Below are 56,964 nucleotides of genomic sequence, written 5' to 3' on the forward strand. Positions count from 1 at the left end.
CGCCCAGCGCGGGCATGTTGGCCGTGGTGTCCAGCCCGGCGCCCAGCAGCACGAAGCCGATGTCGACCAGTTCCTCGTCGCTGAGATCGCCCGCGGTCAGGCCACTGAGCAGGTCGTCGGTTGGCTCGGCGCGCTTGGCCGCGACCAGCTCGGCGATGAACTCGCGCACCGCCGCGTAGGCCGGACCGTTCCCGATTCCGGACTGGCTCATCATCCACAACGGACACCGCGGCCGGTGCGGACTCGTGGTGATCGTGCGGCCTGGGTCTGTTGCCACGTCGACGTGTTGCCTGCCGTGAGCCGGACCTGGAACACGTCCTGTGCCATGAGCTGCGACATGCCGCGGGCGCCCTGTCGCGCGTAGTGGACCAGCAGCACGTTCCGCGGCACGGCGTCGACGAACGCGAAACCCGGTGGCGCCTCGACGTCCGGGACCGGCCTGCTCGCCAACGACACCCCGAGGAACAGCAGCGCGAGCAGGCCGCGGCGCGGACGGTCCTGGTACATGCCGACCAGAGTCGGAGCACCCGCCGCCTACCGGTCCCAGGAACGGCGATGGCGAGACGCTCGCCATCGCCGCTCGTCGTCATTCCGTCCAGGTGACCGGGAGCTCGTGGACGCCGTAGATGCGCATGTTCGTCCGGAGCTTCACCTCGTCCGCCGGGATGGTGAGCCGCAGGGCCGGGAAGCGGCGCAGCAGGCCCTCGAAGCCCGCGCGCATCTCGATGCGGGCCAGCTGCTGGCCGAGGCACTGGTGGACGCCGTGGCCGAAGGACAGGTGGCCGCGGGCCGAGCGGTGGACGTCCAGCACGTCGGGGTTGTCGAAGCGGTCCGGGTCGCGGTTGGCGGTCAGGGTCGACACGATGACGGTCGAGCCCTCGCGGATCGTTTCGCCGCCGAGCTCGATGTCTTCCGTGGCGTAGCGGTAGAGGGCGCCGACGTCGACGACGGACAGGTAGCGCAGCAGTTCCTCCACGGCGCCGGGCAGCAAGGCCGGGTCGGCGCGCAGCCGCGCCAGCTGGTCGGGGTGTTCGAGCAGTGCGAACGTGCCCAGTGCCAGCATGTTGGCGGTGGTCTCGTGGCCCGCGAGCAGCAGCAGGAAGGCGATGCCGGTCAGTTCCTCGACGCTGAGGTCGTCGTCGCGGGCCAGGTCGGACAGGATGTCCTCGCCGGGGGTGGCGCGCTTGGTCATGACCAGCTCGGCCAGGTACCCGGTCAGCGCGCCGTAGGCGGCCAGCTTCTCCTCCAGCGGCAGGTTCGTGTCGAGGAACTTCGAGGAGTTGTCCTGGAAGTTCTCCCGGTCCGCGTACGGGACGCCGAGCAGCTCGCAGATCACCAGCGACGGCACCGGCAGCGCGAACTCCCTGACCAGGTCGACCGGTGGGGTGAGGCGCGCCAGCTCGTCCAGCTGCCGCTCGGCGATCTCCGTGATGCGCTCCTCGAGCTGCTTCATCCGCCGGACGGTGAAGGCGCCGGTGAGCTTGCGGCGCAACCGGGTGTGGTCGGGCGGGTCCATGGCGATGAACACGCCGGGCACCTGCGGGGACGGCTCGGTCACGGCGGGCATGCCGGGGATCGGGAACGGCTCGTGCAGCTCGCCGATGTCCTGGCGGGAGCTGAATCGGGTGTCGGCCAGCAGCTGCCGGACCGCGTCGTAGCCGGTGACCAGCCAGCCCTCGTGCCCGTCGGGGAAGACCAGGGGGCTGACCGGGCGCGTCGAGCGCAACCGGGTGAGGTGGCCGGGCGGGTCGAAGGGGCCCGCGTCGCGCTCCCTCGAGAGGCCGTTCGGATCCGTGTGCGTCGTCATGGGCCCACCCTCGCGGGCGCGCCTGACACCCGTCTGTCACGGCCCTGACACCACCGCCACGGGGTCCGGAGGCGTGGCGGAGCCGTGGCGGAGTGGTGACAGCGGCGCCGTCGATGGTTTGTCCCATGACAACCACGGCGATCGCGGTCTCGGGACTGCGCAAGGCATACGGGGACAGGACAGTCCTCGACGGCATCGACCTCGAAGTCCAGGCGGGCACCGTGTTCGCCCTGCTCGGACCCAACGGGGCGGGCAAGACGACGACGGTCAACGTGCTGACCACCCTGATGAAGGCGGACGGCGGGACCGTCCTGGTCGCCGGGCACGACATCGCGACCGAGGCCAAGGCGGTCCGCGCGGCCATCGGGGTCACCGGTCAGTTCGCGGCGGTGGACGACCTGCTGACCGGGCGGGAGAACCTGCGGCTGATGGTGGACCTGCAGGGCGGCGGCAAGCAGGTCGTCGACGACCTGCTCGAACGGTTCGACCTGGTGGAGTCGGCGGACAAGCCCGCGTCGACCTACTCCGGGGGCATGCGCCGGAAGCTGGACCTGGCGATGACGCTCGTCGGCGACCCGCGGATCATCTTCCTCGACGAGCCGACGACGGGCCTCGACCCGCGCAGCCGCCGCACCATGTGGGCGATCGTCCGCGAGCTGGTGGCCGACGGCGTGACGATCTTCCTCACCACCCAGTACCTCGAGGAAGCCGACCAGCTCGCCGACCGGATCGCGGTGCTCGACCAGGGCCGCCTGGTCGCCCAGGGCACCGCGGACGACCTCAAGCGCCAGATCCCCGGCACGCACGTCCGGCTCCGGTTCACCACCGTCGCCGAGCTCGACGCCGCCGCGCGGGTCCTCACCGACGCCACCCGCGACGACGAGGCGCTGGCCCTGCGGGTGCCCAGCGACGGCGGCACGACATCACTGCGGGCCGTGCTGGACCGGCTCGACGAGTACGCCCTGTCCGCCGACGAGTTCTCCGTCCACACCCCGGACCTCGACGACGTCTTCCTCGCCCTGACGGGCCACCACACGGAGGTTGCCGCGAAATGAGCACCACGTCCCACTCCACGGTCATGTTGCGCCGCAACGTCAAGCACATCGCGAGGAACCCGACCTCGGTGTTCAACGCGGTCCTGATGCCCATCGTGATCATGCTGATGTTCGTGTACATGATGGGCGACGCGTTCGACGTCGGCGTCGACTACATCGACTACGCCACACCGGGCCTGATGCTGCTGGCCGTCTGCTACGGGCTCGGGGCCGCCGCCACGTCGGTGAACTCCGACATGACCAAGGGCATCATCAACCGCTTCAAGGTCATGGACGTCTCCCGCGGCGCCGTGCTGACCGGGCACGTCGTCGCCAGCGTCCTGACCAACCTGATCGCCATCGCGGCCCTGGTCGGGGTGGCCTTCGCACTGGGGTTCAGCCCGGCGGCGAGCTTCCTCGACTGGCTCGGTGTGCTCGGCATCCTCCTGCTGCTCGCGTTCGCCGCCGGCTGGCTCACGGTCGCGCTCGGCCTGGCGGCGAAGTCCCCGGAGACCGCGGGCATGGCGTCGGTGCCGCTGGTCATGCTGCCGTTCTTCAGCAGCGCGATCGTGCCTGCCGACAAGATGGGCCCCGGTCTGCGGGAGTTCGCGGAGTACCAGCCGTTCACGCCGATCATCGAGACCGTGCGCGGGCTGCTCGACGGGACACCGGACGGGACCGACGCGATCGTCGCCATCGCCTGGTGCGCCGGGATCGCGCTCGTCGGTTACCTGTGGGCGCGGTCCACGTTCACGAAGCGAGCGTGACCGCGACCAGCTCGGTCCAGCTCGTCCCCGCACCCTCCCGAGCCGCCTCGGCGAACCCCGTGTCGCCGAGGCGGCTCCGTGCTGTCCGCTCGATGCGCGCCAGGTCCGGGTGGGAACGGTCCCGCAGCCCGCGCACGGCCGCGCTCGCCGCGAGCAGCCGCGCGGCCTGCTCGTACTGGTCGCGGCGCAGCGCCAGGTCCGCGACCCCGACGAGCACCTGCGCGGTCACGTGCGAGTGCCCCGCCTCGGCCGCCGCCGCGCACGCCGCGGCGCGGTGCGCACGTGCCTCGTCGAGGTCGTCGGCGAGGTAGCCGAGCAGGTCGTGCGTCCCCGCGCGGAGGTACGCCTGGTCCGCTTCGGCGCCCAGCATGCTCCGCGCGACGGCGAGCTGCCGGTGGACTCCGTCGGCGTCACCACCGCGGCGGGCGAGCTCCGCCTTCGACAGGGCCAGGATGGCGAGGGTGCCCGGCCACGCGACCTGTGCCGCGTACCGGTCCGCCTCGGCCATGGCCGAGGTGGTGCGGTCCTTGTCGCCCAGGAGCCAGCACAGCAGCGCCTGCCGTGCCCGCATCCGGATGACGTCGTCGAGGGCGCCGATCTCGGTGACGGCCGCGATCGCCTGGTCGTAGTGCTCGCACGCACCGGCGAAGTCGCCGCGCGACGCGATCCGTTCCGCCAGCTCGGTCTGGGCGAAGGAGATCCCGAACCGTTCGCCGAGCGCCCGGAACTCGGCGAGTGCCGTCTCGAGGTCCGCGTCCGCGGCCGGCCCGCCGTCGCCGAGCATGATCCGCATCTTGCCGAGCTGCATCCGCGCCAGCGCGGCCACCCAGGGGTCGTCGTCGGTCAGCAACGACTCCCACGCGGGCAGGAACGCGTCCGGCGCCTCGATCATGCGTTCCAGCGGGACGACGAGCCTCAGCGCCGGGTGGTGGTGCCGTGCGCCATCGCCGAGCCGGTAGGCCTCGTGGATCCACGTCGCCGACGCGTGTTCGTCCGTGGGCCCGGTGCTCACGAACATCGAGATGAGACCGCACACCGTGGCCCGGACCTCGTCGGCGACCTCGCCGGGTGTCGCGGTGGCCGCGGTGAGCAGCTCCATGCCCTCGGCCTTGTGACCGGACAGCCACCAGTACCAGCCGGCGCTTTCCGCGAGCCGCATCGCCGCCCGCGCGTCGCCGGTCTCGAGCGCGCCGCGCATCGCGGAACCGAGGTTGTCGTGGTCGGCCGCGAGCGTGGCCAGCCACGTCACCTGCTCGGCGCGGCGCAGGTGCGGCTCCGCGGTGGCGGCGAGATCGGTGAAGTACTCGAGGTGCGCCCGGCGTGCCAGGTCCGTTTCGCCCGCCTCCGCGAGGCGCTGCGCGGCGTACTCCTTGATCGTGCCGAGCATCCGGTAGCGCGGTGCGCTGTCACCCTCGGCGACCAGCAGCGACTTCTCGGTCAGCGCGGTGAGCAGGTCGAGCACCTCGTACTGCTCGACGTGCTGCCCGACATCACCACCGCCCGCGCAGACCTGCTCGGCCGCGTCCAGGCCCGCCCCGCCCGCGAACACCGACAGCCTCCGCAGGACCACCCGTTCGGCCTCGGTCAGCAGCTCCCAGCTCCAGTCGACCACCGCGCGCAGCGTCCGGTGCCGCGGCAACGCGGTGCGGCTGCCGCCGGTCAGCAGCCGGAACCGGTCGTCGAGCCGGTTGGCGAGCTGGTCGATGGACATGGTGCGCAACCTGGCCGCGGCCAGCTCGATCGCCAGCGGCATCCCGTCCAGCGCCCGGCAGACACGCAGCATCGTCGCCAGCGTGGGGGCATCGAGCAGTACGGAGTCCGCGAGGTCCTTGCGCACGGCGCCCGCCCGGTCCCGCAGCAACCGCACGGCGGGCGCGGCCTCGATCTCGGCGGGGCTCGCGCCGCTCTCCGGCACGGCCAGCGGCGCGACCGGCCACAGGACCTCACCGGTGATGCCGAGCGGTTCCCTGCTCGTCGCCAGGATCCGCAGCCGCACGCACTCCCCGAGCAGCCGGTGGGCGAGGGCCGCCGCCGACTCGATCACGTGCTCGCAGTTGTCCAGCACCAGCAGCGCGTCCCGCTCGCGGATCGCGGCGACGAGCCGGTCCACCGGCTCCGCGTTCTGGGCCTCGCCGAGCAGGGCGTCCCGCAGGCCGAGCCCGGTGAGCGTCGCCTGCGCCACGTCACCGTCCGCGCCGATCGCCGCGAGCTCCACCAGCCAGACGTCACCGGGCAGGTCACCGAGCAGCGTGCGCGCGGTCTCCGTGGCCAGCCTGGTCTTCCCGGACCCGCCCGGCCCGACCAGCGTGGTGAGCCGGTTCCCCGCGACGAGGTCGCGGACCGCGGCGATGTCGGCGTCCTTGCCGACGAAGCTGGTCAGCTCAGCACGCAGGTTGGTCTTCCTCGTTTCGTCGCGCCTGCCGAGCTCGCCCCGCAGCAGCGCGACGTGCAGCCCGGACAGCTCCGGCGACGGGTCCACGCCCAGCGTGTCGGCCAGGGTTTCCCGCGTGCGCTGGTAGACCAGCAGCGCGTCGGTGTCGCGGCCGGTCGCGGCCAGCGCCCGCATCAGCGCGGCGACGAGCCGTTCCCGCAGCGGGTGCGCGGTCACCAGGTCGGTCAGCTCCGTGACCAGCTCCGCGCTGTGGCCGAGCCCGACCTCCGCGTCGTACCGGTCCTCCAGCACGGTCAGGCGGAGTCCGTCGAGCCTGGTGACCGCCGCGTCGAACGCCTCGCTGTCCCGCAGGCCGACGTCCTGCATGGCCGATCCGCGCCACAACGCGAGTGCCTCGCGCAGCCGCCCTGGGTCGGCACCGTCGCGGACCTGCCGTTCGAACCGCACCGCGTCGACCGCGTCGGGTTCGACCCGCAGCCGGTAGCCGTTGGCGTGGCCGTCGACCGCGCCTTCCGGCAGCAGCTTCCGCAGCCGGGAAACCAGGCGCTGCAAGGCGTTCGCCGCGTCGGCGGGCGGGTGCTCACCCCAGATCCAGTCGACCAGCGCGGCCTTCGGGACGACGTGACCCGGTTCGAGCGCGAGTGCGATCAGCAGCCCACGCAACCGGGCGCCCGGCACGTCGACGACGGTGCCGTCGTCCGCGCGAACCTCGAACGGTCCCAGCATCCCGATCTGCACCCGGCCGATCCTGCCACGGCGTCAGCCGAGCACGGCCGCCCCGGGCGGGTGGCGGTCGGGTGGGCCTGCGTGGTGCCCGGTCAGTCGCGGCGGCGGTGGATCGACGGGGTGGTGCTCGTCAGCGGGCTGTTCTCGGTCAGCGGCGGTGCATGCCCGCACATGGCCGTCAGGTGTGCGAGTGGCAGGCAGTGGACCGGGTCCGGATCGGTCGCCGCCCAGAGCTCCAGGACCGCCACCGGGAGTTCGCGGGTCGACGCCGCCACCACCAGGTTGCCGGGGCGTTGTCGTGTCAGGACATCGGTTTCGGCCAGTACCAGGGTGTGCGGGAAGACCTCGCTGATCGCGGCCACGGCACGCAGCGCGAAGTCGAGGTCGCCGCCGTCCCACAGGTTCGTCGTGTACAGGCCGCCGGGGCGCAGTGTGCGGGCGATCCTGCCGACGAACTCGACGGTGGCCAGTTCGGTGGCGATCTCGCCCGCGCGGAACACGTCCTGGACGACCAGGTCGACGGTGGCGTCCGGGGTCTCGTCGATGCCCGCGCGGGCGTCCTGCACGTGGATCCGCATGCCGGGCGTGGTGGTGAGGCCGAGCTGTTCCCGGATCAGGTCGACCAGTTGCCCGTCGAGCTCGTACACGGTCTGGTCCGAGCCGGGCCGCATCGCGGTGATGTACCTCGGGATCGAGTAGCCGCCACCGCCGAGATGTACCGCTCTGATCGGTTCGCCCGTGTCCCAGTGCCGGTCCACGACCTGCCCGATCCAGTCCGTGTACGGCATCGCGAGGTTCGCTGGTTCCGTGAGATCCACATAGGACTGCAGGATGCCGTTGACGGTGATCGTCCACGCCTGCCGGTGCTCCTGGTCACGCACCAGCTCCGCGGTACCGAACAAGACGGGTCTCGCCACCCCTCCAGGTTACGGGACGGCCCGTCGTGTTCGGTGTGGACGCTCAGCAGCCGTGGGCGGTGGCCAGTGCCTCCCGCGCCGCGGCGCGGCTCAGGTTCCACCCCTGCCACCCGTCGTCGCCGGGGCCGGCCGCGACCTCCCGCAGCACGCACGACCGCTGCGGCTCCGGCAGACGTTCGACGGCGGGCACGACGTCGGCGGAGAAGCCGCTCAGGTACTCGGTGTCGACCGGCATGCCCTGTTCCGCGCGGTCGATGTTGCGGTCCGCGATGAGCCGTTCGGGATCCAGCGCCACCAGTGCCAGCAGGGCAACGGCCGCGGCGCCCACCGCCGCGCGCGGCAGCCACGCCGTGCGCAGCCGCACCAGCGCGACCAGCACCAGTACGAACACCGCGCCCAGCCACAGTTCGCACACCTCGACCAGCAGCCGCAGCACCGTGAACCCGTACGCCTGCTGGTAGGTCCACATGCGACTCAACGCCGACGCGACCAGCACCAGGCTGAGCGCGCTCAGCGCACCGAGCAGCGCGCGCTGCCACACCCGGTCCGCCGTGGTGCTGTTCGGCGCCCACCGCAGCGCAGCCCCGACCAGTGCGAGCGTCAGCACCGTCGCCACGCACAGCTGCCAGAACCCGCCACGGGCGTAGTCGGCGGCCGTGAGGCCGGTGGTCCTGCGCATGTAGTCGTCGCCGCCGAACAGGACCACCAGCCGCACCGCGACGAACACCACGAACAGCGCCACCAGCACACCCAGCGGCAGCGCCCACTCCACGCGGTGCGCCAGCCGCCTGCGCGCCACCTCCTCGTCCGCGGGCAGCGGCGGCGACGCGAGCAGGTAACACGCGCCGACCACACCGAAACCGGCCACGCAGAACGCGACGAGCCACCCGGCGAACGTACCCGGGTCCAGGTCCGGCACCGCCGAGGACACCAGGTGCGCGAATGTCGCGTCCGCGCCGCTCAGCAACGGGACGAACACGGCGAGCAGCACCACCGACGCCAGCACGGACACCCCGATCCGCCGCCGCGCCCCGCTGTCACCCGCCTCGGCCCGCAGCTGGACGGCGCGCAGGAGCCACGGCGGGGAACGCAACGCCTCGATCGGCACCGCGAACACCTCGTACAGCACGGACCTGGCCCTGCGCCTGCCGACCACCGCCAGCGAACCCGTCACGCACGCGGCGAGCACGCACAACAGGAACAGCCACTCCGACGCGCGGATGAACCCGGCGGCCAGCAACGCGAGCGTCGCGGCCGCCCACACCGGGCTCATGCGCGTGAAGTGCGGCACCGCGTCGGCGGGCCGGGACCGGCGGTCGGACCAGACGACCGCCGCCACGGCGGCGATCCCGGCCAGGACCCAGCCGAGGCCCGGCCGGTCCAGCGGCAGCAGCACGACCGCGGCGAGTCCGGCGGCGATCCCGGCGGGCAGCACCGACGGCGGTACCGCGATCACGGCCGACTTCGGTGTCGGCCTCGGTCGCAGCAGCATCGGCGTGTCGGTGGGAGATTCCGTCTGTGCACCGGTTTCAGGCATGGGTGTCTCCAGGAGGTGTCGGCGTGCGGGGTTCCGGGCAGGGCTGAGCCACCCGTGATGTGTGGAGCAGTGCTCAGTGCGCGGGCAGGACCACCCGGATGCGGCAGCCTTCCGGCTCGCCGGGCGGCAGCTGGCCTGGCACGACGACGCCGATGGTGCCGCCGTGCAGGTCGACCACCCACCGCGCGATCGCGAGACCGAGCCCGGTGCCGCCGCCCCCGGCCCGCTCACCGCGGGTGAAGCGTTCGAAGACCCGGTCGCGTTCCTCCGGCGGGATGCCGGGGCCCTCGTCGCGGACCTCGATCACGACGTCGTCCGCGCGGGCCTGCGCGAACACGTGCACGTTGCCGCCCGCCGGGCCGTGGCGGGCCGCGTTGTCGAGCAGGTTGAGCACCACCTGGTACAGCCGCCCCCGGTCGGCGACCACGCTCGCGCCCGGCGACTGGACGTCCACCGTGAACCGGACGCCCCTGCCGACCGCCGCGGTCATCACCTCGGCCTCGGTGGCGACCTCGTCGAGCAGCAGCTCCAGGTCGAACTCCTCCAGGTCGAGCGGGATAGCGCCCGCGTCGATCCGGGAGAGGTCGAGCAGCTCGGTGACCAGCAGGCCGAGCCGTTCGGTCTGGGCGAGTGCGGTCCGCAACGTCGCCGGGTCCGGCTTCGCGACCCCGTCGACGAGGTTCTCCAGCACCCCGTTCAACGCGGTGATCGGGGTGCGCAGCTCGTGCGACACGTTCGCGATCAGCTCGCGCCGCTGCTGGTCGGCGGTGTCGAGGTCGGCGGCCATCTGGTTGAACGCGTGCGCCAGCTCGCCGACCTCGTCGCGGGTGGTGGCGCGGATGCGGCGCGTGTAGTCGCCCCTGGCCATCGCGCGGGCGGCGGCCGTCATCTCGCGCAGCGGCCGGGTCATGCCGTGCGCCAGGATCTGCGAGGTGATCAGCGCCAGCGCGATCGCGGTGAACGTGGTGCGCGGCGGCAGCCAGCCGATCTGCCACTTGAAGAACGCGAACGCGACCCCGCCCGAGCTGACCAGCAGGATGGCGAGCTTCAGCTTGATCGACCGGATCGGGTCCAGCGGCCGGGGCAGCAGGTCGACCACCTTGCTCCAGAAGGTGTTCACGGGCCGACCTCCAGTGCGTAGCCGACGCCGTGCACGGTGCGGATGAGATCCGCGCCGAGCTTGCGCCGCAACGCCTTGATGTGGCTGTCCACCGCGCGGGTGCCCGAGGCGAGCTCGCGCACGTCCCAGTCCCAGATCTCGCTCAGCAGGCGTTCCCTCGGCTGCACCGCCCTCGGCCGCCGCGCGAAGTGCACGAGCAGGTCGAACTCGATGGGCGTGAGCTGGGCGGGGATCCCGCCGCGCGCCACCCGGCGCCGGTCGATGTCGATCTCCAGGTCACCGAGCACGATCCGCGCCTCCTCGGGGTCCTGGCGCGCTCGCTCCACCCGGCGCAGCAGCGCGTGCACCCGCGCGGTCAGCACCCGCATCGAGAACGGCTTGGTCAGGTAGTCGTCCGCGCCGACGCCGAGGCCGACCAGCAGGTCCGTCTCGTCGGCACGCGCGGTGAGCATGAGCACCGGGACCGGGCGGCGTGCCTGGATCCGGCGGCACACCTCGAGCCCGTCGAACCCGGGGAGCATCACGTCGAGCACCACCAGGTCCGGCTCGTGTTCGGCGTCGGCGGCCACCGCGGCGGGCCCGTCGTGCGCGACCTCCACGGCGAACCCCTCGGCACGCAGCCGCGCGGTGATCGACTCGGCGATGGTGGCGTCGTCCTCCACCACGAGCACGCGCCGCTCTCCTGTTGCCATGTGCCGACCTTATGCACGGGGCCGTGGAGACCGTCGGGGCGAGATGTGAAGATCCTGTGGAGACATCCGCGCGGAGTCGGGCCGCACCGGGACACCTCCTTGGGGGAAATCGTGCGCAGGTACCTGTCGGCCGTCGTCGCCATGGTGGCGTTACTGGGCTCGGCCCCGGCCGCCGGAGCCGAGGCTCCTTCCGCCGCCGCCGCCGCCGCCACCGCCGCGCTCGCCGACGGATCGGTGTTCACGCCGGTCGCGCCGGTGCGCGTGCTCGACACCAGGCAGGGCGCGGGCCCGGTCGGCGCGGGCCGGGCGGTCACGGTGGACCTGTCCGCGCGGGTGCCCGCCACCGCGACCGCCGTCGTGCTCACCGTCACCGGGACCGCCGCCACCACCGGCACCTACGTCACCGCCTATGCGCACGGCACCCCCCGGCCGGTGACGTCGAACCTGAACCTGGTCGCCGGGGACACCCGGCCGAACCTGGTGACCGTCGCCGTGGGCGCGGACCGGCGGGTCGACCTGTACAACAACGCCGGGACCGTGCACCTGCTCGCCGACCTGGCCGGCTACTACGCGCCCGGCAGCGGCGCGCGGTACACGCCGTTCACGCCGAAGGTCGTGCTGGACACGCGCCTGGCGGGGTACGGCGACATCCTCGGCCCAGGAGAGACCCGGGTGCTGGACCTGTCGCGCCACGTGCCCGCGTCGGCGACGGCGGTGACGCTCAACCTCACCGGGATCACGCCCAGCAGCGCGACCTACGTGACCGCCTGGCCGTCGGGCACCGCACGGCCCGGGGTGTCGAACCTGAACCTGCCCCCGGGCAGCGTCCGCGCCAACCTGGTCACCGTCCGGCTCGGCGCCGACCGGAAGCTCAACCTGTTCAACTTCGCGGGTCAGACGGACCTGATGGCTCAGCTGAGCGGTTTCTACACCGCGGGCTACGGCGCCACGTTCACCCCGGTCCCGCCGCGGCGCGTCCTGGACACCCGCGCAGGCACGGACGGCCCGCTCGTGGCCGGGCAGACCCGCCCGCTGCCCCGCCCGTCCGAGCTGCCCGCGAACCCGACGGCGCTGCTGCTGAACCTGACCGGGATCGCCCCGACCGAGTCGACCTATATGGGCGTGTGGACCCGGGACGACCGGGTGCCCGGTGTGCCGTCCGCGCTGAACCTCGCCGCCGGGGAGACCGCCGCCAACCTCGCCGCCGTCTCCCTCGGCCCGGTCCCGGACCTCTCCCTGTACAGCCATCGCGGCCGGACCCACCTCGTGGCCGACCTCGCCGGGGTGTTCAGCGTGCCCGCGTCGGCGTGCACGCAGGACTGCGCGTACGGCTGGGGCCCCAACGACCGGTGGCAGCTGGGCACCGCAGCCCCGAACGACCGGGGCACGCCTGCGCGGGTGCTCGAGCTGTCCGGGGTGACCGCGCTCGCGAACGACCTCCTCGGCGACACCCGGTACGCGCTGCGCGCCGACGGCACCGTGTGGGCCTGGGGTGACAACCACACCGGCGAGCTGGGCAACGGCTGGACCGGCGGCTACTCGGCGGTCCCGGTGCCGGTGACGGGGCTGACCGGCGTCACGGCGATCGCCACTGCCCTCGACACGGCGTACGCGTTGCGCTCGGACGGGACGGTCTGGGCGTGGGGCTCCGGCGACTCCGGACAGCTCGGCACCGGCTCCGGGCAGGCCTCGAACGTGCCGGTGCGGGTGACCGGGCTGACGGGGGTGACCGCGATCGCCGCCGGACCGGGCATCGCCCTCGCGCTGACGCCGGACGGCGCGGTCCGGGCGTGGGGCTACGACTCGCCAGAGCGGTCGTGGGTCCCGGTGCGGGTGGTCGGGCTGCCTGCCATGACCACCATCGCGGGCGGCTACGTCGGTGGCTACGGCGTGGACTCCGAGGGCACCACGTGGGAATGGCACGGAGACGCCGCGCCGAGCCAGGTGCCGGGCCTGACCGAGGTCACCGCGGTGGCGACCACCTGGTACAGCTTCTACGCCGTGCGGGCCGACGGCACGGTGTGGGCCTGGGGTGACAAGCGCAACGGACTGCTTGGCGACGGGAAGCTGTGCGCCGACGCCGTCGAGGACTGCTACCAGGAGGTCCCGGCGCCGGTGCCCGGTCTGTCCGGAGTGGACGCGATCGCCGCGAGCGACGGCAGCGTCTTCGTGTTGCGTGCGGACGGCACGGTGTGGGGCTGGGGTGCGAACCGCGGCCACGTCGTCGCCGACACGAACGACGACGTGCTCTCCCCGAGGCGGGTCTACAACGTGAGCGGGGCGACCGCCATCACGGCCGCGGGCGCCGTCGCGCCCTGACCGGACCGGGTCAGTAGCGCGGCGGATACCCCGGGTGCCGCGGTGGCACCGGCGGGTGGTGCGGTGGTGGCGGATAACCCGGCTGCGGGGCCAGCTGCTGCGGGTAGCCCGGCTGCGGGTAACCGGGCGGTGGGTAGCCCGGTTGCGCTGGGTAGCCCGGCGGCGGATACGCGGGCGCCGGGTAGCCGGGCATCGCGTGGGGCTGGAGGCAGCCGGGCATGTGTGGCGGCGGGTAGCCGTACTGGGCCCACATCGCCTGCTGGTACCTCGGGTCCGCGACCGGCCCGCGGTAGACCGCGGTCGCGCTGAACGCCAGCATCGGGAAGCCCACGAACGGCAGCAGTACCAACAGGACCGCGAAGCCGCCGTCGCGGCTGAAGGCCCTCGCCAGGTCGACCGCCACGAGGATCACCACCACGACGTTGGCGATCGGGACGATCATCAGCGCCAGCCACCAGCCGGGACGGCCGACGACCTTCAGCACGGTGTAGAAGTTGAAGAACGGCACGATCGCGGCCCAGCCCGGCTGGCCCGCCTTCTCGAACAGCTTCCACATCGCGACGATCATCGTGATCATCGTGGCGAGGATGAGGATCTGCAGAGACATGAACCCGATGAACATGGTGTCCCCCTCGGACGTGAACGCCCGATGGTAACCGCGGGTGTACGGAGCGCGTTCGAGGGTGTGAGTTCAGTGTTTCCTGGATTCAGCTTCTGATGTACTGTGCTCGGTGTGCTGACCGTCCAAGCCGACGTGCTCGCCCGCTTCGGGCACGCCCTGTCCGACTCGACACGGAGCCGGGTGCTGCTCCTGTTGCGCGACGGGCCCGCGTATCCGGCCGACCTCGCCGACGCGCTCGACGTGTCCAGGACCAAGATGTCGAACCACCTCGCCTGCCTGCGCGGCTGCGGGCTGGTGGTGGCGGTGCCCGAGGGCAGGCGCACGCGGTACGAGCTGGCCGACGCGAAGCTGGCGCACGCCCTGGGCGACCTGCTCGGGGTGGTGCTGGCCGTCGACCCGCTCGCGTGTCCGGTGGCCGAGACCGAAGGCTGCTGCTGATGGTCCAGCTGTCGTCACGGCTATCGGTGCTCACCCGCCGGGTGCGGTGGCTGGTGGCGGCCACCATCACCTACAACGTCGTCGAGGCCGTGGTCGCGATCAGCGCGGGGACGGTCGCCGGGTCGACGGCGCTGATCGGGTTCGGGCTGGACTCGGTGATCGAGGTGTCGTCCGCGGCGGCGGTGGCGTGGCAGTTCTCGGCGCGGGACCACGACGTGCGGGAGGCCAGGGAGAAGGTGGCGCTGCGGGTGATCGCGGTGTCGTTCTTCGTGCTGGCGGCGTACGTGGCGGTGGAGTCGGTGCGCGCGCTCGTCGGCGGGGCCGACCCCGAACACTCGACGGTCGGGATCGTGCTGGCCGCGGTGAGCCTCGCGGTGATGCCGGCACTGTCGTACGCGCAGCGGCGCGCGGGCCGCGAGCTGGGATCGGCCACCGCGGTGGCGGACTCCAAGCAGACGTTGCTGTGCACGTACCTGTCGGCGGTGCTGCTCGTGGGCCTGGTGCTGAACAGCGCGTTCGGGTGGTCGTGGGCGGATCCGGTGGCAGCACTGGTGATCGCGGCGGTCGCGCTGAAGGAGGGCCGCGACGCGTGGCGCGGCGACACGTGCTGCGCGGTACCGGCCCCGGCCGCCGCCGAGAAGAACTGCGACTGCTGCGACCACCAACCTCAGCCGGCTCCTCCGGCCGGCCCGGCTTGATGAAGAACGCCGGCGACAGCTACGCCCGGGACAGGCCCATCGAGCCGAGAGCGTCGTCCACGTCGAAGCCCAGTTCCTCCGCCGTGGCGAAGAACGCCGCCGCCCGGTCCCCGTCGACGGGCAGGCCGCCATCACCGGTCAGGCACATCACGCCTGCCGTGTACGCACTGTTGGCGTGCCCGGCGTACGCGGCCTTCGCGTACCAGTCGAGCGCGGTGGCCGGGTCGCGCTCGACGCCCTGGCCGGTCGCGTAGAAGACGCCGAGGTTCCCCATGGCCCGCACGCTGCCCAGCTCCGCGGCGCGCACGGTCCACCGCAGCGACTCGTCGTCGTCGGCGGGGACGCCGCTGCCCGTCGCGTGCAGGACGCTCATCTCGAACGCGGCGTCGGCGCTGCCGTGCTCGGCGGCCGCGCGGTGGAACGGCACGGCCGCCGCCGGGTCGGCCGGGTGCCCGTAGCCCTGGTAGCGCAGGTAACCCGACAGCAGCAGCACGTCCGGGTTCTGCTGGTGCGCGGCCAGCAGCTCGTCGAGCCTGCCGGCCGCGTCCTGCTCGTGGGCCGCGCTGTTCGCGAAGTACGCGATCCGGACCCACCCGAGCGCGCCCGCGAGCGACCCGGCGCGGTCGGCCTCCCGGTACGCCTCGATGGACGCCGGGATGTCCCGCTCCGGGTAGGGCGCCCACGGCGCCGCGCCGTACGCGAGCAGGCGGCCGAGCTCGAGCCACGCGTCCACCACGCCGGCCCGGCCCGCCCGCTCGAGACCTGCCACGAGCAGTCCCGGCGCGTCCTGCGGCAGCAGCCCGATGAGGTGCTCGCTGCGGACGAAGCCGTCCCGCAGCTCGCCCGCCGCGGCGAACAGGTCCACGCCGCTCGCGTCCGGGTCGCTCATCAGGCTGGCCAGGAGTTCGTAGCCGGGAGTGCTCATGAGCCGAACCTTGTCACAGTCACTCGGCGGACCGGCCACGCAGGTCGGCAGGCACGGCGCCGGTCCCGTCCGCCTGCCTCCTCGTCGTGCGCGACCGGCCGGACGGGACGGTGCCGCGCGGCGGCCGCGCGGCGGCGCCCGCGCCCTGCCCGGCCATCGGCGGCATCATCGGCGGGACCCCGCCCGCCTTCGCCGCCGCCGCCGTGGTGGGGTTGCCGCTCACCGGGGCCACGTCCGCCGCGGCGACCGGAGCACGTTTGGCGGCAAGGGGTTTCGCCGTGACCGGGAGCCCGGAGCCGCCGAGCGTGCCGTACGGCAACCCCATGCCGGACAGGGTCGGCGCGGTGCCCGCACCCGGTGCCGGGCTGGCCGTCGTGCCGCGGCGGGCGGTCGATCCCGGTCAGACGCTCGACGTGTGCGACCTCCAGGACACCTGGGCGCGGCGCGACCAGCTGCTGGCCTGGGGTGCCACGAGCCGGACGGACGCCACCGAGGCGCTCGCCGAGCACCTGCGGCGGGCCGCGGGTACCGGCACCGGGCTTGCGGTACGCGGTTGAATTGGAGGGTCTGCAGGATCATCGTCGATCCGTTGGAGGGCCCGTGTCGGAGGACCAGCAACAGGACAGGACCAGCACCCGGACGGACGTGGACAAGGCGCTGCTCGGGCACGCCACCTACCGCAGCCTCGGCGAGCAGCGGCTCACGCCGGCCGAGGAGAGATTCGAGAAGGCCAGGCGCACCACGGGTTTGTGGCTCGCGCCGTTGGTCACCGTCGTTTTCCTCGTGCTGCCACTGGATCTTCCCGGTGACCAGCAGACGCTCGGCGGCGTGCTGCTCGGCGTCATCGTGCTGTGGATCACCGAGGCGGTGCCGATCCCGGTCGGCGGCCTGCTCGGCATCGCGGCCGTGGTGGTGCTGAACGTCGCACCGGTCGACGACGTGCTCGCGCCGTTCGGGTCGTCGACGATCTTCACCTTCATCGGCGCGTTCATCCTCGCGCAGGCCATGCTGAAGCACGGCCTCGCGCGGCGGTTCGCGTTCCGCATCCTCGCACTGCCCAGGGTGGGCAACTCGACCACCGGCGTGATCATCGCGTTCGGGGCCATCACCTGCCTGCTGTCGGCGTTCGTGTCGAACACCGCGACCGTCGCGATGCTGCTGCCGACCGCGCTCGGCATCCTGTCGGTGATCGCGAAACTGTTGCAGGAGCGGGGAATCGTCGCGGCGGACTTCGACCCGCTGCGGCTGCGGGTCGGTGCGGCGATCATGTTGATGCTGGCGTACGGGGCGAGCGTCGGCGGTCTGCTCACCCCGGTCGGCAGCCCGCCGAACCTGATCGGTCGCGCGCAGATCGAGGAGGCCACCGGCGAACGGATCTCGTTCGCGCAGTGGGTCGGCGCGGCGCTGCCGATCTGCCTGTTCATGTTCGTCGTGCTCGCGGTGGTCCTGCTGCTGCTCAACCGCCCGGAGATCCGGCGCATCGACGGGGTCGCGGACTACGTCGCGGGCGAACGCGCGGCCATGGGTCCGTTGTCCCGGGCGGAGAAGAACACGCTGATCGCGTTCGGGATCACGGTCGTCCTGTGGATCACGCCCGGTGTGGTCGCGTTGATCGCGGGCAACGACTCCGACGCCTACGCCATGATCAGCGAACGGCTCGACGAGGGCATCGTCGCGGTGCTCGGCGCGAGCCTGCTGTTCCTGCTGCCGACCGACTGGTCGCGGCGCGAGTACACGCTGCGCTGGCGCGACGCCGCCCAGATCGACTGGGGCACGATCGTCCTGTTCGGCACCGGCATCATCTTCGGCGCGCTGCTGCGCACCACCGGCCTCGCCGAGACGCTCGGCACGTCCGCGTCGGACGCGCTCGGGCTGTCCAGCGGGGTCACCATCACGATCTTCGCCGTGCTGCTCGCGATCATCGTGTCGGAGACGACGAGCAACACCGCGTCCGCGTCGGTCGTGGTGCCGATCGTCATCTCCGTGGCCGCCGGCGCCGGGGTCGATCCGATCGTGCCCGCGCTGGCGGCGACGTTCGCGGCGTCGTTCGGGTTCATGCTGCCGGTGTCCACCCCGCAGAACGCGGTCGTGTACGGCTCCGGCGCGGTGTCGATCACGACCATGATCCGCTCCGGCATCTCGTTCGACGTGCTCGGCGCGGCGTTGATCCTGCTCGGCGTACCCCTGATGGTCGCGGTGGTCGGGCTCGGCTGAGCCGGGAGCGGCGGTGCCGAGGAGGACCGGGTAGCCGGTCGGTGGTGGACGGCAGCGGCGTGCCGATGGCGACGCCCGCGACCAGCACGTGCCCACCGGCCGGGTTCCCCCTGTGACACGAACGGCGTCCCGTGCGCCTATGAGTGTGGGAATGCGTCAATCGAAAACTGACGACCCGTCGTGCCGGAATTGTGCGAACCGGCTCGCCGGGCGTTGGTGCTGCGCGATTTCGGGTAGTGAAACCGCAGGTCAGGGCGTTTCGTCTGTTCCCATGGAAAAGCGGGAATGGGAATATCACGGTGTCGCCAAGACACTTCTCCTCGCCCTTTTCGTGTGTAAGACTCCCCGCCGGTCGTTTTGTTTTCGCTCCACCAGAAGGACGAGCCCGTGAAGAAGTTCGCCGTCGGGGCGCTTTCGAGCGCCGCGGTCGCCGCCGTACTGGCAGCCGTGCTGCCGGGCGCCGTCGACGCAAGCCCAGCCAGAGACACCGCGCAGGCGTCCACGCCCGCTGCGCACCGGGAGGACAATCGTCCCGGGCCGCTGACCAAGCAGCGCAACGAGATGCGCAAGCAGGCGATCGAGAAGGTCGCCACGGGCAAGGCCAAGCCGGACACCGAGGGCGTGGTGGAGCTCGAACCAGGCAAGTTCGTCGAGACCACCACGGTCCGCCAGGACAAGATCTTCACGATCCTCGCCGAGTTCGGCGACCAGAGCTCCGGCCGCTACGGCACCGTCCCCGGTCCGCTGCACAACGAGATCCCCGAGCCGGACCGCACCGTCGACAACTCCACCGAGTGGGCGCCGGACTTCGACAAGGCGTTCTACGAGGAGCACTTCAACGGCGACGGCGAGTCGATGCGCACCTACTACGAGGCGCTGTCGAACGGCCGCTACTCGGTGACCAACACCGTCACCGACTGGGTGAAGGTCCCCTACAACGCCTCCTGGTACGGCGACAACGCCCGCGAGGACAACGGCGGCTCGTGGGACTTCATCCAGGACTCCGGCAACGCCTGGTGGGACTCGCAGCTCGCGGCGGGCAGGACCCCGGCCGAGATCGACGCCTACCTCGCGCAGTTCGACGTGTGGGACCGCAACGACTGGGACCACGACGGCAACTTCGACGAGGCCGACGGCTACCTCGACCACTTCCAGGCGGTGCACGCCGGTGAGGGCGAGGACGCGGGTGGCGGCGCGCAGGGCGAGGACGCCATCTGGTCGCACCGCTGGTACGTCAACGGCGACGACTACGGCCTCACGGGCCCGCAGGTCGGCGGCACCCAGAACAAGGCGGGCGGTGCCCGCATCGGTGGCTCCAAGTACTGGCTCGGCGACTACACCACCGAGCCGGAGAACGGCGGCCTCGGCGTGTTCTGCCACGAGTTCGGCCACGACCTCGGCCTGCCGGACTTCTACGACACCGCGGGCGGCGAGAACTCGACCGCGTTCTGGACGCTCATGAGCTCGGGCTCGTGGCTCGGCCACGGCGCGGCCGCGGGCGACGGCATCGGCACCCACCCCGGCCTGATGGGCGCGGAGGAGAAGCTGTTCCTCGGCTGGCTCGACCACAGCACCGTGAACCTCGGCTCGTCCGGGGACTACACGCTCAACCCGGCGCAGCTCCAGGTGGACGGCAAGGACCAGGCGGTCCGCGTGAACCTGCCGGACAAGACCGCCAGCACGAGCTACACCACGCCGGCGTCCGGCACGCACGCCTGGTGGACCGGCTCCGCCGACGACCTGAACCAGTCGCTGACCAGGGACGTCCCGGCCGCGTCGCGGATCACCGTGAACGCCAGCGCCTGGTACTCGATCGAGGCCGACTACGACTTCCTGGTCGGCGAGTACTCGCTCGACGGTGGCGCCAACTGGGCCCGCGCCGGTGCGCTGGTCGACGGTGACTCGGCGGGCAAGTGGACCTCGCTGAAGTTCTCCTACGACGCGGGCGGCAAGGCCTCGCAGTTCCGGTTCCGCTTCCAGAGCGACGGCGGCGTGCACCTGCCCGGCGCGTTTCTCGACGACATCACCGTCAAGAGCGGCGGCACCACGCTGTTCAGCGACAACGTCGAGAGCGGCACGAACGGCTGGACCCCGCAGGGCCTGTGGAAGATCTCGACCGGCACCGAGACGGGCACCTTCGAGCAGTACTACCTGGTGGAGAACCGGGAGTACGTCGGTTCGGACGCGCTGCTCGCCGAGGGCCCGTACCAGTTCAGCAAGGGCCTGACCGCGCCGAACTGGGTGGAGTTCTTCAAGTTCCAGAACGGCATGCTGGTCTGGTACGTCGACGGCTCGTACGGCGACAACAACGTCAGCGAGCACCCGGGCGCGGGCTCGGCGATGGTCGTGGACGCGCGGCCCGCGCCGTTCTCGTGGTCGGACGGGACGCGGCCCAGCAACCGCCGCCAGCCGTTCGACGCCACGTTCGGCCTCGAGGCGACCGACGAGACGTGCCTCCACAAGGAGGTGCTGACCGGCAAGGGCCAGCAGCAGACGGTCACCACGCTCGCCGCGTGCGCGCCGTCGGTGCCGGGCATCCCGGTGTTCGACGACACGAACCCGGACGCCTACTACAGCACCGCGAACCCGCAGGGCAGCGTCAAGGTCGCGGGCCACGGCGTGCAGGTCACGGTGACCGGTGACGCGGGCGACGACCTGACCATCTCGGTGGTCAACCCGGCGGGCTGAGGCAGCCCACCCCGGATCGTTCGGTGGCCCGGACCCGCTCGCGGGGTCCGGGCCACCGGCGTCTCCGGAATGCGCGCGCAACCCGTTGCCGGCGTGTGATTTCCTTTGCCCACCTACACCTCTGGGGGTTTCGCACATGGACACGTCCGACAGACCCATCGACCCACTCACCGGCCTACCCGCCGACATCCCCGCCGACGTTCCCATCGACCCCGGGCAACCGGTCGCGGTCGTCCCGGTCGTCGCCTACGAACCGGCTTTCGAGCAGGTCACCTACGCCCAGCCGGAACCGCCGCGCAAGCCTGCCGGGCCGCCGAAGTCCGTCACCGGCGCCGCGTTGCTGAACCTCACCGGGCTCGGCCTCGGCTACGCGTACCTGCGCAACCACGTGCTCCTCGCCGTCGCACTCGTGGTCACGGCGGGGATCGTCACTGTCGCGTTCCTCACCGACGCCGCCGCCCAGCCGTGGGTGTGGCGTGGCGCCGTGCTGGGCTGGGTGGTGCTCGTCGCCGCGCACGCGGCGCTCCTCGCGAGCCGCCGCGAACCCGGTGCCCGTCAGCGCGGTCCGGTGGTCGCCGGAGTGGTCGCGGTCGCCGTGGTGGCCGCGGGCTATGTGGGGTACGGGATCGCGGGCGCCGCCGTGTACGACCGCGGTGTCACCGCGCAGGAGGCGGGCGACTGCGGCACGGCCGGGCGCGCGTTCGCCACCGTCACCGGCCCGTTCGAGCTGACGTTGAGTGCGGACGTGCTCGCCGCGCGGACCCGGTCCGTGGAGTGCGCGGCGTACGAGAAGGCCCGTGCCGCACAGGACCGCGACGACTACGAGTCCGCGATCGTGCTGTACGACGACTTCGGCAAGATCCACCCGGACAGCGTGCTGGCGCCCCACGTCCACACCAACCTCGCCGACACCCACTTCGCGAAGGCCACGAGCTGGCAGGAGCCGGTGACCGACGTCGACGCCCGGCTGTCGGTCGACACGCTTCTGATGCTGCGCAGGGACTTCGCCGACACCGGGGTCGCGGACAAGGCCCCCGCGGCGATCGCCGACATGTTCGCGGCGGCGACGAAACCGTACGGCACGGGGAAGTTCTGCGACTCGCTCACGGTCCTCGCCTACTTCGCGGACCTCGACCCGTCGAGCGCGGGGGAGAAGGTCGTGGCCGACGCGAACACGTTCCGCGCGCGGTCGCTGTTCGAGTGCGGGCTGAGCCAGTACCGCGCGGGGCGCCTGTCGGAGGCGGTCACGTCGTTCACGACGTTCCTCGCGAAGTACCCGGACGACGGCCGCGCACCGCAGGTGAACGCGGCCCGGGTCTCGGCGGCGGTCGCCGTGGCCAACAAGGTGACGCTGCCGATGCCCCCTCCGCTCGGCGGCAACGACCCCGGCTCGATCCCGATGACGTTCTACAACGACAGCCAGGAACCGCTGAAGCTGTTGGTGGCGGGCCCGACCGCGCACGAGGTCACCGTGGCGGCGTGCGAGCTGTGCCCGGAGAGCTACGCGAAGGACGACCCGGCCGCCTGCGCCGATGTCAACGGCCGCCCGTCGGTGACGCTGCACCTGACGCCGGCCACGTACTACTTCACGACCGAGACACAGGACTGGGTCGAGCAGGTGTCGGGCTCGTTCACACCCAAGGCCGGGTGGGAGCAGTGGCAGTGCGTGTACACGTCACCCGCCTGACCTGTCCCTTTCGGCGAGTCGGTGGCGTTCGCGAGGTGCGGCTACGCCTAGGATTCCGCCGGTGACCATCTACGACGACCTCGGACTAGACGCCTCGACACTGCCGGAGCGACAGCAGCGGATCCTGGCCGCGATCCGCGACTGGGTCGTGGAGCACGGCTACTCGCCCAGCACGAGGCAGCTCGGCGACGCGGTGGGCCTGAAGTCGACGTCGTCGGTGTCGAAACACCTGGCCGCCCTGGAGGACAAGGGATACCTGCGCCGCAGCACGTCGGTGTCCCGCCCGATCGACGTGCGCGCGTTCCTGACGGGTACGTCGGTCGAGTCCCCGGACGCGGTCCCGGTGCCGGTCGTGGGCGACATCGCGGCGGGCATCCCGATCGCCGCGGAACAACATGTGGACGACGTGCTGACCCTGCCCCGCGGCCTGACCGGCCGGGGCACGGTGTTCGGCCTACGGGTCCGCGGCGACTCCATGGTGGACGCCGCCATCTGCGACGGCGACATAGTCGTCGTCCGCCAGGAACGCGAAGCCCACTCGGGCCAGATAGTGGCGGCGATGATCGACGAAGAGGCAACGGTGAAGGTCTACCGCCGCCGCAACGGGCACGTGTACCTGGAACCCCGCAACCCGGCGTACGACGTCATCGACGGCGACCGCGCGGTGGTGCTGGGCGTGGTGGTCTCGGTACTGCGCAGCATGTGACGGCTTCGAGGGCTGCGGTCCGCACACGACCGCAGCCCTCGAAGCTCCCCCAGAAGGCGACCTCCCCAATCGCCGCTTTTCAGCGCCCCCCCCCCCCGATTCCGCCGCTCCCACAACGGTCCCCCGGGCATCAAGCGATGTTGAGATAACGCCGCGGCAGAAAGTGCAGCTGCTCCCCATACGGATAAACGATGCGCCGGTGCACGGTGCCGGTACCGACCGACTGCTCGAACCCCCAGTACGCCGTCTCGCCGGCGTCCGTCCATTCGTGGAACACGGCCACGTGGCGGACCAGCCTGCTGCCCTCCGCGCGCAAAAGCACGTCCCCGGCACGCAGATCGCCCCGGTCGATCGTCGTGCTCATGGTGGTCAGCCCCAGGATGTCGAGGCCGCCGCGGCGGGCGGGCAGGCCCCACGCCATCGAGACATAGCCCGAGCAGTCGGTGCGGTAGATCCCGTACTCGTTGTGGTGGAACTTCGTGGTGCGGTAAGGAACGGACGGCCGCAGCCAGCTCTCCGCGCGCTCGATGATCTCGCTGCGCCGGATCGGCGGACCGAGCCGGGCCGGCGGCCTGGTGTCGCTGGGAGTGGCCATCCTCTTCGCCTCCTTCTCTCGTCGGACAGGAGAAGGTTCGCGGACCGGCCTGCAACCGGGCTGCAGAAAACGAGCCGCCGCCTATAAGCCGCCTATAAACGGACCTGGAGGTACCACGAGGCCGGCGTGCCGGCCGCCAGTTCCGCCGCCTCCCGGCCACCGACCTCGGCACACAACTCCTGCGCGCGCCGCCACAACGCGTCCGACGACGTCGCCGCCGCCAGGTCGCGCAGTGTCCGGATCTGCCACAGCGGTGCCGCCAGCTCCTCCCACAGCGCCAGCGCCTCCCGCAACACGGCCTCGGCACCCGCGCGGTCGCCGAGAGCCAGCCGCAGCTCGCCCACGGTACGGGTCACCAGCGCGACGCCGAACCGGTCGTGGTGCCGGGTGCACGTCTCCAGGCACCCGGCCAGCAGCTCGGCGACCCCCGTCGTGCGTCCCAGCCGGATCAACGCCTTCGCGTGCGACTGCCGCGCGTAGGTCGCGCCCAGCTCGTCGCCTGCCGCGTCGAGGATGGTGACGGCCTGGTCGGCGAGCTCCGCCGCCTCGGCGTGCTCGTCGCGCGCGCGGTGGCACAGCGACAGCCCGCGCAGCGCGAGTGCCTGGCCGCGGAAGTCGTCGGTCTTGCGGTACAGGTCCAGGCACCGCCGCGTCCACGTCTCGGCCTCGTCGATGCCGCCGTGGTCGCGGCTGATCACGCCGAGCCCGTAGCACGCGGCGGCGACCACGCTGTCGTCGCCGATCCGCTCGCCGAGCGCCGCGGCGGCCACCAGGTCCGCGCGGGCGGCCGCGAACTCGGCCAGGTCGCGGCGCACCGTGCCGAGCCCGACCAGCGCCACGGCACGGATGGGGTCGTCGCCGACGGCGGCGGCGTGGGTCTCGGCGTTCGTGAAGTGTCGCAGCGCGGTGTCGAAGTCGTCCTTCTCGTAGTTCAGCTGGCCGAGTCCCGCGAGCACCATGGCCTCCGCGCGCCGGTCGCCCGCCGCCGCGGTGCGGGCCACCTCGAGGGTCCGCTGCCAGCCGTCGAACTCGTTGCGGGCCGCGAACGGGGACGCCAGCAGCGCGGTGATCAGCGTGGCCATGCCGTCGATGCCCAGCTCACCGGCGCGTTCGACGGCCCGCACCACCGCGGCGGTCTCGGACTTGAACCAGCCCGTCGGGTCGTCCTCGACCTCCTCGACGAGCCGTTCGTCCACAGCGACCGGATCGACGGCGGGCCGCAGGCCCAGCGTGACGCGCGGCAACCGGCGCGATCCGGCGTCGACCAGCGCCATCCACACCGCGAGCACCCGGGACACGGCGGCGGCGACGTCGTCGGCCTGCTCGGCGGCGGCCGCGTGCTCGGCGCCGAACAGCTGCACGAGGTCGTGGAAGCGGTAGCGGACCCGGCCGATGCCGTCGACGCCCGCGACCTCCAGCAGCCGCAGGTCGACGAGCTGCTCGACGACGTCCTCGGCCTGCTCCAGCGGCACGTCCAGCAGCGGCGCAGCCACCCACCAGCCGAAGTCGGGCAGGTCCAGCACGCACAGCAGGTGGAACGCGTGCCGCTGCGGCTCGGTCAGCTCCGTGTAGTTCATCCGCAGGCTGGACCGGATCGCGAGGTCGCCGACCGCCAGCTCGTCAAGCCTGCGGCGCTCGTCGGACAGGCGCGTGGCGAGCGACTTGAGCGGCCAGTGCGGCCGGGCCTGCAACTTCGCCGCCGCGGCCCGGATCGCCAGCGGCACCCCGCCGCACAGGTCCGCGATCCGCCGGGCCGCCGTGTGCTGGCTCGCGATCCGCTCCGCGCCGACGATCTTGCCGAGCATGTCGACCGCGGTGTCGGTGGAGAAGAACCCCAGCTCGACGTGTTCCGCGCCCTCCAGGCCGGTCAGCCGCGAGCGGCTCGTGATCAGCACCAGGCAGTGGGGGTCACCGGGCAGCAGCGGCCGCAGCTGGTGCTCGGCCCGCGCGTTGTCCAGCACGATGATCAGCCGCCGCCCGGCCACGGTGCGCCGGAACAGCTCGACCCGGTCGTCCACAGTGGACGGCAGGTCGGTGACGCCGAGCGCGCCGAGGAACCGGCCGAGCGCCTCGAACGCGCCGACGTCGCGGTCGAAGCCGCGCAGGTTCGCGAACAGCTGTCCGTCCGGGTACTGCTCCCGCAGCAGGTACGCGGCGTGCACCGCCAGCACCGACTTGCCTGCGCCGCCGAACCCGGACACCACCACGGTCGGCGTGCGGGTGCCGGTGCCGGCGGTGGCGAGCCGCAGGACGGCGCCCAGCGCGTCGTCGCGGCCGGTGAAGTCGCCGATGTCGGGCGGGAGCGTCCTCGGGACCGGGCGTTGCGCGACGGGCTCCGGCCGTGCGGGCACGAGCACGGGCGTGCGCGCGGCGATCGGCGCCAGCGTGCCGTTCAGGATCGCGACCTGCAGCTCCCGCAGCCGCTCACCGGGTTCGATGCCCAGCTCGTCGAGCAGCACCTGGCGGCCCTCGCGGTACACGGCGAGGGCGTCGGCCTGTCTGCCCGTCTCGTGCAGCACCCGCATCAGGAGGCCGCGGGCCTCTTCCCGCAGCGGGTGCGCGGCGACCAGCGACCGCAACGGCTGGGTCAGCTCGCCCGCCTGCCCGAGCGCGAGCCGTGCGCGGGCGGAACCTTCTTCCGCACCACGCCTTTCCTCGGCGAGCCCGTCGGCCCGCGCCCGCGCGAACGCGGCGTCCACCCCGCCGAACGCGGACCCGCGCCACAGGCCGAGCGCGAGGTCGTAGTGCCGGGCCGCGGTGTCGTGGTCGGCCACCCGTTCCGCGCGCCGCGCCTCGTCGAGGTGCCGGTCGAACGACTCGAGGTCGCTGTCGCCGGACGTGACGTCGAGGACGTAGCCGGGGGCGCGGGTGGCGAGCGCGCCGTCCATGCCCGCGGCGGTGAACCCGCGGCGCAGCGCTGAGACATAGGTGTGGACCAGCGCGGTCGCCGACTGCGGCGGGTTGTCCTCCCAGATGAGGTCGATCAGCCGCTCGGCCGACACGACCTGCCTGGCAGCCAACAACAACGCCGACAGCAGTGCCTTGGGTTTGGGCCCGCCGAGGTTGACGGCACCGCCGGGTGACCGCACCTCGACGGGCCCGAGCACAAGTATCCGCACCCAGCGCACCCCCCGGTGCATTCTTCAGCACCCGGGGATGCGAGGGAAGTGGGCAGTTCGGTTACGAGTGCCCACCATGACCCGAACCCCCCGGGTGGATGTGGAACCGCGCGACCTCCGGCGGGTGCACGACGAACGGCCGCATCATGCCCTCGTCCTCGTGGTCGAGGATGTGGCAGTGGTACATGAACTGGCCGGTCGCGCCCTCGAACAGGCCCACCACCGTGAGCCACTCACCTGGCTGTAGCTGGAAGACGTCCTTCCAGCCTTCCTCCCACTTGTCGAGCGGCCTGCCGTCCGGCGGCACCGGCAGCGGCGCGGTGGTGCCGCCCGCCGGAATGTCGAACCCGATCACGTTGTTGTTCGGGTCCCGCTCGAACCGGCGCCGCGTCAGCAGCTGGAACTGCGACATGTGGATGTGCATCGGGTGCGCGGGCCCGCCGAGGTGGATGAGGTTCCACACCGCCCACTTGCCGTGGTCGATGAAGAACGTGTTCGTCTCGTCGAACAGGCTGGCGACCTTGCGGAACGTCCGCACCGTCCCGTCCGCCGGGTCGGTGACCTGGATGATCCCCTCGACCGGGAACTCGGTGGGCACCTCCTCGTCCGGCACCTCCTGCAGCTCCCACAGTTGCGGGTGCGCCTCGCCGCCGGTGCCCGGCGGGACCGTGGCCACGAAGACGTGCTCGTGGTCCACCAGCTCCGGCGAGTCGTGGTGCAGCCGCACGTAGGACTCCGACAGCTTGTCCGGCAGCTCGAACGAGTCGTGCCGGTCCCGGTTCTCGACGCGGAACTCCATGATGTCCGGCTCGACCGTACTGCCGGTGTTCACCAGGCGCAGGCGCTGCCCCTTGAACCGGCTGAAGTCGATCAGCAGGTCGGCCCGCTCGGACGGCGCCAGCGTGAGCCCCGCCGCCGGGATCTCGGCCGGTGCGGGCAGCAGACCGCCGTCGGTGCCGATGATCCGCACGGCGTCGTTGTGCCCGACCCCCGCCTCGTCGACCAGGTCGAGGCGGAAGAACCGCGAGTTCGCCGCGTTCAGCACCCGGAAGCGGTACCAGCGGGCATCCACCTCCATGTGCGGCCAGATCACGCCGTTGACCAGTGTGAACGGTCCGGTGAACGGGATCATCGCGCCGTTCGCCGGGATGTAGGGCACCTTGAACAGCAGCCGGCCGGTGAGCGCGCCGGTGGCCGGGTCGGTGTCGAGGTTGCGGTCGGTGATGATCAGCGGGACCTCGTGGTCACCGCCGGGGAGGTCGAGCCGGTCCTCCTCGTCGTCGCGGACCAGGTACATCCCGGCGAGGCCGGCGTGCACGTTGAACCGGGTCACGGCCATCGCGTGGTCGTGGTACCAGAGGGTGGTCGACGGCTGCTTGTTCGGGTACTCGGTGAGCTGGGCGTGCCCTGGCAGCGTGGCGTTGTGCGCCCAGCCGTCGTTGCCGCCGCCGGTCAGCGCGCCGTGCAGGTGCACCACGGTCCACGCGGGCAGGTCGGCGACACCCTCGATCAGCTCGACGCCCGCGGGCAGGCTGCCGTCGGGGTTGCGGTAGCCGGGGCTGTTCGCGGGGTTCGGCTGCGCGAGCGGCGCCCGCACCGCCACGAGCGGGATGGTGCCCTCGATGTCGTTGCTCCACGCGACCCGCAGCCGCTTGCCGCTGCGGACCTCGATGGTGGGGCCGGGGAACTGGCCTTCGTAGGCCCACACCGAGGTCGTCGTCGGGAGCTGTGAGTGCAGCCGCACCCCTGCTCTGGTCATGTTGATCGTTATCTCGTCCTGGTGCCACCATGAATGTGGCCGGACGAGCGGCGCAATCCGCAGTGGATCCAGGAATTTCGTGAGCCCGAAATTCGGTGCCGTCGGCGCGGCGGTCTGTGTCGGTTGTGTGATGACGTCGGTCACCGGTATTCCTCCTGCGTAGTCGCAGGGGAGTACACCCGTTGTGTCACAACGGTTGCAGGAGCGCGTCACGGTCCCCCAGGAACGCGGTCCCCCCTCGGATAACTCCCCCAGTTTTCATGATCGCCGAGTTCCCCGCTCGTATTGAGCCTCGGTCGCCGCCAGCATAAAGGAATTCCGGCCGTCGTGCCACGGCTGTCCGAGAACATTGGATTTGCTCAGGATTTCCACAGCGTGGCCGCGAGCCACGCGACCGCCGCCCCCGCTGCGACGTGGATGCCGCTGGTGAGCACCGAGTCCGGCAGCGGCGCGGCGAGTGCGAGTACCGGCAACGCCACCAGGTAGCCGGCCGAGGGGACCCGGGGGTGGATCCGCGCCCGCAGCATGGCGACCCCGAACAGCACCGCGCCCACGGCGAACACCACCGCGCTGCCCACTAGCGCGAACCGCGTCGGCCCGTCGAGCAGCTCGTCGAGGACCGGCCGGTCCACGTAGAACAGGGCCAGGTTCAGCGTGAACGCGGCGCCGCCGAACAGGCCGAGGCCGACGACGTTCACCGTGTAGGCCACGGCTCCGAACGACCCCGCCGCGTCGCTCTGTCGCAGGTGCAGCACGGTGAGCAACGGGAGGGCCAGCGCGGGTGCCACCCCGAGCACGAAGCTCGTCACCGCGGTCTCGCCCGTGACCACCTCGACCGCGCCGGGCAGACCGATGCACAGTCCCGCGAGCACGCCACACCACGCGGCCAGTCTGTTCAACGTCATGCGAATCTCCTTGGCAGATAACAGGTTCGGCGAGAAAGCTACGAACGGCGACTGGGCCGGGGGAAGTGCCGTGCGGCCAGGACCGGCCGCCGGAGGTCATGTGCCTTCCGGCTCATGACACGGGTGCGTGGCACGCCGTAGCCTCGGCTGGTGACGAGCTTCCGGTGGGTGTCCGGCGCGGTCTACGGGATCGTCCTGGCGGCCGGTCTGTACTACGCGCTCGCCGGGCTGGGTGACGGGAACCCGCCGCGGCTGGCCGGTTTCGTGGCGGGCATGGCGGCGCTGTTCGCGCTCGACGTGGTCGAACGCCGTCTCGACCGTGCGCCCGTGGTGTTCCTCGTGGCGCGGCTGGCGCTGTTCTCCTCGGTCGCGGCGCTGGACGAGTCCGGGCTGTCCCGCGCGTTGTTCGTGCTGGTGCCGTTCACCGCGTACCTGACGTTCGGCAGGACCGCGGGTCTGGTCCTCGGCGGGCTGTGCCTCGCGCTGCTCGCTGGCGGCTTCGCCGTGTGGGTGCCCGGCTGGTACCGCGACGCGACCCACCTGTCGGACCTGCTGATGTTCGGCATGGGCCTCGTGCTCGCGCTCGCCATGGCCGAGGTCGCGACGAGGGAGCGGCGCGCGGCCGCGCGGATCGCGGAGCTGTCGGCGGTGACCGAGCGCAACCGGCTCGCCCGCGACATCCACGACAGCCTCGGCCACCACCTCACCGCGATCGCCATCCAGCTGGCGAAGGCGTCCGCGTTCCGCGACCGCGACCCGGCCGCCGCCGAGCAGGCGCTGACCGACGCCCGCGACTCCGCGCAGCGCGCGCTCCGCGACGTCCGCACCTCGGTCGGCGCACTGCGTTCCGCGCCGGTGACCCTGCGCGCGGCGCTCACCGAGCTGGCCGGGCAGGACGACCGCGTGACGGTCCACATCGACGGCGCCGAACGCGACCTCGACCAGGCGACCGTGACCACGCTCCACCGCGCCGCGCAGGAGGCGGTCACCAACGCACGCAGGCACGGCGCGGCCACCGCGGTGTCGGTGACGGTGACCTACGACCCGGCGGGCACCCGCCTGGTCGTCACCGACGACGGCCGCGGCTTCGACCCGTCCGCCGACCGCGCGGGCTTCGGCCTGCTCGGCTTGCGGGAACGCGCCGCGCTGGTCGGTGGTGAGTGCATTGTGGACAGTCGGCCGGGCGCGGGCACGTCGGTGACGGTGCTGGTCCCGTGAGCACCGTGCGGGTCCTCGTGGTCGACGACCAGCGGCTGGTCCGCGAGGGCATCGCGTCGCTGCTCGGCATCCAGCCGGGCATCGAGGTGGTCGGCACGGCGGCCGACGGCCGGGAGGCGGTCGAGCGGGTGCTGGCGCTGACACCGGACGTGGTGCTGATGGACGTGCGGATGCCGGAGATGGACGGCGTGGACGCGGCCGCCGTGCTCGCGAAGCGGGCGCCGTCGTGCCGGGTCGTGATGCTGACGACGTTCGACGATGAGGAGTACGTCGTGCAGGCGCTGCGCGCGGGCGCGGCCGGGTACCTGCTGAAGGACCTGCCCGCCGCGGAGCTGGCGGAGGCCGTGCGGCTGGCCCACGCCGGCGTCACCCAACTCGACGACGCGGCGGCGAAACACGTCGCGGCGGCGCTGACCCCGCGTTCCACCGGTCCGCTCACCGGGCGGGAGACCGAGGTGCTGCGGCTGATCGCGTCCGGGGCCACGAACCGGGAGATCGCCGCGCGCCTGTACCTGTCCGAGGGCACGGTGAAGAACCACATCTCGCGCATCCTCGGCCGCCTCGGACTGCGCGACCGCACACAGGCGGCGATCTACGCCCGCGACAACGGCGTGCTCTAGCCCTGTTTCGGGCGGGCTCTCAGGTGCGCGCGTTCGCCCTGTTTGCCGAACAGGCTCAGGAACTCGACGGGTTCACCGTCCGCCGCGCCGAACCAGTGCGGTACGCGGGTGTCGAACTCGGCTGCCTCGCCGGGTGCCATCACGAAGTCGTGTTCGCCGAGGATCACCCGCAGTCGTCCATTGAGGACGTACAGCCACTCGTAGCCCTCGTGTGTCTGCGGGTCCGGCTTCCTCCTGCCGCTCTCGGCGGGGATCACCAGCTTGTACGCCTGGATGCCGCCCGCGCGGCGGGTCAGCGGCAGCATCGTCATCCCGCCGCGCTGCACCGGCCGAAGGTGGACGCGCGGGTCGCCGGTGGGTGGCGCGTCGACCAGCTCGTCGAGCGTCACGTGGTACGCCTTCGCCAGCGGGAACAGCAGCTCGAGCGTCGGCCTGCGGGCACCCGACTCCAGCCGGGAGAGCGTGCTCACCGAGATGCCGGTCGCCGTGGACAGGTCGGCCAGCGTCGTCTCCCGCTGTTTGCGCAGCGCACGCAGCCGAGGGCCCACCGAGTCCAGTGCCTGGTCCAGATCGTCCATGACGACCAGTTTGCCACTTCGGCAACGTAGGTTGCCACCGCAGCGGCCCAGGCCGCATCGTGGTCGCGGAGGTGGTCAACGTGACCGAATACGACGTGGTGGTCATCGGCGGCGGCGCGGCCGGGCTGAACGGGGCACTGCTGCTGGCCCGTTCCCGGCGGTCGGTGGTGGTGGTCGACTCGGGCAGACCGCGCAACGCGCCCGCCGAGGGGGTGCACGGGCTGCTGGGCAGGGAGGGCACCCCGCCCGCGGAGCTGCTGGCCCGCGGCCGGGACGAGGTCGTCGGCTACGGCGGCGAGATCCTGCCCGGCGAGGTGGCGGACGTGACGCGGGACGGTGCGCGGTTCGTCGTGGCCCTGACCGACGGGAGAACGCTCTCCGCCCGCCGCCTGCTGGTCGCGACCGGGCTCGTCGACGAGCTGCCGGACATCGCGGGACTGCGGGAACGCTGGGGCAAGGACGTCGTGCACTGCCCGTACTGCCACGGCTGGGAGGTCCGGGACGAGGCGATCGGTGTGCTGGCGACCGGGCCGATGTCCGTGCACCAGGCGCAGCTGTTCCGGCAGCTGTCCGCCGACGTCACGTTCTTCTCGCACACCGCGCCGCCCTCGGCCGAGCAGGCGGAGGAGCTGGCCGCGCGGGGCGTCCGGGTGGTGGCGGGCGAGGTCGCGGGCGTGGTGGTCGAGGACGACCGGATCACCGGCGTGCGGCTTGCGGACGGCACGGTCGTCGCTCGCACCGTGGTCGCGGTCGCGACGCGCATGGTGGCCAGGGCCGGGTTCCTCACCGGGCTCGGGTTGCACCCGGTGCCGCACCCGATGGGCGTCGGCGAGCACCTGCCCGCCGACCCGGCCGGCCGCACCGACGTGCCGGGCGTGTGGGTCGCGGGCAACGTCACCGACCTGAGCGCGCAGGTCGGACCGTCGGCCGCCGCGGGGGCGGGTGCCGGCGCGCAGATCAACGCCGACCTGGTCGCCGAGGAGACCAAGGCGGCCGTCGCCGCCTACCGGGACCCGTTCTCGGCGCGGTCCGAGGCGCGGGTGTCGGAGCTGGTGCTGGGCGACCGGCGGCACGGGGTGTAGCTCCCGGCGTGCCGGGTAGCCGTCGGGCATGGCACAGACAGTCGCTGACTACGTACTCGAGCGCTTGCGGGACTGGGACGTGCGGCAGGTGTTCGCCTATCCGGGCGACGGGATCAACGGCCTGGTCGCCGCGTTCGGCAAGGCGGACAACCAGCCGCGGTTCGTGCAGGTGCGGCACGAGGAGATGGCCGCGTTCGCCGCGGTCGGCTACGCGAAGTTCTCCGGCCGGACCGGCGTGTGCATGGCCACCTCGGGACCCGGCGCGATCCACCTGCTGAACGGTCTCTACGACGCGAAGCTCGACCACGTGCCGGTGGTCGCGATCGTCGGCCAGACCGCACGCAGTGCCATGGGTGGCTCCTACCAGCAGGAGGTCGACCTGCAGTCGCTGTTCAAGGACGTCGCCTCGGACTACCTGGTCGAGGTGAACGTCCCTGAGCAGCTGCCGAACGCGATCGACCGCGCCATCCGGGTTGCGCAGGCCAACCGCGCGCCCACCGCCGTGATCATCCCGAACGACGTGCAGGAGAGCGATTACCAACCGCCCCAGCACGCGTTCAAGCACGTCCCGTCCAGCGCCCCCGGCACGGCGTGGGCGGCGCCGGTGGCACCGGAGCGCGAGCTCGCGCGCGCCGCCGAGGTGGTGAACGCGGGGGAGAAGGTCGCGATCCTCGTCGGCCAGGGCGCCCGCGGCGCGGCGGAGCAGGTGCGGGAGCTGGCGGACCTGACCGGCGCCGGGGTGGCGAAGGCGTTGCTGGGCAAGGACGTGCTCTCCGACGAGCTGCCGTACGTCACCGGCTCGATCGGGCTGCTCGGCACCCGGCCGAGCTTCGAGCTGATGCGGGACTGCGACACGCTGCTGATCATCGGGTCGAACTTCCCGTACAGCCAGTTCCTGCCGGAGTTCGGGCAGGCGCGGGCGGTGCAGATCGACATCGACGGCCGGTTCATCGGCATGCGGTACCCGACCGAGGTCAACCTGGTCGGCGACGCGGCCGCGACGCTGACCGCGATGCTGCCCATGCTGTCCCGCAAGGAAGACCGCTCCTGGCGGGAGAAGGTCGAGAAGGACGTCGCCGGCTGGTGGTCCACGATGGCCGAACAGTCCGATGTGGACGCACGGCCGGTGAACCCGATGCGGATCGTGTCGGAGCTGTCGCGCCGCATCCCGGACAACGCGATCGTCACCGCGGACTCGGGTTCGTCGACCAACTGGTACGCGCGGAACCTCAAGCTGCGCGAGGGCATGCTGGCGTCGCTGTCGGGCACGCTCGCCACGATGGGCCCCGGGGTGCCGTACGCGATCGGCGCGAAGTTCGCCCACCCGGACCGCCCGGTGATCGCGCTGGTCGGCGACGGCGCGATGCAGATGAACGGGATGGCCGAGCTGATCACGATCGCCCACTATCGGCACCTGTGGGACGACCAGCGGTGCGTGGTGTGCGTGTTCCACAACAACGACCTGAACCAGGTGACGTGGGAGCTGCGGGCCATGGGCGGGGCGCCGAAGTTCGAGGAGTCCCAGACGCTGCCGGACGTCGACTACGCCGCGTTCGCCCGCTCTCTCGGCCTGGGCGGCGTCACCGTCACCGAGCCCGGTGACGTCGGCACCGCGTGGGCGGACGCGCTCATCGCCGACCGGCCGGTCGTGCTGGACATCCACTGCGATCCCGAGGTGCCGCCGATCCCGCCGCACGCCACGTTCGACCAGATGAAGGCCGTCACCGAGGCCGTGCTCAAGGGCGACCCCGAGGCGTTCCACCTGATCGCGCAGGGGGTGAAGACCAAGCTGCAGGAGCTGCGGCGGTGAGGCCGCTTCGCTGAACGCGAAACGACCGTCGGAGCAGGGGGTGCGCCGCGTAGTTTGACGCGCATGCGCGTCCTGTTCGCGAGTCTGGCCTCCGTGGGGCACACCTACCCGCTCATCCCGCTCGCCGTCGCCGCGCGGGACGCCGGGCACGAGGTGCACTTCGCCGCCGGTGCGGAGGTCCACCCGCCGCTGGCCGCCAACGGCCTGAACCCCTTCCGCCCCGCGGACTCGTTCTACGAGATCTACGCCGAGGACCTCGCCCCCGAACTGGACCGCCTGCGTCCCGACCTCGTCATCCACGAATGGGGCCTCCCCGGCGCCGCCACGGCCGCCCGCGAAGCGGGCATCCCCGGCCTCTGGCACGGCTTCGGCCGCAGGTATCCCGACGGCATCGGCCTCGAACGACCAGCGGGTGGCGTGCACCTCGACATCTGCCCACCGTCCATACAGGACAAGGACTTCCTCGCGGCTGAACGGACGGTCCCGCTGCGCCCGGTGCCGTTCTCCGAGCCCGGCGAGACGTTCGACGGCCCGCTGATCTACCTGACCCTCGGTACCGCGTTCGGCACCGCCGAGCTGCTCACCACCGCCATCCACGGCCTCGCGAAACTGGGGAGACCGGTCGTCGTCGCCACCGGCCGGGTCGACCCGCGCGACCTGGGGCCGCTGCCCGCTGACGTCACCGTCCGGAAGTGGCTGCCGCAGGCCGGCCTCGTCCCGCACGCCGACCTCGTCGTCCACCACGGCGGCAGCGGCACCACCCTCGGCGCCCTCGCCGCGGGAGTGCCGCAGCTGGTCCTGCCCCAGGGCGCCGACCAGTTCGCCAACGCGGCCGCACTCACCGAAGCGGGGGCCGCCATCACCGTCGACGACGTGGCCGCCATCGCCGACAGCGCGGCGGCCATCGGCGCAGGCCACCGCGCCGCCGCCCGCGCGCTGGCCGACGAGATCGCCCGCCTGCCCGCACCGGCCGACGTCGCCCGGCAGCTCCCCGACCTGGCCGGACGGTGAGCTGATCACTCAGGTTGGCTGGTCACGGTCGCCCGGCCGGTGCGCCCGCAGGGACCCGGGGTGCGCCTTGGCCGAGGGGTCGTTGCGCGTCTTGACGAGACTCGCGACGGTGACGACCGCCAGCACGGCGATGATCACGCCGAGGCTGAGCGGCGTCGGGATCTCGGGAACGCGCTCGTCGATGTCCACGTGCGCCCAGTGCAGGATCAGCTTGACCCCGATGAACGCGAGGATCAGCGCGAGGCCGGTGGAGAGGTAGACGAGGCGGTCCAGCAATCCCTTGACGAGGAAGAACAGGGCCCGCAGCCCCAGCAGGGCGAACGCGTTGGCCGCGAACACGATGTACGCCTCGTCGGTGACCCCGAAGACCGCCGGAATCGAGTCGAGCGCGAACAGGAGGTCGATGCTGCCGATCGCGATGAGCACCACCAGCAGGGGAGTGACCATCCGGCGCCCGTCGACCTTCGTGACCAGCTTCCCGTCCACGTACTCGTCGGTCACGGGCAGCACCCGGCGCGCGGCCTTGACCATGACGTTGTCCTCGACGTCCGGATCCTCGTCCCGGTGCCGGAACAGCTGGACGGCGGTGAAGATCAGCAACAATCCGAAGAGCAGGAACATGAAGGAGAACAAGGAAAGGAGCGTGGCTCCGAGCGCGATGAAGATCGCCCGCATGACCAGGGCGAGCACGATCCCGAACGTGAGCACCTTGTGCTGGTGCTCCTCGGGCACCGCGAAGGTGGTCATGATGATGACGAACACGAACAGGTTGTCGACGGAGAGACTCTTCTCGACGATGTACCCGGCGAAGTACTCGGTCCCGAACTCACCCCCGTAGGCGAGCGCGAACCACACCCCGAACCCGACGGCGACGAGCACGTAGAACACCGACCAGGCCGTGGCTTCCCGAAACCCCACCCGGTGCGGCCGCACCCCGGCGGCCACCAGATCCACGGCGAGCAACAGGACGATGAGTCCGATGGTGACGGCCCAGGTCACCCCACTGATGTCGAGCACCCGCCGATCCTCACCCGCCAGGCCCACCCCCGCACGCCGAACCAGCGGCATCCCATGCCCCGAAAAGACGCTTTCAGGACGCTCAATGACCCGAAAGCGTCTTTCGGGACACCACCAGAGGCCGTCCTGAGGTCTAGGTCGTGAAACGCGACAGCAGGATCGTCAGCCGTTCGTCGTGGGCGTCGCGGGGGAGGCGGCCGCCGCGGGTGAGGGTGGCCAGGCCGTGCAGTGCGGCCCAGAACGTCTCCGTCAGCAGTCCAAGGTCGTCGTCGCCCACGTGGGGGCGGATCGCGTCGGACAGGGCGTCGAACCCGGCGTGCAGGGCGGCCGGGGTGGCGGGGCTCGCGAACGGCAGGTCGACGGCTTGGCTGAACATCGCGTCGTACAGGGCGGGGCGGCGTTCGGCGAACGACGTGTAGGCCGTCGCGACCGCCGCCAGGCCGGACGGCGCCGCGGCGCGCAGCTCCGTGGCCAGGTCGGCGAAGCCCTCCAGCGCGACCGCCGCCATGATCGCGTCCTTGCCCTTGAAATGGCTGTACAGCACGGGCTGGCTGTACTCGACCTCCTCCGCGAGCCTGCGCGTGGTCACCGCGTCCCAGCCTTCGGTTTCGACCAGCTCGCGGGCCGCGGTCACGATCAGCTTCTCGCGCTCCGCCCGCTCGCGCTCGCGGCGCGCCTGTATCGACATGCTCCTGAGGCTAGCACTGCTAGAACGGGTGTCGCCGCTATGTTAGCGTCGACAACGTTCCTAGCGTTGCTAGATCTGGAGACGTCATGACCTACCTCGCCTACGGGCTCGCCATCGCGCTCGACCTGCTCGTCCTGTTCGTCGGGCTGCGGTTCCTCTTCGTCCCGCGCGCCGCGGCCGCCGGCTACGGGGTGCCCGCGACCGAACGCGCCTTCCTCACCGTGAAGGGACTGCGCGACGGCAGCTACGGCCTGCTCGGGCTGGCGCTGCTCGCGTTCGTCGGCGCGCGGGCCGGCGCGTGGTTCATGCTCGTCGTGGCGTTGAACCCGTTGGGGGACACCGTTGTCGTGTTGCGCAACGGCGGCACGAAGGCCGTCGCCTACGGGATCCACTTCGCGACCGCGGTCCTCGTCCTGGTCAGCGCCGCGCTGCTGTTCGCGGTGAGCTGAGCGGATCAGCGCGCGACAGACGCGTGGTGGCGGCCGCCCCGGCCATCGATTCCGTCGATGGGTCGCAGCGCGGACGAGCGTTGGACCGGCGGCCCACCGGCGCGAACACTGATGGCATGCGCGGAAGTCAGGACGACCCGGGGCGGCTGCTGCTGGCCTTCGCCGCCCGGGTGTTCGTCCTGGCGGCGCTCGCCGGGCTCGCGGGGTGGGTGCCGCTGTTGCTGTTCCTCGTGGTGGTGGGCTGCTGGCTCGTGAGGTGCGCGAGCAACGCCCGCGCCGCGGGGTTCGACGGGACGGGGGAGCGGCCCGCGAGGTAGATCGTGCGGGTCAGGTCGCTCTTCGCCACGGTGGCGAACGGCAGCCCGGCCCGTTCCGCGACGCCCTGCGGCACCACGGTGACGCCGAGCCCAGCGGCCACGAGTTCGAGCAGCAGCGGGATGTGCGTGGCCTCGCAGACGGCGTTGAGGCGCAGCCCCGCGTCGGCGAACCGGCGGCGCACCATCGTCTGCATGCCACTGCCCTGCAGGTCGACGTACGGTTCACCGTCCAGTTCGGACAGCCGCACCCGCTGCCTGCCCGCGAGCCGGTGGCCGGGGTGCGTGACGAGCACGAGCTTCTGGCGCCAGGTGGCGAAGACCGCGAGTTCGGCAGGCAGGGGCCCGTCCGCGGCGAGGTACGCGAGGTCGAGCTCGCCGCCCGCGACGGCCTGCGCGAGCGCGGGCACGAGACCGTCGCGCACGTGGATCTGGATGCCGTCGTGGCGGCGCCGGAACTCACCCAGCTCGCGCGGCAGGTCCACCATGGTGAGCGCCTGGATGGTGCCGATCGACACCCGGCCCCTGGCCAGACCCATGGTCGCGGCCACCTCACCGCGCGCGGCGACGGCGTCGGCCACCAGCCGGTGCGCGACCGGCAGCAACGCGTGCCCGGCCTCGGTCAGCAGGACACCGCGGCTGGTGCGTTCGAACAGCGGGGCACCGAGGTCGTGCTCGAGCTTGCGCACGGACGCCGACAGTGCGGACTGCACGATGTGGATCTCCTGCGCCGCGGCAGTGAACCCGGAATGCCGCACCACGGCGAGGAAGTGCTCGATCTGCCGCAACTCCATCCGCCGATGCTAGGCCGGTCGGCGCCACGGTTCCGCCCGACAGCTCCCCGGCCACCTCGCCGAGACCGCCGTCGAGGGCTCCGGAGGCGTGCCGGCGACGCGCGAGGGCTCTACGGTTGAGACGACCCGTCCACTGTGGGGAGGCGTCCATGGAGCTCCGGCATCGTTCGCGTGCGCTCGTCGAAGGGCCCGCCAGGGCCGGGGCCCGGGCGCAGCTCAAAGGCATGGGCTACGACGACGACGCGCTGGGCAGGCCGTTCGTCGGGGTGGCGCACTGCTGGACCGAGACCATGCCGTGCAACTTCACGCACCGCACGCTCGCCGCCGCCGTGAAGAACGGCGTGCGGGAGAACGGCGGCACGCCGATGGAGCTGAACACCATCGCGATCTCCGACGGCATCACCATGGGCACACCCGGCATGCGGACCTCGCTGGTGTCGCGGGAGGTCATCGCCGACTCGATCGAGCTGGTCGCGCGCGGGCACTGCTTCGACTCGCTCGTCGGCATCGCAGGCTGTGACAAGACGCTGCCCGGCGTCGTGATGGCCATGGCGCGCCTCGACCTGCCCAGCGTCCTGCTCTACAGCGGCTCGATCCGGCCCGGTTGCTGGCAGGGGAAGGACGTCACCGTCCAGGAGGTCTTCGAGGCGGTCGGCGCGCACTCCGCCGGGCGGATCACCGACGACGAGCTCAACGAACTCGAAGCCGCCGCGTCGCCGGGGGTCGGGGCGTGTGGCGGGCAGTTCACCGCCAACACGATGGCCATGGTGTTCGAGGTGATGGGCCTGTCCCCGCTGGGCTCGGCGATGGTGCCCGCCGAGGACGACGGCAAGCCGGGGGTGGCAGAACAGGTCGGACGGCTCGCCATGGACGTGCTCGCCGCGGGCATCCGGCCGAGGGACGTGATCACCCGCGAGTCCATCCGCAACGCCATGACCGCCGTCGCGGCGTCCGGTGGGTCCACGAACGCGGTGCTGCACCTGCTCGCGGTCGCGGCCGAGATGGGCGTGGCGATCGACCTCGACGACATGGACGAGATCAGCGCCAAGACCCCGCTGATCTGCGACCTCAAACCCGGCGGCCGGTTCGTCGCCACCGACCTGTACGCGGCGGGAGGCGTGCCGCTGCTCGTCCGCAGGCTGCTCGAAGGCGGGCTGCTCGACCCGGACGCGCTGACCGTCACCGGGCAGACGCTCGGCGAGGCCGCCCGCGACGCCGCCGAGACCGACGGCCAGGAGGTCGTCCTGCCCCTGGACCGGCCGCTCAAGCCCACCGGCGGGCTCGCGATCCTGCGCGGCAACCTCGCCCCCGACGGCTCGGTTGTGAAGCTCTCCGGCCACGAACGGAACTACCACCGCGGCCCGGCGCGGGTGTTCGACGGCGAGGAGGCCGCGATGGCCGCGGTGCTCGCCGGGCAGATCAGGGCCGGTGACGTGGTCGTCATCCGCGCGGAAGGGCCCGCGGGCGGGCCCGGCATGCGGGAGATGCTCGCGGTCACCGGCGCGCTCATGGGCGCGGGCCTCGGCTCGGACGTCGCCCTGCTCACCGACGGCCGGTTCAGTGGCGCGACCAGGGGCTTCATGGTCGGGCACGTGGCACCGGAGGCCGTGCGCGGCGGGCCGATCGCGGCCGTGCGCGACGGTGACACCATCACGATCGACGTCGCCGCCCGCCGCATGGACGTCGAGCTGCCCGACGAGGAGATCACCGTGCGCGCCGCCGCGTGGCGGCCGCCGGAGAACCCGCACCGGACCGGCGTGCTCGCCAAGTACGAGGCCCAGGTCGGCAGCGCCAGCACCGGCGCGACCACCAACCCCGCGCTGCCGCCCGTGTGACGTTTCCGGTGGACCGTGCGCCAACACTGGCGGGGTCCATCTACGTCGAGTCGAGGTTTGCTGAGTGACTGGTCAGGCGGCGGCTGACCTGTCCGCGATGGTGCGGGCGGCACGGGGCGGGAACGAGGCGGCGTTCCGGTTGCTGTACCGGGAGGTACAGCCCGGTCTGCTGCGGTACCTGCGCGGCCTGGTGCCCGTGCAGGACGCGGAGGACATCGCGGCGGAGGCCTGGCTGCAGATCGCCCGCGACATCCGCACCTTCCGCGACGACGGTGCCGGCGGGTTCCGCGGCTGGGCGGCGACCATCGCCCGACACCGCGCCCTCGACCACATCCGGCGCGCGCAGCGGCGGCCGGTGGCGGGGCTGTCCTCGGACGTGCTGGTTGACCTGCCGGACCGCACCGACACCGCGGAACAGGCCATCACGCACACCATGACCAACGCCACCATCGCGCTGATCGCCACCCTGCCCCGCGACCAGGCGGAGGCCGTGCTGCTGCGGGTCGTGATGGGCCTCGACGCGCAGGCGGTCGCGGCGGTGATGGGCAAGCGGCCCGGCGCGGTCCGGACCGCCGTGTGGCGCGGGTTGCGCAAGCTCGGTGAGCGGCTCGACCAGACCGGCGACCGGCAGGTCGCGGCCACCGGTGTGACATCTGCGGGCGAGCGGGCGCCTAGGAAGACGTCATGAGCATTCAGCGATCGCCACGCATGGACCGCGACGCCGCCGAGCACCTGGTTGCCGGCGAGGGCGTCGGGCCGGTCGCGGCGTTGCTGCGTGCGGCCGCCGCGCCCGTGTACCGGTACGAGCTGGCCGGTGAGGAAGCCGCGGTCGCCGCGTTCCGCATGGCCGCCACCGGCACCGCCGTGCCCGGCAGGAAGCCGGTGTTCCGCAAGGCCGTCGTGAAGGCGCTCACCGTCAAGGCCGCGGTCGTCCTGGTCATCGCGGGCTCGACCGGGATCGTGCTCGCCGCCAACGATGGCGCGCTGCCCATGCCGTGGTCGAACAACCCCGGCGGCCCGCCCGTCCCGACCGGGACCACCGGGACCACCGCGACCTCCGCCACGCCACCGGCGCGGAGTTCGTCCGGTGCCCACCCCTCCGAGGGCAGGCAGCCACCCGCGGATCCGGACCCGGCGATCGTCGGCCTCTGCGAGGCGTACGTGCACGACGTCACGGACCTCGACAACCCCGCGTTCGGCGCACTGGTCGAGGCCGCGGGCGGCAAAGACGAGGTCCCCGGTTACTGCGAGCTGGTCGAGACCGCCACGCCGAGCCCGTCAGCCGAACCGGGCGAGCCCACGGGACCGGGCAGCAAGCCCGCGACCCCGCCTGGCAAGCCGTCGACCGGCAACGGGAGCCCCAGCCTCCCCGAGCTGCCGGGCACCATCGAGCTGCCTGCCGAGGCGGGCAGACCGGCGAAGCCGAGCACGACGAGGAAGAACCCGACGAGCGCACCCACTGTCGAGGACGCCGTCACCACGACTCCGGGCAGCCCAGCCCTCGGCGCCGCAACCGCCGTGCCCCCCAGCGGCGCCGAACCGCCGTCAACGGGCGGCTGACCGGACGGAGTGGGTTCGGGCCACACGACCCCAGATCCCGGCCCGAACCCACTCCCACCTTGAGACCAACGACCACTCCGGTGGTCGTTCCAGGCCGAGACCGAGACGGCTCACTCGGGCTCGGCCGCCCCCGCCGGTGGCCCGGGTCTGTCCGGGCCACCGGCGCCCCTACCAGCACATTCAACGTTTTCGTCCGCGCCGTGCGACGCCGCAAGGGCACAGTCGTCAGTGTGACCGGTGGGCCTGTCCGGGGGGCGGGCCCACCGGTTAGCGTGTGCGCGTGATCCTCCACATCACCGACCGCGCCACGTACCGGCCGGGCGAGCCGGTCACCGCACCGTCGCTCGAGACCGAGGGCTTCGTGCACTGCTCCGATCCCGGCACCGTGCACCTGCCCGCGGACCGCCTGTACGCGGGCCGCACCGACCTGTTGCTGCTCGAGGTCGACCCGGCGAAGCTCGACGTGCCGCTGCGCTGGGAACCGGGTTCGCCGCCGATCCCGGGCGGCCCGTGGTTCCCGCACGTGTACGGCCCGATCCCGGCCGCGGCCGTGGTCGCCGCGCACGACTTCCCGCCCGGCCCGGACGGTTTCACGCTCCCGCCCTCGCTGCAGCAGGGCTGAGCTCGACCAGCACCCCGATGGTGCGGGACAGGTCCACGACCGCTACCGAGCGGTACCGTCCTCGCATGGGGTGGCGTCGCGCGGTCGTCGTGCTGGCTCTGTCGGTGTTCGTGGCGGGCTGCACGGCATCGCCACCGCCGTCACCACCCGGCGAGACCACCGGGACCCCCGGCCTGCCGACCGGCGACTGGCCCGCCGGCGAATGGCCGGACGGCGTCGACAGGAAAGCCGTCGACGAGGCCGTGGACACCGCGTTCGCCGACGGCGGCCCGCTGCGCGTGCGGGCGATCGTCGTGATCCGCCAAGGGAAACTCGTCTACCAGCGGTACAGCCCGAACCCGGCGGACGATGCCGACGCGCTGATGCCGTCGTACTCGGTCGCCAAGAGCATCACCTCCGCGGCGACCGGACTGCTGGTGCGGGACGGGAAGTTCGCCGTGCACACCCCCGTCCGCGCGCCGGAGTGGCCGCCCGGCGACCCGAGGGCCGGGATCACCGCCGACCACCTGCTGCGGATGTCGAGCGGGCTGGAGTGGCACGAGGACACCGACATCGCCGCCGCCACGCGCAGCAGGGACACGGCCGCCTTCTCCGCCGCGCGGCCCCTCAAGACGCCACCGGGCACCACCTTCCTCTACAGCACCGGCAGCACGTTCGTCCTCGCGCGGGCCCTGCAGGACGTGGTCGGCGGCGGGGGCGCCGGGCTGCGGGACTACCTGGAACGCGAGCTGTTCGACCCGCTCGGCATGACCGTCACGCTGTCGTTCGACGACGCGGGGAACTGGCTCGGCGGGTACGGCGCGGCCGCGACCCCCTTGGACTACGCCAAGTTCGGCGAGCTGTACCGCCTCGGTGGCGAATGGCGGGGACAGCGGATCCTGCCCGAGGACTGGATCGACTACAGCCGCGAGCCCAGCACCACCGCGGACCACTACGGCGCGGGCTGGTGGCTCGACCCCGGCGCTCCGAAGGCGTTCGCCGCGATCGGGTTCGACGGGCAGCAGGTGGTCGTCGACCTCGAACACGAGCTGGTCGTCGTCATCACCGCGACCGACTCCGGCAAGTCCGAGACGCTGCGCGAGAAAGTCATGGCCGAGTTCGCCAGCTGATGTAGAGAACCCCGCGCCCGCTCCGACCTGTTCCCGTAACCACCGGGAAGAAGGAGCGAGGACATGCGCAAGGTCGTCTACTGGGTCCACACCTCGGTCGACGGGTTCATCGCGGGCCCGAACGGCGAGTTCGACTGGCCGGCCATGGGCCCGGAGCTGAGCGCGTACTCGGACACGTTGCACGAGCGGGCCGACACGTTCCTGTACGGCCGCGTCGTGTGGGAGCTGATGGCGAGCTACTGGCCCACCGCCGACCAGATCTCCGACCACCCGCACAACCTGAGCTTCGCCAAGGTGTGGCGGCGGATGCCGAAGGTCGTCTTCTCCACGACGCTGACCGAACTGAGCTGGAACGCCCGTGTCGCGACGGACGTCGAGCAGGAGGTCCGTGCGCTCAAGGCCCAGCCGGGCAAGGACATGGTGCTGACCGGCGGCGCGCGGCTGGCCGGCGCGCTCGCCGAGCACGACCTGATCGACGAGTACCAGATCGTCGTGCACCCGGTCGTCCTCGGTGGCGGCAAGCAGGTGTTCCCGTTCGCCGAGCGGTTCGACCTGTGGCTCGCGGACACGAGGACGTTCGACGGCCGCTCGGTGCTGCTCAGCTACCACCGGTGAGCTGCGTGCCGAGCGGGGTGCGCGTGTGCCGCAGCCAGCGGCCAACGCGGTGGGTGGCGACGAGACCGGCGTCGCGCAGGACCGTCAGGTGCTCGCTGACCGTGCTGTTCGGCAGCCCGCAGCGGCGCGCGAGGCCGGTCGTCGACGTGGGTTCGGTGAGCGCAGCGAGCAGCACCGCCCGCGTGTGGCCGAGCAGCCTGGCCAGCGCGGCGGGCGGGTCGGACCGCGGCGCCCACAGCGCGGCGATCCCGCGTGCCGGGTAGTCGATCGTCGGCAGCCACGGCTCGTCCATCATCACACCGACGTGCGGCCATTCGAACGTGCTCGGCATCAGCACCAGACCCGCCTCGCCGACCTCGCGGTGCCCGTCGGCGCCGACCTCCACCGTCAGCACCGGGTCGTCCCACGCGACGCTCGGGTGCAGGTCGGTGAGCACCGCCGCGAGCCCGCTGTCGGCCAGCACACCGGTCCGGTAGGCGATGTCGCCCGCCAGCACGTCCCGCAGCCGCGGCCACCACGGCGCGATCAGCCGCTCCCAGCACGCCTCGAGGGTGTCGGCCAGGAGCGCGCGTGCCCGTAGCGGGTGGTCCACCAGCGCCTGCGCGGGCGGCGGCAGGCGGCGGCCGTGCTGGGTGTGCAGGCACTGCGACAGCTCCGCGCGCACCCGGGCGACCGGCGTGCGCCGTACCAGCGCCAGCTCGTCGGCGATCGCCGGGCCGGGGCCATCGGGTGGCGGCATCAGGAAGTCCGGGTTGTAGGTGAACCGCATGACCTGCAGCAACGGCGTCAGGTCCAGCTCGTCGAGCGCCGGTGCCACCGCACGCAGCCACGGCTGGTGGTAGCCCTGCCGGTCCGGGTGGGTCAGCAGCCGCACGGCGCTGGTCGTCTCCCGCAGCGGTGAGATCGCCCAGCGGCAGGTCGTGGTCGTGGTGAGGCGGAACGTGACAGCCATCGCTCTCCGTTTCGGCGGTACCCGAAATCATGGTCGTGCCCCATCGTGGCGCGCAACCTGTGCGGCATGCCTTTCCGCGTGCTCTGGTGGTCGCGTGCCGTCTCCTTCGCCGGTGACGGGATCGGCCGCACCGCACTGGTCCTCTACGCCACGACCCACGGCGCCACCGCGGTCAGCCTCGTGCTGCTGGCGATCGCGCTGCCCCGCTTCCTCGGCCCGGTCGCCGGCGCGCTCGCCGACCGGCTCGACCAGCGGCGGCTCATGGCCGTGTGCGAGCTCGGGCAGGCGGCGGTGTTCGCGCTGCTCGCGGTGTTCCTGCCGCCGCTGCCGGTGCTGCTCGCGTTCGTGTTGCTGGGCGGCGGTTTCGCGACGGCGTTCGTGCCCGCCGGTCGCAGCGCGGTGCCCGCGTTGGTGCCGGAAGCTGGTCTCGGGCGGGCGAACGCGTTGCTGGGCATGGCGTTCAACATCCAGCTCGCGGTCGGCCCCACGGTCGGCGGGCTGGCCGTGGAGCTGGGTGGCGCGCGGGTCGCGTTCGCCGTCAACGCGCTGACGTTCGTGGTCTCGGCGCTGATCCTGACCCGCCTGCCCGCGCTCACGCCGACGGGTGTCCACACCGGACTGTGGGCGGAGACGGTGGCCGGCCTGCGCTTCGTGGCCACGACACCGGGCCCGCGAGCGCTGGTGGTGTCCCTGTTCCTGGTGGTGTCCTTCGCGGCGATCGACAACGTGGCGCTGGTGTTCCTCGTGACCGGGCTGGGTGGCTCACCCGCCGACTTCGGGCTGACACAGGCCGCGTACGGCGTCGGCATGCTGGCCGCGTCCGCGCTGCTGGGTTTCGTACTGGGTACCCGGTCGGCGGCGGCACTGCTGATCGGCGGCATCGGCCTGGTGTCGACGGGTGCGATCGCGACGGCCTTCCTGCCGACGCTGGTCGCGGTGGCCGTCGCGCAGGCGGTGGGTGGCATGGGCAACGGCACGGAGAACGTCGCGACGGACACGCTGGTGCAGCGCATCACGCCCCGCCACCTGCTGGGCCGCGCGTTCGGCGCCGTGGCGACCGCGGCACAACTCGGCTCGGCGGTGGCCTATGTGGCGGCGGGCCCGCTGATCGGGTTGGTGGGCCCGGCGGGCGCGTTCCTGGTCGGCGGCATCGGCACGGGCCTCGCGCTGCTGGTCGCGCTACCCGCACTGCGCACGCACACGCGTGACGACCGGTCGCGCGCGGCCGCTGCGGCGGAGCGGCACCCGGCACGTTAACCGATGCGCTGCATGGCTTTCTCGCGCCGGGCCGCGACCGAAGAACCGGACTCGCGGCGCGCCATGCGGCGCAGCACCACCGGTGCCAGCACCAGCCCGGCGACGGCCCACACCCCCAGCACGGCCACGGTCTCCACGGCACGCCACGACCCCGTCAGCTCGACCGCCGCCGCCTCGTCCGGCAGCAGCGCCGACCGCAGGCCGATGCCCAGCCAGTACACCGGGAACACCTGCGCGACCACCTGCAGCCAGCCGGCCATCGCGGTGATCGGGTAGAAGATGCCCGAGATCGCCGCCAGCCCCGACAGCGGCAGCATCACGAGTCCCTGGCTACGCGGGTTCGCGATCAGCGACCCCAGGACCGCGCCCATCGGCAGCATCGCCGTCGCACCCAGCAGCACCACCCACGTCAGCGTCAGCCACGCGCCGGCCGAACCCAGTGCCAGGTCGCCGACGAGGAAAGCACCCGGTACCAACAGGAGCAGGACACCGGCGACCACCCAGCCGGTGACCGTCACGACCTTGCCGACGAGGTAGCTGACCATGCCGTGCGGGATCGCCTTGGCGCGCAACAGGGTGCCGTCCTCGCGGTCGATGGCGAGGGAGCCGCTCATGCCCATCATGCCGTTGAACGCGATGGTCATGCCGACGACACCGGGCAGCGCGAGCGCGGCGAGGCTGATGCCGGTGTCCGAGAACTCGCTGTCCCGCATGAAGAACAGCGCCACGAGCAGCAGCACCGGCCAGAACAGCTGGCCGAACAGCTCCTGCGCGTTGGTGAACGTCTGACGCAGCTCGATGATCCCGCGGTGCCACCCGGCCCGCACGGCTGTCGTGGGGAACATCAGCTCGCCCTCCTGATCACGATGTCGCCGTCGTAGGTCCGCGCGCGGACCGACACGCGGGCCTCCTCGTCGGCGGGCCGCTCGGTGGTCTCCAGGGAGTTGCGCAGTCTGCCCGCGACCGTGCGGACGTCCAGCCACGCGGCCGTGCCCTCGCGGACGCCGACCTCCAGCTCGCCGGACGCCGTGGTCAGCACCACCGACCCGCGCGTCACCTCGTCGACCCGGATGGCGCCCTTGGCGTTGCGGGCCTCCACGTCGGCGCCCGCGCGGCCGATCCGCACGCCGCCGTTGACGCTCGTGACGCGCAGCGGGCCCGCCACCTCGTCGACGCGGATCTGGCCGTGCTCGGTGCGCACGTCGACCGTGCCGCCTGCCCGTTCCACCGCGATGTCGCCGTGGTGGGTGGTGAAGCGGCACGTGCCGATGGCGCCGGTGCACCGCAGGCTGCCGACCGCGACGTCGGCGTCCAGGTCCGAGCCTGCGGGCAGCTCGATGCGGATGTCGACGGAACCGTTGCGGGAGAACATGTTCATGTGCCGCCGGTGCCGGGTGAACTCGACCAGCAGCTTCGTGCCGATGTGCTCGACCCGCGTCTCCGTGGCGGCACGGACGTCCGCCTTGCGGGCCGGGTCACCCGGCCGCACCTCGACGACCGTGTCCACGCGGTCGCTCGCGACCACCTCGATGTTCCCGACCGCGAGGCTGAGATCGACGTCGACCCGCACGGGCCCCGGTGTTGCGAACGTGGGCATGTCCCCTCCAGTTGTCAGTGCACCCAGCCGGTGTGGTGGCGGTCGCCGTTCCCGGCCGGCCGCGGCGGTGTGCCGTCGGCCAGGGCGGCGCCGACCACGCGGACCAGCCACGCGTTGACCGACAGCCCGTCACGGGCGGCGGCCGCGTCGATGCGGTTCTTGAGGCTCTCCGGCGGGCGGAAGTTGATGCGTGCGGCAGGCCCGTCCTCCTGGACGGGTGGCGCCACCGGCTGCTCGGCCGGCGCCATCGTGACGACGAAACCCGGCGTCATCCCGCGCAGCCGCACCTCGACCGACCCGGGCGCCAGCGCGCCGGTGATCTCGTCGGCCGCCGTCGTCAGCGCCTCGAGCAGCGTGAGGCGGGTGGCCGCGTCGAGCGCGCCGACGAGCTGTTCGGCGACCGCGCGGGTGTCGTCGCCACGAGCTTGCGCCGCGGCGAGGAACTCCCTGCGCAGTCCGTCGGCGAACGGTGCCAGATCCATGGCGCCATGATGGCGCAACAATGGCGCCAGAGTCAACGCCGCACGTCAGAGCTGGCCGAACAGCCAGTCGTCCGTGCGGCCGGGATCGCGGACCGCGGCCGCGATCTCCGCCGCGGTCACCGAGTCGCTCTTGCGCGCCAGGTGCAGCACCGCCTCGGCCAGGACGTGCACCGCCGCCTCGAACCCGTCGGCCTGGCCGGCGTCCAGCCAGTGCAGGAACTCCCGCAGCTCGACCGTGGCACCCGAGCGCGCCGAGACCTCCCGCCACAGCGCGGCATAACCCCGCCGCACCGCCTGAGCCGCCGGTGAACCCGGCGGCTCACCGCACGCCTGCACCAACCGCAACGCGCACACCGCGAAGTCGTCGCCCGTCAGCCTGCCGTCGCGGTCACCGTCGCGCCTGCCGAAACCGGGCCGCCGCGCCCACGCGACGATGTCGTCCAGCCCGGCCCGCAACAACCCGAGGTGCGTGGTGTCGTGCCGGGCGAACCGCACGTCCACCCCGGTCTGCCGCATCTGCTGGTAGTACTGGGCCACCACGTCCGCGGGCACCACGTCATCGTCGTCGCCGCCGGTCAGCAGCACCGGCCGGTCCATGCGGCTCACCGGCACCCGGCACGCGTCGAGCACCGCCATGACACCGGTCCGCCGGTGCAGACCGGTGAACCCGGCGTCGTCGTTGGTGACGTGCCAGGCCGCTTCGGCGACCTCGTCGAACGTGCCCTCCGCGGCCAGCGCCACCAGTACGCGACCGGTCGGCGTCAGGAACTCCGCGCCCACCCCGGCGAGCAGGAACGGGATCAACGGCGACACTCCGCTGCCGCCGTCGGCGGTCAGCTCGGCGGCGAGCAGCGTCGGGTGCACCGGTGGCGCGATCGCCACCGTGCCGCGGAAATCCAGCTCCGGCGCGTACTGGCTCGCCACCAGGCCGGTGAACAACGCCGCGTGCGCGCCCCGCGAGAACCCGACGACGAGCCACGTCCGGCCAACGTGGGAATCCGCTCTCCTGGCCGCGCGCACGATGTCCACCACGTCGTCGGCGACGGCTTCGCCGTTGAGGTACGAGTGCGGGCCGTTGCCGTGGTGGTCGGCGACCGTGACCGCGTACCCCGCGGTGAGCCACCGCGCGACGTGTACGCGTTCCGGCACGGTCAGCCCCGGTGCGAGACCGGTGGCGTAGCTGATGACGGGCCAGCCGCCGGGCGGCGGCGACCCGAACGGCAGGAACACCGACCCGCCCGCCGCGCGACCCGAACCGTCGTATCCCGTGCCACGGAAGACGATCCGGGTCGCGTCGGCGGCGTGCGCGGGCCACAGCCCGTCGGGCAGGGGGGATTGCTCTATCACGTCGGGTCGCACAGTCGTGGAACGTAGCCCGTGCGCGACACGGTTACGGACGGGGTCACCCGGCAGGACCGGGCCATCACCCCGATGCCGCAGCGGTCAGCGGCGCATCGACCAGCGACGGCCGTTCCTGACCGGCATGCGGGTGCCGATGCCTGCCATGTGCAGGGCCAGGCAGAGCAGGCCCGCGGTGACGAACGCGCTGGCGGAGATGCCGGTGGCGGCGTCGGCCAGATCCATGATCAGTGCGATGGCGAACAGAACCGCTGCGAGGATCGCGAGCATGGCGGGATCCTTTCTGGGGACCTTCGTCCCGCCGGAATACCCCGTTCCCGCCGCGTCAACCCCTTGCGCCGCAACGGTCACCGGCACCGGTCATGTGGTACGACCAGTGCCGGCGACCGGCTCTCACGGCCTGCCGGGCAGGCGGTAGTTCGCGCCGAGCACCTGGCCGCGGTGCGGTTTGTACAGGTCAAACCCGCGCGGGTCGCACTGGAGGCCGCCGTTGATGCAGTGGCTCACCAGCGCCGCGAGCGTCGGCTCGTCCCACGCGTTGAAGAAGTCGTAGTGCCACGAGTAGCCACGACCGCTCGCCAGCCGGACCTGGCTCATGTTCCCGTCGACCGGGAACGCGATCTTGAACTCCAGCATCGGCACCGGCCTCGGGTGCGAGGACGGGCAGACGCCGTTCACCGGGTATGCCATGTGCGACTTGTGGTCCGCGGAGTCGAGCTGTGTGCCGTTCCAGCAACTCGGGGCCTGGAACCGCACGTTCAGCTGCGTGCCGGCCGGGCAGTTCGCGGGGAAGTCCCAGTTGAAGAAGCTGTTCCCGCACTCCCAGCCCTCGACCCGCCCCGGGTGGTTGCGGAACTCGTCGAGGGTCGAGTTCGGGCTGCCGACCACGTAGCGCAGGCCGGGCGGGAACGGCCGCACGTCCTGGTAGCGCTCGATCCCGGACTTGTAGTAGATGACCTGCTTGAAGTTCGGGATCACCGGAGTGTTCCCGTTGAACATCGTCGGGAACCAGTACGCCGACAAGTCGTCCGGCGCGAGGCACGACGTGGCGCCGACACCCGCGGCCTGCAGCGACTGCAGGGTCGTGTACGCGTTGGTCGTGGTGTTGCCGGTGAAGCTGTGCTCGTGCGACGCGCCCGGCAGGTTCGGCAGCACGATCGGGTCGTCGGGCAGCCGGTGCGTGACATCGCAGTTCACCTGGAACTCGTGGTGCGTCACGTCGTCCGCTGGTTCGGCAGCCGCGGGTGTGCTCAGCAGTGCCGCGACGGCCAGTCCGGTCGCCGCGAGCGCGAGATGTCGTCTCATCGGTTGTGTACTCCTCCTCGGCAGGGCGAGGGAGAGCGCTCTCCCATGAGCGTAGCTGGCGGTGTCAAGGTTGCCCTTGACATGCCCGCAACCTGCCCGCAACACTCAGAACCGAGTGGGAGAGCGCTCTCCGAACCCACTCCGAGAACCCTGCTGAGGAGTAGCGATGAAGCGCGCTCTCGCGCTCGTTCTGACCCTGCTCGCCGGGCTGCTGACGGTCGCGGCGCAACCCGCGGCCGCCGCCGCGAGCGTGGTCCGCGTGACCGGTTCGCACGGCAACTGGCAGCTCACCGTCGACGGCGCCCCGTTCCAGGTCAAGGGCCTGACCTGGGGGCCACCGATCTCCGAGGCCGCCGCGCGGATGCCGGACCTGCGGGCCATGGGCGTCAACACGGTGCGCACCTGGGGCACCGACGGCACGTCGGCCCCGCTGTTCGACGCGGCCGCCGCCAACGGCATCAAGGTGATCGCCGGTTTCTGGCTGCAGCCGGGCGGCGGACCCGGCAGCGGCGGTTGCGTGAACTACGTGACCGACTCGACCTACAAGTCGAACATGCTCGCCGAGTTCACCCGCTGGGTGAATGTCTACAAAGGACATTCCGGTGTGCTGATGTGGAACGTGGGCAACGAGTCCGTGCTGGGCATGCAGAACTGCTTCTCCGGCGCGGAGCTGGAGAACCAGCGCAACGCGTACACGCGGTTCGTCAACGACGTGGCACGCGCGATCCACGGCATCGACCCGAACCACCCGGTCACCTCGACCGACGCGTGGACCGGCGCGTGGCCGTACTACAAGGCGAACGCACCCGACCTCGACCTGTACGCGGTGAACGCGTACAACGCCGTGTGCCAGGTGCGCGACGACTGGCAGGCCGGCGGGTACACCAAGCCGTACATCCTCACCGAGGGCGGGCCCGCCGGTGAGTGGGAGGTGCCGGACGACGTCAACGGCGTGCCGACCGAACCGTCCGACGTGGCCAAACGCGACGGGTACCGCAACGCGTGGAACTGCCTGATGTCGCACACCGGGGTCGCGCTCGGCGGCACGCTGTTCCACTACGGCACCGAACAGGACTTCGGTGGCGTGTGGTTCAACCTGGTGCCGGGCAACGAGAAGCGGCTGTCGTACTACTCGGTCGCGGCCGCGTTCGGCGGCAACCCGGGCGGGAACACGCCGCCGGTGATCTCGCGGATGGACCTCTCGCGCGTCACGGACGTGCCGGCGGGCGGCACGTTCACGATCGACGTCGCCGCGTCGGATCCCAACGGTGACGCCATCTCCTACGACATCCGGCTGAACAGCAAGTACATCGACAACGCCGGTGCGCTGGTGCCCGCGTCGTTCACCGGCGGGGGACCGTTCACCGTGCGCGCGCCGGACCGGCTGGGCGTGTGGAAGGTGTACGTGTACGCCCGTGACGGGCGCGGCAACGTCGGCATCGAGACGCGGTCGTTCCGGGTCGTGGCGCCGACACCGGACGGGACGAACGTGGCCCGCGGCAAGGCGACGACCGCGTCGTCCTACCAGCAGGTGGGGGACGGGGCGCCGTTCCCGCCGTCGAACACGGTCGACGGCTCGCTCACCACGCGCTGGGCGTCCGACTGGAGCGACCCGCAGTGGCTGTCGGTCGACCTCGGCGCGGTGACCACGTTCCAGCACGTGCAGCTGGTGTGGGAGGCGGCGTACGGGCGTGCGTACGAGCTCCAGGTGTCGGACGACGGCAGCGGTTGGCGGACGGTGTACTCGACGACCACCGCTGACGGCGGCGTGGACGCCATCGACGTCACCGCGTCCGGCCGGTACGTGCGGCTGTACGGCACCGGGCGGGGCACCGGCTGGGGGTACTCGTTGTACGAGCTGGGCGTCTACCAGCGCTGACGTCGTGGTGGTGGCCGGTTGCGCGGGATTCGCTCCATGAGGTGCTTCGCGCCGGATCCCACTCCTTGGAGAGCGCTCTCCCGTACGATCGCCGCATGAGTGCACGCACGCCGGGGCGGACGCCGACGCTGGAGGACGTGGCCAGGGTCGCGGGAGTGTCGCGCGCGACGGTGTCGCGGGTGGTGAACGGCATCCGCAACGTCGACCGGGACATCCAGGAGGCCGTGCGGCGGGCGATCGAGAAGACCGGGTACACGCCGAACCGCGTGGCCCGCTCGCTCGTCACCCGCCGCACGGGCGCGGTCGCGCTGGTCGTGTCCGGTGCGGGCGGCGACGTGTTCGGTGACCCGTTCTTCGGCCGCGTGGTCAGCGGGGTCGTCGACTACCTGCGCAGGCACAGCACGCACCCGCTGCTGATGCTGGCCGACGACGACGCCGCCCGCGATGACGTCGTCTCCCACCTGCGGCAGGGCGGCGCCGACGGTGCGCTGCTGGTGACCACCCACCCGGACGACCGCCTGCCGCTGATGCTCGCGGTGGCCGGCCTGCCCGCGGTGGTGTTCGCGGGCACCACGCAGGCACTGTCGTATGTGGACATGAAGCACAAGAAGGGCGGCGAGCTGGCGGCGTGGCACCTGCTGGACCGCGACCGCGCCCGGCTGGCGTCCATCTCCGGCCCGCGGGACGTGCCCGCGAGCCAGGAACGCCTGGCGGGCTTCCGCCGGATCGCGGGCGACGACGTCCCGAACGTGGCGGGCAACTTCACCCTCGCCAGCGGCGAGGAGGCCATGGCGGAACTGCTGAGGACCCGCCCGGACCTCGACGGCGTCTTCGTGGCGAACGACCTGATGGCACAGGGTGCGCTGGGCGTCCTGCAGGCCAGTGGCCGGACGGTGCCGGGTGACGTCGCGGTGGTGGGCTTCGACGACAGCAGCGCGGCCCTGGCGTGCCGCCCGAAGCTGACGACCATCAGGCAACCGGTGGAGGAGATGGGCGCCGCGATGGCCGAGCTGCTGCTGGACCACGTCGCGCAACCCGGTCTGCCGCCGACGTCCCGGATCTTCGAACCGTCACTGGTGATCCGCGACTCGACCTAGTGGATCGCGTCCCACCGCGCGCGGACACGCGTCGCGTGCGGCGTCAGCCACGCGCGGATCCGGCGCCGCGGCCCGACCTGTCCCTCCGGCGAGGAGCCGTTGGCGACGACGCCCGTCCGGCGAGGACAAACCACGAACCCACCCCGGCCACGAAAAGGGACACAGCACTAGCTAGTCGCCGGAGATGCCCCAGAACGCGAGCCCGTGCGGCTGTCCACCCTGGTAGAGCACGGTGGCCCGGCCCTCCCAGCGGTTGATGTCCCACTCCGCGGCGGTGAACCGTTCGAAGTCGCCGTTCGTGGGTTGGTCGTGGCCGAACAACGCACGCACCTCGTCGTCGCGGAGGAGGCGGAGGACGGCGATGTCGTCCTCTCCGTCCGGGCCGCTGATCGACATCATGTCGAGGATCGAGTGCGTGCCCTCCTCCCAGAAGCGTTCGGTGTGCCGCGCCTCGTTCAGCTCGGCCATCGAGGACCAGGTGCCGAGGCCGTGGTAGTACTTTCCGTCTGCCAGAACGGTCTCCTGCAACTCCGCGAACGCCGACTCCGTGTCGGGCCGGTACCCGACGACGTAGTGCCACGCAGAAGCGCCCACGCGCCACCTCCTTCGGATCGGTGACATTGAACAGCAACGCCGCACACGGCGAGCACAGCGGTTTCCGCGGCCGGTCGGACGTGGAGTGGGCCGACCCCGACTTCACGGTCCGGGTCGCGGGCGTCGACGACCTGCTGCGCATCCAGCGGGAGAACGTCGAGCACGAGCGGACGCGCCGGTGGAGCAGTGAGAACGCCCTGCTGCGGCAGGTGTCGTCGGTGGCCGGGGTGTTCCTGTGCCCGATGCTGAGGAACGAGGCGGTCGGCCCAGAGCCGGAGTCGTACCGCTGCTGGGCCTGGTTCGTGCTCGGTACCGACGAAGGCACACAGGGCGTGACCTTGCTGGATGTGGGAAAGGACATCTTCGACGCGCTGCCCGAGCTGTACAGTCCGACCGAACTACGCAGGGTGATCAAGGTGACGATGGCCCGCGTGATGCTGGGGTCCAGGTTCGAGAACATGTGGTGAGGCAGTGCGAGTCGATCAGTCCAACGAGGACCAACTGGACTACTGGGACGGCGCCTCCGGCGAGTACTGGGCCCGTCGGGCGGACCGCTTCGAAGAAGGCGTGGCCGACTACGACTTCGTGGCCTCGGCTGGCATCGAACCGAACGACCGGGTGCTGGACGTGGGTTGCGGCAGCGGCGCGACGACCCGGACGGCGGCGGCACTGGGTGCCGAAGCGCTGGGCGTGGACCTGTCGACCCCGATGCTCACTCTCGCCCGAGCGCGCTCGAAGGACCTGACGAACGTCAGCTACGAACAGGCGGACGCCCAGACACACGAGTTCACCGAGTTCGACGTGGTGCTGAGCCGCAACGGCGTGATGTTCTTCGGCGACCAGGAAGCCGCGTTCCGCAACCTGGCACGAGCACTACGCCCCGGCGGCCGGCTGGTGCTGATGACGTGGCAGCCGGTGGCGGACAACGAGTGGATCCGCACCATCCGCGAGGCACTGCGCGCGCCGACCCCCGAACGCCCCGGCTTCGGCGACCCGGACTGGATCCGGGAACTGCTGACGTCGACCGGCTTCCAGGATGTCCGCATCGAGCCGAGAACGGCGGACATGTACCTGGGCACCGACGCCGACGACGCACTGGAGTTCATCACGGGCCAGTTCGCGTCCGCGTTCGCCCGGCTCCCCGATCGAGAACAAGCGACAGCCGAGCTACGGGCCGACTTCGCGGCACACGAGACCCCGAGAGGTGTCCGGTACGGCTCGGCAGCGTGGTTCACCCGGGCAACCCGACCTTGAGAAGAAACCCGCCAGGGCGGAGTCGCGCACCCACGCACCGGGCTGGACCGCCGCGGCCGTCGTCCCCCGACCAGCTCCGGGGTCTCGCCGGGACAGCGGGCCGCGCGATCATTTGTGGGCAGCAACCCGACTGCGGGAGTTATCCACAGGCAAGATCAACAATGCCGGGAATGTCGGTGCCCGGCGGTAGACTGGCCTC

The 56,964-nt window shown here is 71.9% G+C and carries 53 protein-coding genes and 1 pseudogene (1 of these 54 only partly in view); 27 read left to right on the top strand and 27 right to left on the bottom strand.

Features of this window, described 5'->3' with window-relative positions; all coding sequences use genetic code 11:
• The 3 genes and pseudogenes from FHR82_RS18095 to FHR82_RS18105 all read right to left on the bottom strand — a co-directional run.
• Positions 1-181 (bottom strand): annotated as a pseudogene (locus FHR82_RS18095) (cytochrome P450); its annotated part reaches 176 nt to the left of the window's first position; the annotation flags it as partial.
• Between the two features lie 29 nt (positions 182-210).
• Entirely contained in the window at positions 211-507 is a 297-nt protein-coding gene (locus FHR82_RS18100; protein ID WP_184811644.1) for a hypothetical protein, read from the bottom strand.
• A gap of 79 nt (positions 508-586) precedes the next feature.
• A complete protein-coding gene (locus FHR82_RS18105; RefSeq protein WP_184811645.1) occupies positions 587-1,807 on the bottom strand; it encodes a cytochrome P450 in 1,221 nt (406 codons plus the stop codon).
• A 125-nt stretch (positions 1,808-1,932) separates the two neighbouring features.
• Between FHR82_RS18105 and FHR82_RS18110 the strand changes: the two genes are divergently transcribed.
• Entirely contained in the window at positions 1,933-2,862 is a 930-nt protein-coding gene (locus FHR82_RS18110; RefSeq protein WP_184811646.1) for an ATP-binding cassette domain-containing protein, read from the top strand.
• A complete protein-coding gene (locus tag FHR82_RS18115) occupies positions 2,859-3,608 on the top strand; it encodes an ABC transporter permease (protein WP_225944070.1) in 750 nt (249 codons plus the stop codon). The genes FHR82_RS18110 and FHR82_RS18115 overlap by 4 nt, the downstream gene beginning before the upstream one ends.
• Here the strand turns inward: FHR82_RS18115 and FHR82_RS18120 are convergent.
• From FHR82_RS18120 to FHR82_RS18140, 5 genes are all read right to left on the bottom strand, one after another.
• Complete coding sequence (locus FHR82_RS18120; RefSeq protein ID WP_184811647.1) at positions 3,592-6,738, bottom strand: ATP-binding protein; 3,147 nt, start codon at positions 6,736-6,738, stop codon at positions 3,592-3,594. The genes FHR82_RS18115 and FHR82_RS18120 overlap by 17 nt on opposite strands.
• 80 nt (positions 6,739-6,818) lie before the next feature.
• The gene (locus FHR82_RS18125; protein WP_184811648.1) at positions 6,819-7,643 is read right to left on the bottom strand and encodes a spermidine synthase; all 825 of its coding nucleotides are present in this window, start codon (positions 7,641-7,643) and stop codon (positions 6,819-6,821) included.
• 43 nt (positions 7,644-7,686) lie between these two features.
• Complete coding sequence (locus tag FHR82_RS18130; protein ID WP_225944071.1) at positions 7,687-9,135, bottom strand: DUF4153 domain-containing protein; 1,449 nt, start codon at positions 9,133-9,135, stop codon at positions 7,687-7,689.
• A gap of 118 nt (positions 9,136-9,253) precedes the next feature.
• Positions 9,254-10,300 carry a HAMP domain-containing sensor histidine kinase gene (locus tag FHR82_RS18135; protein ID WP_184811650.1) on the bottom strand — a complete coding sequence of 349 codons (1,047 nt, stop codon included), beginning with the start codon at positions 10,298-10,300 and terminating at the stop codon, positions 9,254-9,256.
• Positions 10,297-10,971, bottom strand: coding sequence for a response regulator (locus FHR82_RS18140; RefSeq protein ID WP_318784851.1), 675 nt, complete (start codon positions 10,969-10,971; stop codon positions 10,297-10,299). Before FHR82_RS18140 ends, FHR82_RS18135 begins: the two co-directional genes overlap by 4 nt.
• A 132-nt stretch (positions 10,972-11,103) precedes the next feature.
• On the opposite strand from FHR82_RS18140, the gene FHR82_RS47480 reads away from it, so the two are divergent.
• On the top strand, positions 11,104-13,311 hold the full coding sequence (locus FHR82_RS47480) for an RCC1 domain-containing protein (RefSeq protein ID WP_184811652.1): 2,208 nt from the start codon (positions 11,104-11,106) through the stop codon (positions 13,309-13,311).
• 10 nt (positions 13,312-13,321) lie between these two features.
• On the opposite strand, the gene FHR82_RS18150 is transcribed toward FHR82_RS47480, so the two are convergent.
• Positions 13,322-13,918: a DUF5684 domain-containing protein gene (locus FHR82_RS18150; protein WP_184811653.1), complete on the bottom strand. Its 597-nt coding sequence runs from the start codon at positions 13,916-13,918 to the stop codon at positions 13,322-13,324.
• Between the two features lie 126 nt (positions 13,919-14,044).
• Between FHR82_RS18150 and FHR82_RS18155 the strand changes: the two genes are divergently transcribed.
• Both FHR82_RS18155 and FHR82_RS18160 read left to right on the top strand, forming a co-directional pair.
• Positions 14,045-14,371, top strand: a complete 327-nt coding sequence (locus tag FHR82_RS18155; protein ID WP_311771151.1) for an ArsR/SmtB family transcription factor — start codon at positions 14,045-14,047, stop codon at positions 14,369-14,371.
• Entirely contained in the window at positions 14,371-15,069 is a 699-nt protein-coding gene (locus FHR82_RS18160) for a cation efflux transmembrane domain-containing protein (RefSeq protein WP_184811655.1), read from the top strand. Before FHR82_RS18155 ends, FHR82_RS18160 begins: the two co-directional genes overlap by 1 nt.
• 19 nt (positions 15,070-15,088) lie before the next feature.
• Here the strand turns inward: FHR82_RS18160 and FHR82_RS18165 are convergent, their stop codons facing one another.
• Both FHR82_RS18165 and FHR82_RS18170 read right to left on the bottom strand, forming a co-directional pair.
• Complete coding sequence (locus tag FHR82_RS18165) at positions 15,089-15,994, bottom strand: tetratricopeptide repeat protein (protein ID WP_184811656.1); 906 nt, start codon at positions 15,992-15,994, stop codon at positions 15,089-15,091.
• 19 nt (positions 15,995-16,013) lie between these two features.
• Positions 16,014-16,319 carry a hypothetical protein gene (locus tag FHR82_RS18170; protein WP_184811657.1) on the bottom strand — a complete coding sequence of 102 codons (306 nt, stop codon included), beginning with the start codon at positions 16,317-16,319 and terminating at the stop codon, positions 16,014-16,016.
• On the opposite strand from FHR82_RS18170, the gene FHR82_RS18175 reads away from it, so the two are divergent.
• From FHR82_RS18175 to lexA, 5 genes are all read left to right on the top strand, one after another.
• Positions 16,318-16,551: a type 2 periplasmic-binding domain-containing protein gene (locus tag FHR82_RS18175; protein WP_184811658.1), complete on the top strand. Its 234-nt coding sequence runs from the start codon at positions 16,318-16,320 to the stop codon at positions 16,549-16,551. The two genes, FHR82_RS18170 and FHR82_RS18175, sit on opposite strands and share 2 nt — an antisense overlap.
• A gap of 43 nt (positions 16,552-16,594) precedes the next feature.
• Positions 16,595-18,208: an SLC13 family permease gene (locus tag FHR82_RS18180; RefSeq protein ID WP_184811659.1), complete on the top strand. Its 1,614-nt coding sequence runs from the start codon at positions 16,595-16,597 to the stop codon at positions 18,206-18,208.
• A gap of 387 nt (positions 18,209-18,595) precedes the next feature.
• Positions 18,596-20,896 (top strand): immune inhibitor A domain-containing protein, encoded by a 2,301-nt coding sequence (locus tag FHR82_RS18185; RefSeq protein WP_221463989.1) that lies wholly within the window; start codon positions 18,596-18,598, stop codon positions 20,894-20,896.
• Positions 20,897-21,032: 136 nt separating this feature from the next.
• Positions 21,033-22,583, top strand: coding sequence for a tetratricopeptide repeat protein (locus FHR82_RS18190; RefSeq protein WP_184811660.1), 1,551 nt, complete (start codon positions 21,033-21,035; stop codon positions 22,581-22,583).
• A gap of 61 nt (positions 22,584-22,644) precedes the next feature.
• The gene (gene lexA / locus FHR82_RS18195) at positions 22,645-23,289 is read left to right on the top strand and encodes a transcriptional repressor LexA (RefSeq protein ID WP_184811661.1); all 645 of its coding nucleotides are present in this window, start codon (positions 22,645-22,647) and stop codon (positions 23,287-23,289) included.
• Between the two features lie 130 nt (positions 23,290-23,419).
• Here the strand turns inward: lexA and FHR82_RS18200 are convergent, their stop codons facing one another.
• From FHR82_RS18200 to FHR82_RS18215, 4 genes are all read right to left on the bottom strand, one after another.
• Positions 23,420-23,884 (bottom strand): NlpC/P60 family protein, encoded by a 465-nt coding sequence (locus FHR82_RS18200; RefSeq protein ID WP_184811662.1) that lies wholly within the window; start codon positions 23,882-23,884, stop codon positions 23,420-23,422.
• 92 nt (positions 23,885-23,976) lie between these two features.
• A complete protein-coding gene (locus FHR82_RS18205) occupies positions 23,977-27,003 on the bottom strand; it encodes an AfsR/SARP family transcriptional regulator (RefSeq protein WP_184811663.1) in 3,027 nt (1,008 codons plus the stop codon).
• A 61-nt stretch (positions 27,004-27,064) separates the two neighbouring features.
• On the bottom strand, positions 27,065-28,762 hold the full coding sequence (locus FHR82_RS18210) for a multicopper oxidase family protein (RefSeq protein ID WP_225944073.1): 1,698 nt from the start codon (positions 28,760-28,762) through the stop codon (positions 27,065-27,067).
• A 359-nt stretch (positions 28,763-29,121) separates the two neighbouring features.
• The gene (locus tag FHR82_RS18215) at positions 29,122-29,667 is read right to left on the bottom strand and encodes a hypothetical protein (RefSeq protein WP_184811665.1); all 546 of its coding nucleotides are present in this window, start codon (positions 29,665-29,667) and stop codon (positions 29,122-29,124) included.
• A 150-nt stretch (positions 29,668-29,817) separates the two neighbouring features.
• Between FHR82_RS18215 and FHR82_RS18220 the strand changes: the two genes are divergently transcribed.
• The gene (locus tag FHR82_RS18220) at positions 29,818-30,885 is read left to right on the top strand and encodes a sensor histidine kinase (RefSeq protein ID WP_184811666.1); all 1,068 of its coding nucleotides are present in this window, start codon (positions 29,818-29,820) and stop codon (positions 30,883-30,885) included.
• Positions 30,882-31,505, top strand: a complete 624-nt coding sequence (locus FHR82_RS18225; RefSeq protein ID WP_184811667.1) for a response regulator — start codon at positions 30,882-30,884, stop codon at positions 31,503-31,505. Before FHR82_RS18220 ends, FHR82_RS18225 begins: the two co-directional genes overlap by 4 nt.
• Here FHR82_RS18225 and FHR82_RS18230 read toward each other — a convergent pair.
• Positions 31,502-32,083, bottom strand: coding sequence for a helix-turn-helix domain-containing protein (locus FHR82_RS18230; protein WP_184811668.1), 582 nt, complete (start codon positions 32,081-32,083; stop codon positions 31,502-31,504). The genes FHR82_RS18225 and FHR82_RS18230 overlap by 4 nt on opposite strands.
• 80 nt (positions 32,084-32,163) lie before the next feature.
• Between FHR82_RS18230 and FHR82_RS18235 the strand changes: the two genes are divergently transcribed.
• The 3 genes from FHR82_RS18235 (at position 32,164) to FHR82_RS18245 (ending at position 35,986) form a co-directional block, all read left to right on the top strand.
• Positions 32,164-33,165, top strand: coding sequence for an NAD(P)/FAD-dependent oxidoreductase (locus tag FHR82_RS18235; protein WP_311771152.1), 1,002 nt, complete (start codon positions 32,164-32,166; stop codon positions 33,163-33,165).
• A 28-nt stretch (positions 33,166-33,193) separates the two neighbouring features.
• Positions 33,194-34,975 (top strand): thiamine pyrophosphate-requiring protein, encoded by a 1,782-nt coding sequence (locus tag FHR82_RS18240; protein WP_184811669.1) that lies wholly within the window; start codon positions 33,194-33,196, stop codon positions 34,973-34,975.
• A 63-nt stretch (positions 34,976-35,038) separates the two neighbouring features.
• Positions 35,039-35,986, top strand: coding sequence for a glycosyltransferase (locus tag FHR82_RS18245; RefSeq protein ID WP_184811670.1), 948 nt, complete (start codon positions 35,039-35,041; stop codon positions 35,984-35,986).
• 9 nt (positions 35,987-35,995) lie between these two features.
• Here the strand turns inward: FHR82_RS18245 and FHR82_RS18250 are convergent, their stop codons facing one another.
• Both FHR82_RS18250 and FHR82_RS18255 read right to left on the bottom strand, forming a co-directional pair.
• Entirely contained in the window at positions 35,996-37,003 is a 1,008-nt protein-coding gene (locus tag FHR82_RS18250) for a TerC family protein (RefSeq protein ID WP_184811671.1), read from the bottom strand.
• A 133-nt stretch (positions 37,004-37,136) separates the two neighbouring features.
• Positions 37,137-37,691, bottom strand: a complete 555-nt coding sequence (locus tag FHR82_RS18255) for a TetR/AcrR family transcriptional regulator (RefSeq protein ID WP_184811672.1) — start codon at positions 37,689-37,691, stop codon at positions 37,137-37,139.
• 86 nt (positions 37,692-37,777) lie between these two features.
• Here FHR82_RS18255 and FHR82_RS18260 point away from each other — a divergent pair, with 86 nt between their 5' ends.
• Positions 37,778-38,140 (top strand): DUF4267 domain-containing protein, encoded by a 363-nt coding sequence (locus FHR82_RS18260; protein WP_184811673.1) that lies wholly within the window; start codon positions 37,778-37,780, stop codon positions 38,138-38,140.
• Between the two features lie 127 nt (positions 38,141-38,267).
• Here FHR82_RS18260 and FHR82_RS18265 read toward each other — a convergent pair whose 3' ends face one another.
• Positions 38,268-39,248, bottom strand: coding sequence for a LysR family transcriptional regulator (locus FHR82_RS18265; protein WP_184811674.1), 981 nt, complete (start codon positions 39,246-39,248; stop codon positions 38,268-38,270).
• A 149-nt stretch (positions 39,249-39,397) separates the two neighbouring features.
• On the opposite strand from FHR82_RS18265, the gene ilvD reads away from it, so the two are divergent.
• From ilvD to FHR82_RS18295, 6 genes are all read left to right on the top strand, one after another.
• Positions 39,398-41,083 carry a dihydroxy-acid dehydratase gene (ilvD, locus tag FHR82_RS18270; protein WP_184811675.1) on the top strand — a complete coding sequence of 562 codons (1,686 nt, stop codon included), beginning with the start codon at positions 39,398-39,400 and terminating at the stop codon, positions 41,081-41,083.
• 64 nt (positions 41,084-41,147) lie between these two features.
• The gene (locus FHR82_RS18275) at positions 41,148-41,771 is read left to right on the top strand and encodes an RNA polymerase sigma factor (RefSeq protein ID WP_221463991.1); all 624 of its coding nucleotides are present in this window, start codon (positions 41,148-41,150) and stop codon (positions 41,769-41,771) included.
• Positions 41,768-42,643 (top strand): hypothetical protein, encoded by an 876-nt coding sequence (locus FHR82_RS18280; RefSeq protein WP_184811676.1) that lies wholly within the window; start codon positions 41,768-41,770, stop codon positions 42,641-42,643. The genes FHR82_RS18275 and FHR82_RS18280 overlap by 4 nt, the downstream gene beginning before the upstream one ends.
• A gap of 280 nt (positions 42,644-42,923) precedes the next feature.
• Positions 42,924-43,265: a DUF952 domain-containing protein gene (locus tag FHR82_RS18285; protein WP_184811677.1), complete on the top strand. Its 342-nt coding sequence runs from the start codon at positions 42,924-42,926 to the stop codon at positions 43,263-43,265.
• A 65-nt stretch (positions 43,266-43,330) separates the two neighbouring features.
• Entirely contained in the window at positions 43,331-44,374 is a 1,044-nt protein-coding gene (locus tag FHR82_RS18290; protein ID WP_184811678.1) for a serine hydrolase domain-containing protein, read from the top strand.
• A gap of 63 nt (positions 44,375-44,437) precedes the next feature.
• Positions 44,438-44,989, top strand: a complete 552-nt coding sequence (locus tag FHR82_RS18295) for a dihydrofolate reductase family protein (protein ID WP_184811679.1) — start codon at positions 44,438-44,440, stop codon at positions 44,987-44,989.
• Here the strand turns inward: FHR82_RS18295 and FHR82_RS18300 are convergent.
• Positions 44,973-45,941, bottom strand: coding sequence for an ArsR/SmtB family transcription factor (locus FHR82_RS18300; RefSeq protein ID WP_184811680.1), 969 nt, complete (start codon positions 45,939-45,941; stop codon positions 44,973-44,975). The genes FHR82_RS18295 and FHR82_RS18300 overlap by 17 nt on opposite strands.
• A 66-nt stretch (positions 45,942-46,007) precedes the next feature.
• On the opposite strand from FHR82_RS18300, the gene FHR82_RS18305 reads away from it, so the two are divergent.
• Positions 46,008-47,198, top strand: a complete 1,191-nt coding sequence (locus FHR82_RS18305; RefSeq protein ID WP_184811681.1) for an MFS transporter — start codon at positions 46,008-46,010, stop codon at positions 47,196-47,198.
• Here FHR82_RS18305 and FHR82_RS18310 read toward each other — a convergent pair.
• The 6 genes from FHR82_RS18310 to FHR82_RS18335 all read right to left on the bottom strand — a co-directional run bounded on the left by FHR82_RS18310 (position 47,195) and on the right by FHR82_RS18335 (position 51,941).
• On the bottom strand, positions 47,195-48,043 hold the full coding sequence (locus FHR82_RS18310) for an ABC transporter permease (RefSeq protein WP_184811682.1): 849 nt from the start codon (positions 48,041-48,043) through the stop codon (positions 47,195-47,197). The genes FHR82_RS18305 and FHR82_RS18310 overlap by 4 nt on opposite strands.
• Positions 48,043-48,795: a DUF4097 family beta strand repeat-containing protein gene (locus FHR82_RS18315; RefSeq protein ID WP_184811683.1), complete on the bottom strand. Its 753-nt coding sequence runs from the start codon at positions 48,793-48,795 to the stop codon at positions 48,043-48,045. The genes FHR82_RS18310 and FHR82_RS18315 overlap by 1 nt, the downstream gene beginning before the upstream one ends.
• A gap of 14 nt (positions 48,796-48,809) precedes the next feature.
• Entirely contained in the window at positions 48,810-49,277 is a 468-nt protein-coding gene (locus tag FHR82_RS18320) for a hypothetical protein (protein ID WP_184811684.1), read from the bottom strand.
• Positions 49,278-49,322: 45 nt separating this feature from the next.
• Positions 49,323-50,624 (bottom strand): lipase family protein, encoded by a 1,302-nt coding sequence (locus FHR82_RS18325; protein WP_184811685.1) that lies wholly within the window; start codon positions 50,622-50,624, stop codon positions 49,323-49,325.
• Positions 50,625-50,720: 96 nt separating this feature from the next.
• A complete protein-coding gene (locus tag FHR82_RS18330) occupies positions 50,721-50,906 on the bottom strand; it encodes a hypothetical protein (protein WP_184811686.1) in 186 nt (61 codons plus the stop codon).
• 123 nt (positions 50,907-51,029) lie between these two features.
• Entirely contained in the window at positions 51,030-51,941 is a 912-nt protein-coding gene (locus FHR82_RS18335) for a DUF1996 domain-containing protein (protein WP_184811687.1), read from the bottom strand.
• A 166-nt stretch (positions 51,942-52,107) separates the two neighbouring features.
• Between FHR82_RS18335 and FHR82_RS18340 the strand changes: the two genes are divergently transcribed.
• Together FHR82_RS18340 and FHR82_RS18345 are read left to right on the top strand one after the other, a co-directional pair.
• Positions 52,108-53,820, top strand: a complete 1,713-nt coding sequence (locus tag FHR82_RS18340) for a discoidin domain-containing protein (protein WP_184811688.1) — start codon at positions 52,108-52,110, stop codon at positions 53,818-53,820.
• 95 nt (positions 53,821-53,915) lie between these two features.
• A complete protein-coding gene (locus tag FHR82_RS18345) occupies positions 53,916-54,917 on the top strand; it encodes a LacI family DNA-binding transcriptional regulator (RefSeq protein ID WP_184811689.1) in 1,002 nt (333 codons plus the stop codon).
• Between the two features lie 171 nt (positions 54,918-55,088).
• Here FHR82_RS18345 and FHR82_RS18350 read toward each other — a convergent pair whose 3' ends face one another.
• Entirely contained in the window at positions 55,089-55,511 is a 423-nt protein-coding gene (locus FHR82_RS18350) for a hypothetical protein (RefSeq protein ID WP_184811690.1), read from the bottom strand.
• Positions 55,512-55,531: 20 nt separating this feature from the next.
• Between FHR82_RS18350 and FHR82_RS18355 the strand changes: the two genes are divergently transcribed.
• On the top strand, positions 55,532-55,978 hold the full coding sequence (locus FHR82_RS18355; RefSeq protein ID WP_184811691.1) for a hypothetical protein: 447 nt from the start codon (positions 55,532-55,534) through the stop codon (positions 55,976-55,978).
• A 4-nt stretch (positions 55,979-55,982) separates the two neighbouring features.
• Entirely contained in the window at positions 55,983-56,765 is a 783-nt protein-coding gene (locus FHR82_RS18360; protein WP_184811692.1) for a class I SAM-dependent methyltransferase, read from the top strand.
• Positions 56,766-56,964: the final 199 nt, after the last annotated feature.

The organism is Actinophytocola algeriensis (assembly GCF_014203735.1).
GTDB classification, from domain to species: Bacteria; Actinomycetota; Actinomycetes; order Mycobacteriales; family Pseudonocardiaceae; genus Actinophytocola; species Actinophytocola algeriensis.

What these genes read in the sequence shown, in the direction of transcription:
- FHR82_RS18100 (WP_184811644.1), bottom strand. Translation starts at nt 507, where the DNA reads ATGTACCAGGACCGTCCGCGCCGCGGCCTGCTCGCGCTGCTGTTCCTC.
- FHR82_RS18105 (WP_184811645.1), bottom strand. Translation starts at nt 1,807, where the DNA reads ATGACGACGCACACGGATCCGAACGGCCTCTCGAGGGAGCGCGACGCG.
- FHR82_RS18110 (WP_184811646.1), top strand. Translation starts at nt 1,933, where the DNA reads ATGACAACCACGGCGATCGCGGTCTCGGGACTGCGCAAGGCATACGGG.
- FHR82_RS18115 (WP_225944070.1), top strand. Translation starts at nt 2,859, where the DNA reads ATGAGCACCACGTCCCACTCCACGGTCATGTTGCGCCGCAACGTCAAG.
- FHR82_RS18130 (WP_225944071.1), bottom strand. Translation starts at nt 9,135, where the DNA reads ATGCTGCTGCGACCGAGGCCGACACCGAAGTCGGCCGTGATCGCGGTA.
- FHR82_RS18150 (WP_184811653.1), bottom strand. Translation starts at nt 13,918, where the DNA reads ATGTCTCTGCAGATCCTCATCCTCGCCACGATGATCACGATGATCGTC.
- FHR82_RS18160 (WP_184811655.1), top strand. Translation starts at nt 14,371, where the DNA reads ATGGTCCAGCTGTCGTCACGGCTATCGGTGCTCACCCGCCGGGTGCGG.
- FHR82_RS18165 (WP_184811656.1), bottom strand. Translation starts at nt 15,994, where the DNA reads ATGAGCACTCCCGGCTACGAACTCCTGGCCAGCCTGATGAGCGACCCG.
- FHR82_RS18175 (WP_184811658.1), top strand. Translation starts at nt 16,318, where the DNA reads ATGCCGGACAGGGTCGGCGCGGTGCCCGCACCCGGTGCCGGGCTGGCC.
- FHR82_RS18170 (WP_184811657.1), bottom strand. Translation starts at nt 16,319, where the DNA reads ATGGGGTTGCCGTACGGCACGCTCGGCGGCTCCGGGCTCCCGGTCACG.
- FHR82_RS18190 (WP_184811660.1), top strand. Translation starts at nt 21,033, where the DNA reads ATGGACACGTCCGACAGACCCATCGACCCACTCACCGGCCTACCCGCC.
- FHR82_RS18200 (WP_184811662.1), bottom strand. Translation starts at nt 23,884, where the DNA reads ATGGCCACTCCCAGCGACACCAGGCCGCCGGCCCGGCTCGGTCCGCCG.
- FHR82_RS18210 (WP_225944073.1), bottom strand. Translation starts at nt 28,762, where the DNA reads ATGACCAGAGCAGGGGTGCGGCTGCACTCACAGCTCCCGACGACGACC.
- FHR82_RS18215 (WP_184811665.1), bottom strand. Translation starts at nt 29,667, where the DNA reads ATGACGTTGAACAGACTGGCCGCGTGGTGTGGCGTGCTCGCGGGACTG.
- FHR82_RS18230 (WP_184811668.1), bottom strand. Translation starts at nt 32,083, where the DNA reads ATGGACGATCTGGACCAGGCACTGGACTCGGTGGGCCCTCGGCTGCGT.
- FHR82_RS18240 (WP_184811669.1), top strand. Translation starts at nt 33,194, where the DNA reads ATGGCACAGACAGTCGCTGACTACGTACTCGAGCGCTTGCGGGACTGG.
- FHR82_RS18245 (WP_184811670.1), top strand. Translation starts at nt 35,039, where the DNA reads ATGCGCGTCCTGTTCGCGAGTCTGGCCTCCGTGGGGCACACCTACCCG.
- FHR82_RS18255 (WP_184811672.1), bottom strand. Translation starts at nt 37,691, where the DNA reads ATGTCGATACAGGCGCGCCGCGAGCGCGAGCGGGCGGAGCGCGAGAAG.
- FHR82_RS18260 (WP_184811673.1), top strand. Translation starts at nt 37,778, where the DNA reads ATGACCTACCTCGCCTACGGGCTCGCCATCGCGCTCGACCTGCTCGTC.
- FHR82_RS18265 (WP_184811674.1), bottom strand. Translation starts at nt 39,248, where the DNA reads ATGGAGTTGCGGCAGATCGAGCACTTCCTCGCCGTGGTGCGGCATTCC.
- ilvD (WP_184811675.1), top strand. Translation starts at nt 39,398, where the DNA reads ATGGAGCTCCGGCATCGTTCGCGTGCGCTCGTCGAAGGGCCCGCCAGG.
- FHR82_RS18280 (WP_184811676.1), top strand. Translation starts at nt 41,768, where the DNA reads ATGAGCATTCAGCGATCGCCACGCATGGACCGCGACGCCGCCGAGCAC.
- FHR82_RS18290 (WP_184811678.1), top strand. Translation starts at nt 43,331, where the DNA reads ATGGGGTGGCGTCGCGCGGTCGTCGTGCTGGCTCTGTCGGTGTTCGTG.
- FHR82_RS18295 (WP_184811679.1), top strand. Translation starts at nt 44,438, where the DNA reads ATGCGCAAGGTCGTCTACTGGGTCCACACCTCGGTCGACGGGTTCATC.
- FHR82_RS18300 (WP_184811680.1), bottom strand. Translation starts at nt 45,941, where the DNA reads ATGGCTGTCACGTTCCGCCTCACCACGACCACGACCTGCCGCTGGGCG.
- FHR82_RS18305 (WP_184811681.1), top strand. Translation starts at nt 46,008, where the DNA reads ATGCCTTTCCGCGTGCTCTGGTGGTCGCGTGCCGTCTCCTTCGCCGGT.
- FHR82_RS18310 (WP_184811682.1), bottom strand. Translation starts at nt 48,043, where the DNA reads ATGTTCCCCACGACAGCCGTGCGGGCCGGGTGGCACCGCGGGATCATC.
- FHR82_RS18315 (WP_184811683.1), bottom strand. Translation starts at nt 48,795, where the DNA reads ATGCCCACGTTCGCAACACCGGGGCCCGTGCGGGTCGACGTCGATCTC.
- FHR82_RS18320 (WP_184811684.1), bottom strand. Translation starts at nt 49,277, where the DNA reads ATGGATCTGGCACCGTTCGCCGACGGACTGCGCAGGGAGTTCCTCGCC.
- FHR82_RS18330 (WP_184811686.1), bottom strand. Translation starts at nt 50,906, where the DNA reads ATGCTCGCGATCCTCGCAGCGGTTCTGTTCGCCATCGCACTGATCATG.
- FHR82_RS18335 (WP_184811687.1), bottom strand. Translation starts at nt 51,941, where the DNA reads ATGAGACGACATCTCGCGCTCGCGGCGACCGGACTGGCCGTCGCGGCA.
- FHR82_RS18340 (WP_184811688.1), top strand. Translation starts at nt 52,108, where the DNA reads ATGAAGCGCGCTCTCGCGCTCGTTCTGACCCTGCTCGCCGGGCTGCTG.
- FHR82_RS18345 (WP_184811689.1), top strand. Translation starts at nt 53,916, where the DNA reads ATGAGTGCACGCACGCCGGGGCGGACGCCGACGCTGGAGGACGTGGCC.